Annotated in this window: 52 protein-coding genes (2 of these 52 running past the window's edge); 36 read left to right on the top strand and 16 right to left on the bottom strand. The window is 72.0% G+C overall.

The features are described 5' to 3' along the window. Positions 1–210 carry the final stretch of an IPT/TIG domain-containing protein gene (locus DB32_RS21680; protein WP_053234559.1) on the top strand. The gene continues 1,536 nt to the left of window position 1, outside the view, so 210 of the gene's 1,746 nt are visible here — the last part of the coding sequence; its start codon lies off the left edge, out of view; it ends in the stop codon at positions 208–210. On the opposite strand, the gene rsmI is transcribed toward DB32_RS21680, so the two are convergent. The 3 genes from rsmI to DB32_RS21665 form a co-directional block, all read right to left on the bottom strand. Then, positions 177–1,016, bottom strand: a complete 840-nt coding sequence (gene rsmI, locus DB32_RS21675; protein ID WP_053234558.1) for a 16S rRNA (cytidine(1402)-2'-O)-methyltransferase — start codon at positions 1,014–1,016, stop codon at positions 177–179. The two genes, DB32_RS21680 and rsmI, sit on opposite strands and share 34 nt — an antisense overlap. Further along, a complete protein-coding gene (locus DB32_RS21670; protein WP_083457598.1) occupies positions 1,013–2,113 on the bottom strand; it encodes an RNA polymerase factor sigma-32 in 1,101 nt (366 codons plus the stop codon). The genes rsmI and DB32_RS21670 overlap by 4 nt, the downstream gene beginning before the upstream one ends. Positions 2,114–2,195: 82 nt before the next feature. Further along, positions 2,196–4,076, bottom strand: a complete 1,881-nt coding sequence (locus DB32_RS21665) for a hypothetical protein (RefSeq protein ID WP_053234557.1) — start codon at positions 4,074–4,076, stop codon at positions 2,196–2,198. A 95-nt stretch (positions 4,077–4,171) separates the two neighbouring features. On the opposite strand from DB32_RS21665, the gene DB32_RS21660 reads away from it, so the two are divergent. Beyond that, a complete protein-coding gene (locus DB32_RS21660) occupies positions 4,172–5,275 on the top strand; it encodes a class I SAM-dependent methyltransferase (protein WP_053234556.1) in 1,104 nt (367 codons plus the stop codon). On the opposite strand, the gene DB32_RS21655 is transcribed toward DB32_RS21660, so the two are convergent. Continuing rightward, a complete protein-coding gene (locus tag DB32_RS21655) occupies positions 5,193–5,882 on the bottom strand; it encodes a hypothetical protein (RefSeq protein WP_053234555.1) in 690 nt (229 codons plus the stop codon). The genes DB32_RS21660 and DB32_RS21655 overlap by 83 nt on opposite strands. 122 nt (positions 5,883–6,004) lie before the next feature. On the opposite strand from DB32_RS21655, the gene DB32_RS21650 reads away from it, so the two are divergent. The 13 genes from DB32_RS21650 (at position 6,005) to DB32_RS21590 (ending at position 18,651) form a co-directional block, all read left to right on the top strand. Beyond that, positions 6,005–6,622, top strand: a complete 618-nt coding sequence (locus DB32_RS21650; protein ID WP_053234554.1) for a TetR/AcrR family transcriptional regulator — start codon at positions 6,005–6,007, stop codon at positions 6,620–6,622. After that, a complete protein-coding gene (locus DB32_RS21645; protein ID WP_053234553.1) occupies positions 6,619–7,800 on the top strand; it encodes an MFS transporter in 1,182 nt (393 codons plus the stop codon). The genes DB32_RS21650 and DB32_RS21645 overlap by 4 nt, the downstream gene beginning before the upstream one ends. Before the next feature lie 14 nt (positions 7,801–7,814). Continuing rightward, positions 7,815–8,303, top strand: coding sequence for a pantetheine-phosphate adenylyltransferase (gene coaD, locus DB32_RS21640; RefSeq protein WP_053234552.1), 489 nt, complete (start codon positions 7,815–7,817; stop codon positions 8,301–8,303). Continuing rightward, positions 8,300–9,034: an MBL fold metallo-hydrolase gene (locus DB32_RS21635; RefSeq protein WP_053238894.1), complete on the top strand. Its 735-nt coding sequence runs from the start codon at positions 8,300–8,302 to the stop codon at positions 9,032–9,034. The genes coaD and DB32_RS21635 overlap by 4 nt, the downstream gene beginning before the upstream one ends. Beyond that, positions 9,035–10,315, top strand: a complete 1,281-nt coding sequence (locus DB32_RS21630; protein WP_053234551.1) for an alkaline phosphatase D family protein — start codon at positions 9,035–9,037, stop codon at positions 10,313–10,315. It abuts the gene before it with no gap. Positions 10,316–10,367: 52 nt separating this feature from the next. Next, on the top strand, positions 10,368–11,381 hold the full coding sequence (locus tag DB32_RS21625; protein WP_053234550.1) for a 3-oxoacyl-ACP synthase III: 1,014 nt from the start codon (positions 10,368–10,370) through the stop codon (positions 11,379–11,381). Positions 11,382–11,449: 68 nt separating this feature from the next. Continuing rightward, positions 11,450–12,295, top strand: a complete 846-nt coding sequence (locus tag DB32_RS21620; RefSeq protein WP_083458536.1) for an alpha/beta fold hydrolase — start codon at positions 11,450–11,452, stop codon at positions 12,293–12,295. Beyond that, on the top strand, positions 12,292–13,971 hold the full coding sequence (locus tag DB32_RS21615) for a fatty acid CoA ligase family protein (RefSeq protein ID WP_053234548.1): 1,680 nt from the start codon (positions 12,292–12,294) through the stop codon (positions 13,969–13,971). Before DB32_RS21620 ends, DB32_RS21615 begins: the two co-directional genes overlap by 4 nt. A 117-nt stretch (positions 13,972–14,088) precedes the next feature. Next, positions 14,089–14,508 (top strand): hypothetical protein, encoded by a 420-nt coding sequence (locus tag DB32_RS21610; protein WP_053234547.1) that lies wholly within the window; start codon positions 14,089–14,091, stop codon positions 14,506–14,508. 12 nt (positions 14,509–14,520) lie between these two features. Next, entirely contained in the window at positions 14,521–15,231 is a 711-nt protein-coding gene (locus tag DB32_RS21605) for an alpha/beta hydrolase (RefSeq protein ID WP_053234546.1), read from the top strand. A gap of 42 nt (positions 15,232–15,273) precedes the next feature. Beyond that, positions 15,274–16,284: an NAD-dependent epimerase/dehydratase family protein gene (locus DB32_RS21600; RefSeq protein ID WP_053234545.1), complete on the top strand. Its 1,011-nt coding sequence runs from the start codon at positions 15,274–15,276 to the stop codon at positions 16,282–16,284. A 37-nt stretch (positions 16,285–16,321) separates the two neighbouring features. Further along, on the top strand, positions 16,322–17,260 hold the full coding sequence (locus DB32_RS21595) for a phosphoinositide-specific phospholipase C-related protein (protein WP_157069264.1): 939 nt from the start codon (positions 16,322–16,324) through the stop codon (positions 17,258–17,260). A gap of 50 nt (positions 17,261–17,310) precedes the next feature. Continuing rightward, positions 17,311–18,651 carry an alkaline phosphatase PhoX gene (locus tag DB32_RS21590; protein ID WP_205627068.1) on the top strand — a complete coding sequence of 447 codons (1,341 nt, stop codon included), beginning with the start codon at positions 17,311–17,313 and terminating at the stop codon, positions 18,649–18,651. Positions 18,652–18,673: 22 nt separating this feature from the next. Here DB32_RS21590 and DB32_RS46935 read toward each other — a convergent pair whose 3' ends face one another. Further along, complete coding sequence (locus tag DB32_RS46935) at positions 18,674–19,450, bottom strand: glycosyltransferase (RefSeq protein WP_053234543.1); 777 nt, start codon at positions 19,448–19,450, stop codon at positions 18,674–18,676. Positions 19,451–19,506: 56 nt separating this feature from the next. On the opposite strand from DB32_RS46935, the gene DB32_RS21580 reads away from it, so the two are divergent. The 3 genes from DB32_RS21580 (at position 19,507) to DB32_RS21570 (ending at position 21,128) form a co-directional block, all read left to right on the top strand. After that, on the top strand, positions 19,507–20,046 hold the full coding sequence (locus DB32_RS21580) for a tetratricopeptide repeat protein (protein ID WP_053234542.1): 540 nt from the start codon (positions 19,507–19,509) through the stop codon (positions 20,044–20,046). Between the two features lie 90 nt (positions 20,047–20,136). Beyond that, positions 20,137–20,730, top strand: a complete 594-nt coding sequence (locus DB32_RS21575) for a DUF2019 domain-containing protein (protein WP_169791508.1) — start codon at positions 20,137–20,139, stop codon at positions 20,728–20,730. 29 nt (positions 20,731–20,759) lie between these two features. Then, positions 20,760–21,128, top strand: coding sequence for an SCO4402 family protein (locus DB32_RS21570; RefSeq protein WP_053234540.1), 369 nt, complete (start codon positions 20,760–20,762; stop codon positions 21,126–21,128). Between the two features lie 3 nt (positions 21,129–21,131). On the opposite strand, the gene DB32_RS48395 is transcribed toward DB32_RS21570, so the two are convergent. Continuing rightward, positions 21,132–21,692, bottom strand: coding sequence for a hypothetical protein (locus tag DB32_RS48395; protein WP_053234539.1), 561 nt, complete (start codon positions 21,690–21,692; stop codon positions 21,132–21,134). A gap of 21 nt (positions 21,693–21,713) precedes the next feature. Here DB32_RS48395 and DB32_RS21560 point away from each other — a divergent pair, with 21 nt between their 5' ends. After that, entirely contained in the window at positions 21,714–23,534 is a 1,821-nt protein-coding gene (locus DB32_RS21560) for an RHS repeat domain-containing protein (RefSeq protein ID WP_053234538.1), read from the top strand. Between the two features lie 140 nt (positions 23,535–23,674). Then, positions 23,675–24,079: a hypothetical protein gene (locus tag DB32_RS21555; RefSeq protein WP_157069262.1), complete on the top strand. Its 405-nt coding sequence runs from the start codon at positions 23,675–23,677 to the stop codon at positions 24,077–24,079. 337 nt (positions 24,080–24,416) lie between these two features. On the opposite strand, the gene DB32_RS21550 is transcribed toward DB32_RS21555, so the two are convergent. Both DB32_RS21550 and purF read right to left on the bottom strand, forming a co-directional pair. Next, complete coding sequence (locus DB32_RS21550) at positions 24,417–25,172, bottom strand: hypothetical protein (RefSeq protein WP_157069261.1); 756 nt, start codon at positions 25,170–25,172, stop codon at positions 24,417–24,419. Between the two features lie 116 nt (positions 25,173–25,288). After that, positions 25,289–26,701: an amidophosphoribosyltransferase gene (gene purF / locus DB32_RS21545; RefSeq protein ID WP_053234535.1), complete on the bottom strand. Its 1,413-nt coding sequence runs from the start codon at positions 26,699–26,701 to the stop codon at positions 25,289–25,291. A 163-nt stretch (positions 26,702–26,864) separates the two neighbouring features. Between purF and DB32_RS21540 the strand changes: the two genes are divergently transcribed. The 6 genes from DB32_RS21540 (at position 26,865) to DB32_RS21520 (ending at position 32,861) form a co-directional block, all read left to right on the top strand. Then, positions 26,865–28,586 (top strand): DUF1592 domain-containing protein, encoded by a 1,722-nt coding sequence (locus DB32_RS21540; RefSeq protein WP_053234534.1) that lies wholly within the window; start codon positions 26,865–26,867, stop codon positions 28,584–28,586. Further along, positions 28,586–29,887 carry a DUF1552 domain-containing protein gene (locus tag DB32_RS21535; RefSeq protein WP_053234533.1) on the top strand — a complete coding sequence of 434 codons (1,302 nt, stop codon included), beginning with the start codon at positions 28,586–28,588 and terminating at the stop codon, positions 29,885–29,887. The genes DB32_RS21540 and DB32_RS21535 overlap by 1 nt, the downstream gene beginning before the upstream one ends. 13 nt (positions 29,888–29,900) lie before the next feature. Further along, positions 29,901–30,488, top strand: a complete 588-nt coding sequence (locus DB32_RS21530) for a hypothetical protein (protein WP_053234532.1) — start codon at positions 29,901–29,903, stop codon at positions 30,486–30,488. 15 nt (positions 30,489–30,503) lie between these two features. Further along, positions 30,504–31,577 (top strand): HupE/UreJ family protein, encoded by a 1,074-nt coding sequence (locus DB32_RS21525; RefSeq protein WP_053234531.1) that lies wholly within the window; start codon positions 30,504–30,506, stop codon positions 31,575–31,577. 128 nt (positions 31,578–31,705) lie between these two features. After that, positions 31,706–31,882, top strand: coding sequence for a hypothetical protein (locus tag DB32_RS46930; RefSeq protein WP_157069259.1), 177 nt, complete (start codon positions 31,706–31,708; stop codon positions 31,880–31,882). A gap of 121 nt (positions 31,883–32,003) precedes the next feature. After that, on the top strand, positions 32,004–32,861 hold the full coding sequence (locus tag DB32_RS21520; RefSeq protein ID WP_053234530.1) for a serine/threonine-protein kinase: 858 nt from the start codon (positions 32,004–32,006) through the stop codon (positions 32,859–32,861). A gap of 17 nt (positions 32,862–32,878) precedes the next feature. Here the strand turns inward: DB32_RS21520 and DB32_RS21515 are convergent, their stop codons facing one another. After that, a complete protein-coding gene (locus tag DB32_RS21515) occupies positions 32,879–33,916 on the bottom strand; it encodes a hypothetical protein (protein WP_053234529.1) in 1,038 nt (345 codons plus the stop codon). Between the two features lie 120 nt (positions 33,917–34,036). Between DB32_RS21515 and DB32_RS21510 the strand changes: the two genes are divergently transcribed. After that, entirely contained in the window at positions 34,037–36,766 is a 2,730-nt protein-coding gene (locus DB32_RS21510) for a PEP/pyruvate-binding domain-containing protein (protein ID WP_053234528.1), read from the top strand. Further along, positions 36,747–37,499, top strand: coding sequence for an RluA family pseudouridine synthase (locus tag DB32_RS21505; protein ID WP_157069258.1), 753 nt, complete (start codon positions 36,747–36,749; stop codon positions 37,497–37,499). The genes DB32_RS21510 and DB32_RS21505 overlap by 20 nt, the downstream gene beginning before the upstream one ends. On the opposite strand, the gene DB32_RS21500 is transcribed toward DB32_RS21505, so the two are convergent. After that, a complete protein-coding gene (locus DB32_RS21500) occupies positions 37,496–38,497 on the bottom strand; it encodes a tetratricopeptide repeat protein (protein ID WP_053234526.1) in 1,002 nt (333 codons plus the stop codon). The genes DB32_RS21505 and DB32_RS21500 overlap by 4 nt on opposite strands. Positions 38,498–38,611: 114 nt before the next feature. Here DB32_RS21500 and DB32_RS21495 point away from each other — a divergent pair, with 114 nt between their 5' ends. After that, positions 38,612–39,481: a penicillin-insensitive murein endopeptidase gene (locus DB32_RS21495; RefSeq protein WP_053234525.1), complete on the top strand. Its 870-nt coding sequence runs from the start codon at positions 38,612–38,614 to the stop codon at positions 39,479–39,481. On the opposite strand, the gene DB32_RS21490 is transcribed toward DB32_RS21495, so the two are convergent. Further along, positions 39,478–40,353, bottom strand: a complete 876-nt coding sequence (locus tag DB32_RS21490) for a hypothetical protein (RefSeq protein WP_157069256.1) — start codon at positions 40,351–40,353, stop codon at positions 39,478–39,480. The genes DB32_RS21495 and DB32_RS21490 overlap by 4 nt on opposite strands. Before the next feature lie 195 nt (positions 40,354–40,548). On the opposite strand from DB32_RS21490, the gene DB32_RS21485 reads away from it, so the two are divergent. From DB32_RS21485 to feoB, 3 genes are all read left to right on the top strand, one after another. Continuing rightward, entirely contained in the window at positions 40,549–41,472 is a 924-nt protein-coding gene (locus DB32_RS21485; protein ID WP_157069255.1) for a hypothetical protein, read from the top strand. Between the two features lie 76 nt (positions 41,473–41,548). Further along, complete coding sequence (locus DB32_RS21480; RefSeq protein ID WP_053234522.1) at positions 41,549–41,785, top strand: FeoA family protein; 237 nt, start codon at positions 41,549–41,551, stop codon at positions 41,783–41,785. Further along, positions 41,782–43,989 (top strand): ferrous iron transport protein B, encoded by a 2,208-nt coding sequence (feoB, locus tag DB32_RS21475; protein ID WP_053234521.1) that lies wholly within the window; start codon positions 41,782–41,784, stop codon positions 43,987–43,989. The genes DB32_RS21480 and feoB overlap by 4 nt, the downstream gene beginning before the upstream one ends. A gap of 8 nt (positions 43,990–43,997) precedes the next feature. Here the strand turns inward: feoB and DB32_RS21470 are convergent, their stop codons facing one another. The 3 genes from DB32_RS21470 to DB32_RS21460 are packed head-to-tail and all read right to left on the bottom strand — an operon-like array spanning position 43,998 to position 49,550. Further along, on the bottom strand, positions 43,998–47,540 hold the full coding sequence (locus DB32_RS21470) for a PAS domain-containing protein (RefSeq protein ID WP_053234520.1): 3,543 nt from the start codon (positions 47,538–47,540) through the stop codon (positions 43,998–44,000). A gap of 46 nt (positions 47,541–47,586) precedes the next feature. Next, a complete protein-coding gene (locus tag DB32_RS21465; protein ID WP_053234519.1) occupies positions 47,587–48,393 on the bottom strand; it encodes a BtpA family protein in 807 nt (268 codons plus the stop codon). Then, the gene (locus tag DB32_RS21460; RefSeq protein ID WP_053234518.1) at positions 48,390–49,550 is read right to left on the bottom strand and encodes an acyl-CoA dehydrogenase family protein; all 1,161 of its coding nucleotides are present in this window, start codon (positions 49,548–49,550) and stop codon (positions 48,390–48,392) included. Before DB32_RS21460 ends, DB32_RS21465 begins: the two co-directional genes overlap by 4 nt. Before the next feature lie 110 nt (positions 49,551–49,660). Here DB32_RS21460 and DB32_RS21455 point away from each other — a divergent pair, with 110 nt between their 5' ends. From DB32_RS21455 to phoU, 3 genes are all read left to right on the top strand, one after another. Then, positions 49,661–50,557: a hypothetical protein gene (locus DB32_RS21455; RefSeq protein ID WP_053234517.1), complete on the top strand. Its 897-nt coding sequence runs from the start codon at positions 49,661–49,663 to the stop codon at positions 50,555–50,557. Continuing rightward, complete coding sequence (locus tag DB32_RS21450) at positions 50,557–50,820, top strand: hypothetical protein (protein ID WP_053234516.1); 264 nt, start codon at positions 50,557–50,559, stop codon at positions 50,818–50,820. The genes DB32_RS21455 and DB32_RS21450 overlap by 1 nt, the downstream gene beginning before the upstream one ends. 89 nt (positions 50,821–50,909) lie before the next feature. Then, entirely contained in the window at positions 50,910–51,596 is a 687-nt protein-coding gene (gene phoU, locus DB32_RS21445) for a phosphate signaling complex protein PhoU (RefSeq protein ID WP_053234515.1), read from the top strand. Between the two features lie 101 nt (positions 51,597–51,697). Here phoU and DB32_RS21440 read toward each other — a convergent pair whose 3' ends face one another. Together DB32_RS21440 and DB32_RS21435 are read right to left on the bottom strand one after the other, a co-directional pair. After that, positions 51,698–53,476 carry a monovalent cation:proton antiporter-2 (CPA2) family protein gene (locus DB32_RS21440; protein ID WP_053234514.1) on the bottom strand — a complete coding sequence of 593 codons (1,779 nt, stop codon included), beginning with the start codon at positions 53,474–53,476 and terminating at the stop codon, positions 51,698–51,700. 48 nt (positions 53,477–53,524) lie between these two features. Further along, positions 53,525–55,531, bottom strand: coding sequence for a monovalent cation:proton antiporter family protein (locus DB32_RS21435; protein WP_053234513.1), 2,007 nt, complete (start codon positions 55,529–55,531; stop codon positions 53,525–53,527). A gap of 69 nt (positions 55,532–55,600) precedes the next feature. Between DB32_RS21435 and DB32_RS21430 the strand changes: the two genes are divergently transcribed. Further along, positions 55,601–56,631, top strand: the 5' portion of a protein-coding gene (locus DB32_RS21430) for an alanine racemase (RefSeq protein ID WP_075097975.1). The gene runs 175 nt beyond the window's last position; the window shows 1,031 of its 1,206 coding nt (coding positions 1–1,031); the start codon lies at positions 55,601–55,603; its stop codon lies off the right edge, out of view.

The raw sequence follows: 56,631 nt of genomic DNA, 5'->3' as shown, positions 1-56,631 counted from the left end.
ACGCCCGCGAACGACGATGCGGGTGTCGCGCCCGACGCGGGCATGCCGACCGAGGCCGACGCCGGCGCGATGCCCGCGATGCTTCCGAGCGGATCGGGCTGCAGCGTCGGCGCGCGCGCCGCGCACGCTCCGTGGGCGCTCCTCGCGATGCTCGCGCTGCTCCTCGTGCGCCGCGCTCAGCGCCCTGCGAGCGCGAGGACGCGCTTGTAGGCGTCCTTGCGCGGGATGCCCTCGCGCTCCGCGAGCCGATCGGCGGCCTCGCGCGTGCCGAGCCCTTCGTCGTCGAGCCACGCGCGCACCGTCTCGTCGTCGACGGGCTCATTCTCGTCCTCGGGCGCGACGTCCGGCGCCGCGACCACGAGCGTGATCTCGCCGAGCGTCCCTTCGGCGAATTTCTCGGCGAGCGCATCGAGCGAGCCGCGCGCGATCTCCTCGTGCAGCTTCGTCAGCTCGCGACACACCGCGGCCTGACGCGCGCCGCCGAGCACGCCCGCGAGATCGCGCAGCGTCGCCGCGATCCGGTTCGGCGCCTCGAAGAGCACCACCGCCCCGCGCGCCTTCGCGATCGACGCGAGGGCGCGCGTCCTCCGTCCTCCGCCGCGCGGCAGGAACCCGACGAACTCGAAGCTCGGCGCGGCGAGACCGCTCGCGACGAGCGCCGCGATCGGCGCGCTCGGCCCGGGGATCGCCTCCACCGTGATCCCTGCCTCGGCGCACGCGCGCACCAGCTCGGCGCCGGGATCGCTCACCAGCGGCGTCCCTGCGTCGCTCACGAGCGCGAGCTTCGCGCCGCCGCGCAGCTCCTCGACGATCGCGTCGATGCGCGCGCTCGGCGTGTGCGCGTGGAACGCGCGCAGCGGCGTGCCCACGCCGTGATGACGGCACAGCCCCGACGTGCGCCGCGTGTCCTCGGCGAGGATCGCGTCCGCCTCGCGCATCACGCGCAGCGCACGCAGCGTGATGTCCTCGAGATTTCCGATCGGCGTCGCGACGATCGAGAGCTTGCCGGCGCTCACGAGGGCAACGCCGAGGCTTCGACGTGCTGCTCGAGGTACGCCCGGATCTTCCCCTGGAGGCGCTTCTCGATCTGCCGCACGCGCTCGCGGCTCACGCCGAATTGCTCGCCGAGTTCCTGCAGCGTCTTCGGCTCGTCGCTCATCAGGCGCTCGCGGAAGATCACGTCTTCCTTGCCCTTCAGCGTCTGCCCGAACTCGCGGATCTTCTCGGTCAGCAGGTCCTCGAGCTCCGCGCTCGCGAGCAGCTCGTCCGCCGGCGAGTCGAGCGCCGCCAGCGTGTCGATCCGCGACGTCGGCTTTCCATCGCCGTGGCCGACCGGCGCGTCGAGCGAGAGCTCACCCGCGCCGAGACGACGATCCATCTGCACCACGTCGTCGGTGGTGACGTCGAGGTTCTTCGCGACCACCTCGGGCGTGGGATCGATCCCCATCGCCGACAGGCGCGCCTTCTCCTTCTTCAGGTTGAAGAAGAGCTTGCGCTGCGCCTGCGTCGTCCCGAGCTTCACGAGACGCCAGTTGTTCAGGATGAACCGCAGGATGTACGCGCGGATCCACCACGCCGCGTACGACGAGAGCTTCACGCCGCGGTAGGGGTCGTACTTCTTCACGGCCTGCATCAGGCCGATGTTCCCCTCCTGGATCAGGTCGAGGATGTTGCGGTACGCGCGGCGGTAGTCGTACGCGATCTTCACGACGAGCCGCAGGTTCGACGTGACCAGCTTGCGCGCCGCCTCGACGTCGCCGCTCTCCACGTACTTCACCGCGAGCTCGTGCGTCTGCTCGGGCGTGAGCAGCGAGTAGCGCTGCACGTCGCGCATGTACGCCTGGAGCGGGTCCTGCGTCGTGAGCGCGGCGCCGGTGGCGGGGCGCGCGGGGAGCGGCTCCGCGAGATCGACCTCGTCGACGACCTCGCCCTCGACGACGACGTCGCCCTCGAGCGCCTCGTCGTCGTCGCGCGGCTCCTGCTCCGACGCCTCCGAGCCCTCGTCGTCGTCGCGTGCTTCTTCGCGCTCGTCCACGACCTCGCCCGCGAGCACGTCGTCCGTGCTCTCGCTCTCCTCGTCGGAGCGCTTCGCCTTGGGTGTCTTGCGGGCCATGAGGTACTCCGTCTGGGGCGCGGGCCAGTTTGGTGCAAGGGCGGGGCCGGGGACAAGCACGCGAGAACGCGTGATCCCGGGCTCAACGCGCTCGCTCGTAGATCACTTCGTCGCGCTGTCCGGGCGCGAGCATTTCGTACCCGGAGCCCTCGCGTCGCAGCGCGGACTCCTCGGACGTCCCGCGTCGCACCACGACCCACTCCGCGTCGATCTCGCGCAGTCGATCGAGGAACGCGGTCGAGCTCGGGGCGGGAACGAACACCACGCGGTTGCTCATGCGCTCGTTCCAGAGGTTCGCGAGGAACGAGACCTCGTCGGAGAACGCGACCACGTCTCCGTCGGCGATGCGCTCGGTGCGCAGCCGGCTCGACTCGGCCGGGAGCAGGTTGAGGCTCGCGGGCTGCTCGGCGCGCTCGCGCGGGCTCATCTGCGCGAGCTCGAGCGCGCGCGTGACCGTCACGTCCCACCCCGGCGCGGCCCAGAAGAGCGTGATCAGGTTCAGCGTGACCATCGCCCCGAGCGCGCCCTCACCGAGCCCGCGCCGCGCGCGACCGCCGAGGAGCCACAGCACGACGAGCAGCGCGCCTGCCGGCATCGGGAGCGCGTAGCGACCCCACTGGTATGCCGGCGACGTGAGCAGCGTCAGCGCGCACACGCCGAGCACCACGCCGATGCGCGTGAGCTCGAGCAGCTCCCGGCGGCGCCGCAGGCCGATCGCGGCGAACGCCGCGCCGAGCATGCGCATCAGCCCGAGCACGAAGAGCGGCAGCGCGACGAACGTCAGCGAGTAGCCGTACGCGTGGCGTCGGGTGTCGTGATAGTCCTCGCCGGGCCGCGGCGCGCCGAACATCTCCTCGAGCTGCTGCGCGAGCGGCCAGTGATCGTTCGTGAGGTCGTGCGGGCCCTCGAGCGTCACGTCGAGCAGCGCGCTGTGGTAGCGCAGCGGCCAGATCGGGTTCCCGTGTCGCTCGAAGTTGCGCCAGTAGGGAGGCGCGACGAGCACGATCGTGAGCGCGAGGCCCGCGATCGCGTGCCCCACGATGCGCGCGCTGCGCGCACGGATCGCGTGCGCGACGACGCCGACCAGCCCGATCGAAGCGAGCACGCCGACGAAGAAGAGCCCGTTCGCTTTCGTGCCGCCGAGCACGCCGAGCGAGAGCGACGCCATCCACACGTCGCGCGCCGAGAGGCTCGGCCGGGTCACGAAGTGCACGCTCGCGAGGAAGGTCGCGAGGACCGTGAGATCCACGTACGTGCTGCGCAGCTGGAGCACCGCCGCGGGGATCGTCACCAGCACGCACGCGAGCCCGAGCGCGCCCATGCGCCACGACGATCCGCGCGCGGCGATCACGTAGAACGCGAGCAGCGAGATCGCGCCCATCACGCTCGGCACGACGTCGATGAGGCGCCGATCGCCGAACACCGTGGTCCAGAGCAGGAAGTGCTCGGACGTGCGCGGATAGCCGTTCACCCACTCGAGCTGGATCGGCACCTCGACGAGCCCGAAGCCGCGGTTCTGCAGGGCGAACCCGACCATCGGCTCGTGGTACCAGACGCCGTCCCACGACCCGCTCGGCGCGAGCCACGCGAGCCACGCCGTCCACGCGAAGATCCCGAGCGTGAACGGCAGCGCGACCACGACCACGCTGCGCGCGCGCCACGCCTCGCGCATCGCGTCGACCGGCAGCATCACGATCTCGCGCGTCGCGTGCGCGAGCCGGCGCGGATCACGCCGCATCGTGATCACGATCGGGACGATCGAGAGGATCACGACCGAGCCCGCGAGGCTCGCGGCCGTGAGCACGTTCATCCAGCCCAGCGCGTGGATGCTGCCCGCGACGATCGCGAGCGCGACGACGCACGCCGCGAGCGCGCGCTCGGCGCGGCTCTCCGGATACAGCCGGTCGGCGACGGCGACGCCGGAGAGGAACGCGAGCGCGGTCAGGAGGATGAGCACCAGCACTCGACGGCCCGAAAGCGGCGGAAGAGTGGCCCACGCGTGTGCAGGCGCGCAAGCGAGGTGGACGGATCGCAGGACCGCGGACAAAAGCAGCGCCGATGTCGTTCGTGTTCGCGGTGGTGCGCCCCGGCGTCGAGGCGTGGGCGAAGAGCGAGGTCGCGCGGGCGCGGCCGGCGTGGCGCTTCGCGTACGGGCGCGCCGGGCTCGTCACGTGGAAGCGCGACGCCGCTTCGACCGAGGATGCGTCCAGCGAGGACGCGCTCACGGTGGTCGCGCGGGTGTGGGGCCGGGGCGTCGGCGTCGCGAAGAGCGTCGACGACGTCGTGCGGATCGCGCGTGAGGAGGCGAGGGCAGGGCGCCTTCGGCTGCACGTCTTCGCGCGCGGGAAGAAGGGCGCCGAGGAGCTCGCGCCGGAGGAAGAGGAGCGCGCGCGAGGCATCGAGCGCGAGCTGCGCGCGCAGCTGTCCGACGAGATCGAGCGCGATGCGCGCGCCGAGCGCGGCGACCGCGTGCTCGACGTGATCGTCGGTGAGGACGATCTCTACGTCGGCGTGCACGTGCATCGCGCGGGCGCGATCGCGTGGCCCGGTGGGCGCATCCCGATCGACGTGCCCGCGGGCTCGCCGTCCCGCGCGTACCGCAAGGTCGAGGAGATGATCGTGTGGGGCGACGTCCCGGTGCGTGCCGGCGACGTTGCCATCGAGGTCGGCGCCGCGCCCGGCGGTGCGGCGTACGCGCTCGCGCGTCGCGGCGTGAGCGTGGTCGCGATCGATCCCGCGGAGATGGACCCGCACGTGCTCGCCTATCGAGGTCCGGGCGACGCGCGCGTCACGCACCTCGCGAAGCCGGTCGGCGCGGTGACGCGCGACGAGCTGCCGCACGATGCGCGCTGGCTGCTCTCGGATCTCAACCTCGCGCCGCCGGTCGCGCTGCGCTACGCGGCACGCATCGCGAGCACGACGCGCGTCGAGGGCGCGATCCTCACGCTCAAGATGAACGACGCCGCGATGATCGCGTCGATCCCCGCGCTGCTCGAGAAGGCGCGCGCGATCGTCCCCGGGGCGGATGCGCGCGCGATCCAGCTGCCCGCGCACCGCCAGGAGATCGGCGTGCTCGTGATCAGACCGCGCTCAGCCGCGGCCGATCGAGCGGGGCGAGCGCGACCGGGCGCAGCACCGCGACGAGCTCCTCGTACTCGCTGAAGAGCGCGCACTCGATCGCGATCCGTCCGTCGGGCAGTCGCTTCGACCACACGTACGTCGGGTCGACGTGGGCGCGCTGCTTGTCGCCCTCGGGCACGCGCCACGAGAGCCCGGCGAACTCGCGCTCGCTCAGCATCGACTCGAGCCCTTCCTCGTCGACGAAGCCGCTCGCGACGGTGCACTGCACGTGCTCGAGCTCGTTGAGGACCTCGAGGGGATCGACGTTGCGACCGATCCCGACGGTCTCCGCGAACGGCAGATCCTTCATCAGCTCGGACGGCTGCGCGCACTGCTCGACGGCGAGCGCGAGCTTGCCGCGGCCCTGCTTCTCGATGGTCCCGATCGCGACGAGCCCGTCGCGCATCGCTTCCTCGAGCAGGTCCACGTCGCCGTCGCGGAACATGTCGACCAGCTCGAGCCCGATGTCGATCGGCAGCACGAGGTACGCGTCCTCGTCGGACACGTGGAACGGCGGATCGAGCGGGAGCATCCCCTCACCGCGCTCGCGCACGGCCGCGATCAGCTCGCCGTCGGCGAACACGACGCTCAGCGGGACACCGCGGATCAGCTCGGCGAGCGTGGGCTCGCGCGTGGAGACGGCAAACATGCGCCGGACGCTACGGACGCGGAGATCGCGACGCAACTTTCTGCGCGACGCGCGATCTCGGCCCGCGCTTGACGGCAGGTTCGGTTGCATTCATTGTTTGGTCAGCCAACCAAGAAACTCGCATGGCACGTCCATCGAACACCAGCGCGCGCCGCGCCGAGATCGTCGATGCGCTCCTCCGGGTGCTCGCCGAGCGCGGCTGGGCCGCGGCGACGACCGCCGAGATCGCGCGCGCCGCGGGCATGACGCCGGGGCTGCTGCACTATCACTTCGCGTCGAAGCAGGAGATCCTGCTCGCGCTCGTCGAGCGGCTCACCGCGACGCTCGAGGCGCGCTTCGAGCGACGCGCCGAGCGAGCCGGCGACGATCCGCGCGCGCGGCTCTTCGCGCTGCTCGACGCGCACGTCGCGCAGGGCGACGACGCCGACCCTGCCGCGGTCGCGAGCTGGGCCGCCATCGCCGCGGAGGCCGGGCACCAGCCCGAGGTCCGCGACGTCTACGCGCGCGCCATCGCGAAGCAGCTCGACGCGATCGACGACCTCGTCTCCGCGACGCTGCGCGCGGAAGGTCGCGAGGTGCGCGGCGCGCGCCGCATCGCCGCGGGCCTGCTCGCCGCGATCGAGGGCTCGTATCGCATCGCCGCGTCTGCGCCGGGCGTGCTCCCCGAGGGCTTCGCCGCGCCGACGATCACGCGCATCGCGGAAGGGCTCCTGGCTTCTCAACCCAAGGCACGACGATGACGCGGACGGGGCGGCTCGTGGTGCTCGGCGCGCTCTACTTCGCGCAGGGGCTCCCATTCGGCTTCTTCGTGCAGGCGCTGCCCGTCGTGCTGCGCGAGCGCGGCGTGTCGCTCTCGCTGATCGGGCTCTCGTCGCTGCTCGCCATGCCGTGGGCGCTCAAGCCGCTGGTCGCGCCGCTCGTCGATCGTGCGCGCACTCGCCGCGCGTGGATCGTCCCGCTGCAGATCACGAGCGCGCTCCTGCTCGCACTCGCTGCGCTCGCGTCGCCCGAGGCGAGCCTGCCCGCGCTCTTCGTGATCGTCGCGCTGACGAACCTCGCGGCCGCGGCGCAGGACATCGCGACCGACGCGCTCGCCGTCGATCTCCTTCCCGAGGACGAGCGCGGCCTCGGCAACGGCCTGCAGGTCGCGGGTTATCGCGTCGGGATGATCGCGGGCGGCGGCGTGGTGCTCGGCGCGATGGCGCACATCGGATGGGCGCCCGCGATGCTCGCCCTCGGCGCGACGCTCGCGCTCGCGACCATCCCGCTCCTGATCACGCACGAGCCCGCGCGCACGCCCGCGCCGCTGCGTCCGACGAACACCGCGCTGCGCGACGCCGCATCGCGACCGGGCGCGCTGCGCTGGCTGCGCGTGCTCGTGCTGTTCAAGGCGGGCGAGGCGCTCGCCACGGCGATGGCGCGCCCGATGCTCGTCGATCGTGGGCTCGACGCGGGCGATCTCGCGGCGCTGCTCGGCGGCACCGGCTTCGCCGCGGGCCTCGCCGGCGCGCTGATCGGCGGCGCGCTCGTGCCGCGGCTCGGGCGTCGTCGCGCGCTCGCGATCTTCGGCGCGCTGCAGGTCGCCGGCATCGCGACGTGGCTCGTGCCCGCCACCGGCGTGCGGTCACTCGTGGCGCTGCACGTGGTCGTCGCGATCGAGCACGTCTTCGCCGGGATGGCGACCGCGGCGCTCTTCACCGCGATGATGGACGCGTGCCGGCCCGCGCACGCGGCGACCGACTACGCGCTCCAGGCGAGCGTCGTCGTGCTCGCGACCGGCATCGCGTCGGCGCTCGGCGGTGTCAGCGCCGAGCACCTCGGGTACGTCGGTCACTTCGTGCTCGCGATCGCGCTCGCGGTCATCGGTCTCGCCGACGTCGTGCGCGTGCCGGTCGCGACCTCGCCCTCGTTCGCGTGAAGAAGAGGAGAGCCATGACGATCGCGGTGTATGCCGGCACGTTCGATCCGCTCACCGAGGGGCACGTCTCGGTGGTGCGCCAGGCCGTGCGCCTCTTCGCGCACGTGCGCGTGCTCGTCGCGGTGCATCCCACCAAGAAGCCGCTCTTCACCGCCGACGAGCGCGTCGCGATGATCCGGGAGGCGCTCGCGATGATGCCCACGGTGAGCGTCGCGTGGACGTCGAAGCTCGTCATCGAGCACGCCCGCGCGATCGGCGCGACGCACCTGGTGCGCGGCCTGCGCGACGCGGCGGATGCAGCGTGGGAGACCGATCTGGCGCGGCAGAACCGCGAGCTCGCGCCGGACCTCAGCACGATCATGCTGCCTGCCGAGGCGCACCTCGCGAAGGTCTCGTCCTCCGAGCTCAAGGCGCGCGCAGCGCGCGGCGACGATCTCGAGCCGTGGTGCCCGCCTTCGATCGCGGCGCACCTGCGCACGCGCATCGCGGAGCAGGCGCGATGAGGCTCGTGCCGCTCGGCGTCGGGGACGCGTTCTCCGAGCGCTGGTACTCGACGTCGTTCGCGATCGAGAGCGAGGGCGCGCTGATCCTCGTCGACTGCCCGCATCCGATCCGCAAGATGCTCCGCGAGGCGCGCGAGACGTCGGGGCTCGATCTACGGCTCGAGCGCGTGTCCGCGGTCGTGCTGACGCACCTGCACGCGGATCACGCGTCGGGCCTCGAGGGCTACGGCTACTTCTCGCACTTCGCGCTCGGCAAGAAGGCGCGCGTCGCCGCGCATCCCGCGGTGATCGCGCGCGCCTGGGACGGACATCTCGCGGCGGGCATGGAGCGGCTCGAGACCGCGTCGGGGCTGCGCGCGATGCGCTTCGACGACTACTTCGAGCACGTCGCGCTCGACACGACGCGCGTGGTCTCGATCGGGCCGTTCGAGATCGAGTGCCGCGGCACGCACCACCACGTGCCCACCACCGCCCTGAGGATCCGCGCCGGGGGTCGCTCGCTCGGTCTGTCCGCGGACACGTCGTTCGATCCCAAGCTGATCGCGTGGCTCGCGCAGGCCGACCTCGTGGTGCACGAGACCAACCTCGGGACCCACACGCCGTACGAGTCGCTCGCCGCCCTCGACGCCGCGCTGCGTGCGAAGATGCGGCTCGTGCACTTCCCCGACTCGTTCGACCTCGCGGCGTCGAACATCGAGTGTCTCGAGCAGGGCCGCGCGTACGAGGTCTGAATGCGACGACGCGCGACGCTGCGGACACTCGGCCTCGCGACGCTCGCGGCGCGCACGCTCGGCGTCGCGCCCATGCTCGGCGGGTGCGGCGACGACGAACCGCCGCGCGACGCGACCATCACGCTGGGCCCATGGCCGGTCATGCCCACGGCGCGCTCGATCGCGATCTGGTGCGAGACCGACGTGGCACCCGAGGACGCCGAGATCGTCGGCGTCGGCACCGCGCCCTTCGAGGCGATCGCGGATGGCCTCTTCCTCGCGCGCATCGAGGGCCTGACGCCCGACACCGAGCACCGCTTCGTCGTGCGCGCGGGCGACGCGACGCACGAAGGATCGTTCCGCACGATGCCGGAGCGTGATGGCCTCGTGCGCTTCGCGATCGGCGCCGACATCCATCCCGACAGCGCGCCCTACGTCGCGTTCGATCGGATCCGCGCGCTCTCGCCGCACCTCTACCTCGGGCTCGGGGATCAGGTGTACGCGGACCTCGATCCGAGCGGGATGATCCCCGCGACGCGCGACGGGTACGAGGCGCTCTACCGCCGCACGTGGGACGACGACGCGCTGCGCGCGTGCTGGGCGAACGTGCCCACGCTGCTCGTGTGGGACGACCACGAGTCGTGGAACGACTTCGACGGAACGCTCGACGCGGAGCGGACCGAGGTCGCGCGCGACGCGTACGAGCGCATGCAGCGCTCGCGCTCTCCGAGCAACGAAGAGTGGACGGTCCTCGACGCCGGACCAGCGAGCCTCTTCGTGCTCGACACACGCACGTTCCGCTCGCCCAACGTCGCGCTCGACGGACCGCGCAAGACGATGCTCGGCGACGCACAGCTCGCTGCGCTGATCACGTGGCTCGAGACGAGCGACGCGCCGCTGCGCGTGATCGCATCGCCCACGCCGCTCCATCGCTACGCCGACACCGGCCTCGACGCGTGGGCGCACGGCTTCGCGTTCGAGCGCGACGTGATCCTGCGCGCGATCGAGGCGAACGATCCGAGCACTGTTCTCGTGGTCAGCGGCGATCAGCACTGGCCCGCGGTGGTCGAGCTCCCGCTGCCCGGCGGCGGCACCGTGCTCGAGCTGCAGTGCACGCCGACCGCCGCGTTCTTCCGCGGCGCGCCGGCGCCGGAGACGCTCGGGCCCGATGCGCTCTTCGTCGGCCGCGATCAGCGCGGCTTCGGGTGGCTCGAGATCGACGGCGCGACCGCGCCTCCGACGATCTCGTTCGCGTGGATCGACGAGCTCGGCACCGAGCGCTTCGCGCTCGTGCGCCCGTGATCCGGCGCCACTTCCCCGGCTGTCGCGACGGAGCTACACCCCGCGCTTCCTCATGCTCTTCTCCTCGGTCTCGGTGGCGAGCGTGGCGTACGTCGACGCGCCGCATCGCGTGAGCTCCCGCGAGCTCGAGGATCGGCTCTCGCCGCTCTTGAAACGGCTCGGGCTCGCGCCGGGGATCATCGCGTCGCTCTCGGGCGTGCAGGCACGTCGCTTCTGGGACGAGGGCGTGCAGCCGAGCGAGGTCGCCGCGCAGGCGGGCGAGAAGGCCATCGTCGCGTCGGGCATCGATCGCGCGCGCATCGGCGTGCTCGTGAACACCAGCGTCTGTCGCGACTTCGTCGAGCCCTCGACCGCGTCGATCGTGCATCGTCATCTCGGGCTCTCGCCGCGCTGCCGCAACTTCGATCTCGCGAACGCGTGCCTCGGGTTCCTCGACGGGATGGAGCTCGTCGCGGCGATGATCGAGCGCGGTGCGATCGACGCGGCGCTCGTCGTCGACGGAGAGGGCAGTCGGTTCGCGGTCGAGAAGACGATCGATCGTCTCAACGCGAGCGGCGATGCGCGCGCTCTCGGCGAGGAGTTCGCGACGCTCACGCTGGGATCGGGCGCGGCCGCGATGGTGCTGTGCCGCCGTGATCTCGCGCCCGCGGCCCACGCGTTCCGCGGCGGCGTGTCGCTCGCGGCGACCGACTGGAACCACCTCTGCCGCGGTCACGCGGACCGCATGGTCACCGACGCGCAGAAGCTCCTCACGCAGGGGCTCGACCTCGCGTCGAAGACGTTCGAGCTCGCGCGCACCGAGCTCGGCTGGAGCCCCGACGTGCTCGACGAGGTCGTCATCCACCAGGTCAGCCGACAGCACACCGAGAAGCTCGCCGCGCAGCTCGGTGTCGCGCCCGCGAAGATCCACGCGATTTTCCCGGAGCACGGCAACGTGGGGCCCGCGTCGGTGCCGATGGTGCTCGCGAAGGCCGCGGAGATCGGGCGCCTCCGCAGCGGAATGCGCGTGGCGCTCATGGGCATCGGCAGCGGCCTCAACTGCGCGATGGCGGAGATCGTCTGGTGAGCGTCTCGATCGATCGGCGCGTCTATCCCTTCGAAGGTCGTCGCTTCGACCGCGGCGGCGGGATTCGCATGCACTACCTCGACGAGGGCCCGCGCGACGCGCCGCCGATCGTGATGGTGCACGGCAACCCGAGCTGGTCGATCTACTTCCGCGCGCTCGTGCTCGCGCTGCGTGAGACGCATCGCTGCATCGTCCCGGACCACGTCGGGATGGGGCTCTCCGACAAGCCGAACGACGTCGACTACGAGTACACGCTCGCGTCGCGCATCGACGATCTCGGGAAGCTCCTCGATCACCTCGGCGTGAACCGCGAGATCACGCTCGTCGTGCACGACTGGGGCGGCGGCATCGGCTTCGGATGGGCGACGCGCCACGCGGATCGCGTCGCGCGGCTCGTGGTGCTCAACACCGCGGCGTTCCACCTGCCGCAGAGCAAGACGTTCCCCGCGGCGCTGCGCCTGACGCGCACGCCGCTCGGCGCGCTGATGGTGCGCGGCGGGAACGCGTTCGCGCGCGGCGCCGCGTACACGTGCGTGACGCGCAAGCCGATGTCGCCCGAGCTGCGTCGCGCGTACCTCGCGCCTTACTCCGATTGGAGCTCGCGGATCGCGACGCTGCGCTTCGTGCAGGACATCCCGCTCCAGCCGAGCGATCGCGCGTACGCGCGCATCGACGAGATGGCCGCGGGGCTCGCGCAGTTCCGGCAGACGCCGACGCTGATCGCGTGGGGGATGCGCGACTTCGTGTTCGATCATCACTTCCTCGCGGAGTGGGAGAAGCGGATGCCGCACGCCGAGGTGCATCGCTTCGAGGACGCGGGGCACTACGTCCTCGAGGACGTGCCCGAGGTGATCGTGCTGCTCGTGAAGCGCTTCCTCGCCGATCATCCGCTCGCGCGCGAGCGCGCGGCGTGAGCGTCGACTCCGCGAACATCGCAGCGCACCTGCCGCGCGTCGCGCGCGATCAGCCGTTCACACCGGCGGTGTTCGCGCCCGCGGGACGCGATGCGCGCGGCCGTCCGCGCTACGTGCACTGGACCTATCGCCAGCTCGACGAGGAGAGCGATCGTCTCGCGCGCGGACTGCGCGACGTGGGCATCGGGCCCGGCGTGCGCACCGTGCTGATGGTCCCACCCTCGCTCGATCTCTTCGCGATGGTGTTCGCGCTGTTCAAGGTCGGCGCGCCGCTCGTGATGGTCGATCCCGGCATGGGCACGAAGCACCTCGGCGAGTGCCTCGATCGCGCGGAGCCGCGCGCGTTCGTCGGCATCCCGAAGGCACACGCCGCGCGCGCCGTGCTCGGGTGGGCGAAGCGCACGGTCGAGATCACGGTGAACGTCGCGCCGCGCTGGGCGCGGCCGATCGCGGGCCGCCGCGCGTTCTCGATCGACGACCTGCGCGAGCGCGGCGAGCGCACTTCGCAGCGATCGATGGCGGAGGTCGCGCCCGACGACCTCGCCGCGATCCTCTTCACCAGTGGCTCGACGGGCCCGCCGAAGGGCGCGCTCTATCGCCACGCGACGTTCAGCGCGCAGGTCGAGTCGATCCGCGCGATGTACGACATTCGTCCGGGCGAGATCGATCTCCCGACGTTCCCGCTCTTCGCGCTCTTCGATCCCGCGCTCGGCATGGTCACGGTCCTGCCCGACATGGACGCGACGCGCCCCGCCGAGGTCGATCCGCGCCACATCGTCGAGGCGATCGAGGGCTTCGGCGTGACGAACATGTTCGGCTCGCCCGCGCTGCTCGACACGGTGTCGCGCTGGGCAGTCCCGAAGGGCATTCGTTTCTCCTCGCTGCGCCGCGTGATCTCCGCGGGCGCGCCGGTGGCGCCGCGCATCCTCGAGCAGTTCGCGAAGCTGCTGCCCGAGGGCGCGCGCATCCACACGCCGTACGGCGCGACCGAGTCGCTGCCGGTGGCGACCATCGCGCACGACGAGGTGCTCGGCGAGACGCGCGCGCGCACCGAGCGCGGCGAGGGCATCTGCGTCGGTCGCGCGGTGCCGTCGGCGCGCGTGGAGGTGATCGCGATCACCGACGATCCGATCGCGCGCTGGGACGAGGCGCGCGTGCTGCCCGACGGCGAGATCGGCGAGATCGTGGTGCGCGGCCCGCAGGTCACGCACGCATACGTCGGCGCGCCGGACCACACCGCGCGCGCGAAGATCGACACGTCCGGGGGCATCGCGCACCGCATGGGCGATCTCGGGTGGCGCGATGCGAGCGGCCGCATCTGGTTCTGCGGCCGCAAGTCGCACCGTGTCGTGCTCGACGACGGAACGACGCTCTTCACGATCCCGTGCGAGGGCCCGTTCAACGCGCACTCGGACGTGAGGCGCAGCGCGCTCGTCGCGGCGAAGCTCGCGGGCCGCACCGTCCCGGTGATCATCGTCGAGCCGTGGCGCGCGATGTCCGCGGCCGAGCGCGCGCGCCTGGTCACGGAGCTCGGCGAGATCGCGCGCTCGAACGAGCGCACCAAGCGGATCGAACACTTCCTCGTGCACGAGAAGTTCCCGGTGGACGTGCGCCACAACGCGAAGATCCGCCGCGAAGACCTCGGCCCCTGGGCGACCGAGCAGCTGTCGCGTTGATACGCCTCTTCCGGCGCGCGGTCGGACGCGGCATCCTCGCCGGATGCTCCACGCGCGCGCGGGTTGGTGCGGTCGATGAGCCGCCCAGCTGGTGTCCGCTGCGCTCACGCGCAGAACGTGCTCGTCATCCATTGGGGCGCCGTGTCGACGCCCGATCAGGTGCGGCACGCCGCGAACGAGGCGCGCGGCCTCGCGCGCGCGCACCCGTCGGGCATCGGCCTGTTCAGCGTGCTTCCGTCCGGCACGCAGCTGACGCACGTCGGCGAGGACGTCCGGCGCGAGGCGCACCAGTTCATGCAGCTCCCGGGCGTGCCGATCCTCGGCTCGGCGGTGGTCTACGAGAGCGACGGATTCGGCGCGGCGCTCTTGCGTGGCGTGATCACCAGCATCGCGCTCGTGGTCCGCAACGGCGCCCCGATGCGCATCTTCGGCAGCATGGGCGAGGCCGAGACGTGGCTGCTCGCGACGCTCGGCGCGGCCGGGCAGGCGCTGGGGCGACGCGGCGACGTCGAGCGCATCGCGCGCACGCTGGGGTGACATACTCGCGCAGTGCGCGCGTCCGTCCTCTGCGTGATCGCGTCGATCGCGGCGTGCGCCTCGAGCGTCGCGCCGCTGCGCACGATCGAGCGAGGGGCCGGGGAGGGTCCCGTGCTCGTGCTGCTGCACGGCTTCGGCTCGCGCCCCGAGCACCTCGTCGGTCTCGCCGAGCGGCCCGATCTGCCGCCGGGCACACGCCTGGTGTTCCCCTATGCGCCCGAGCCGACGCGGCCGACCGACGCGGTGCAGGGCTTCGTGTGGTGGCGCTTCCCGTGCGCGCTCCGCGAGCTCCCGCGCACGCCGGTGCCCGCGATGCGCGCGGCGCGCGATCGCGTCCGCGCGCTGCTCGACGACGTGGAGCGACGCATGGACGTGCGCAGCGATCGCATCGTGCTCGGCGGGTTCTCGCAGGGCGCGATGCTCGCGCTCGACGTCGCGCTCCACGATCCGCGGCCGCTCGCGGGCCTCGTGCTGATGAGCGGGACGCTCGTCGACGAGGCGGAGTGGGGCGCGCGCTTCGCGTCGCGCCGCGGGCTGCGCGCGTACGTCTCGCACGGCCGCGAGGACGACGTGCTCCCCTTCGCGAACACCGAGCGCCTCGTGTCGCTCATGCGCGAAGGCGGGCTCGACGTGCGCTTCCGACCGTTCACCGGCGGGCACGTCGCCACGCCCGAGGTGTCCACCGAGATCGCGACCTTCGTGCGCGAGGTGACCGCGCGCTGATCGCTTGCGTGCGCGCGCCGCGGATGGCACGCGACCGCGCACATGAGCGAGCCCGTTCTCGTCACAGGCGCCGGAGGCTTCGTCGGCAGCGGCATCGTGCGTGCGCTCGTCGCGCGCGGCGTGTTCGTGCACGCCATCCAGCGCGGTCGATACGAGGCGCTCGACGCGCTCGAGCGCGAAGGAAAGCTGCGCATCTTCCGCGGCGATCTGGCCGATCGCGACGCCGTGTCGCGTGCCGCCGAGGGCACGCGCGGCGTGTTCCACGTCGCCGCGAAGGCGGGCGTGTGGGGCCCCTACGCCGACTACTACCGCAGCAACGTCGTCGGCACCGAGAACGTCCTCCACGCGTGCCGCGAGCACGCGATCCCCAAGCTCGTCCTCACGAGCACGCCGAGCGTGGTGCACGCGGGCGACGACGTGGAGGGCGCGGACGAGCGCACGCCGTACGCCGAGCGCTACGAGACCGCGTACCCCGAGACCAAGGCGATCGCCGAGAAGATGGTGCTCGCCGAGAACACGCTCGCAGGTCTCTCGACGGTCGCGCTGCGCCCGCACCTCGTGTGGGGCCCCGGCGATCCGCACCTCGTGCCGCGCGTGCTCGAGCGCGCGCGGCGCGGTCGCCTCGTGCTGCCGGGGGGCGGCCACAAGCGCGTCGACGCGACCTACGTCGACAGCGCGGTGCACGCGCACCTCTGCGCGTGGGATCGCCTCGCGCCGGGCGCCGCGTGCGCGGGACGCGCGTACTTCGTCGCGCAGGGCGAGCCGATGCCGCTGCGCGACTTGATCCTCGGGATCGTCGGCGCGGCGGGCCTGCCGCCGGTGGTGCGCAGCATCGATCCGCGCGTCGCGTACGCGGCGGGCGCGCTGCTCGAGGGCACGTATCGCGCGCTGCGCCGCTCGGGCGAGCCGCCGCTCACGCGCTTCGTCGCGCACCAGCTCGCGACGGCGCACTGGTTCGACTTGAGCGCCGCGAAGCGCGACCTCGGGTACGAGGCCCCCGTCTCGACCGCCGAGGGCCTTCGCCGGCTCCGTGCGTCCTTGCACGCGCCCTGACAGCGATCGGTGTCACGAATGTGAGAGCCTCGCGACGATGTCGCGACGCTTCTCTTCATCCGTGCTGCTGCTCTTCGTGCTCGCGTGTGGTCCTGCGCCGAGCGATCCCGTCGACGCGGGGCTCGACGCGCCGCTCGATGCGCCTCCGCCGATCGACGCCGGCCCGAGGTGCACGCCCGCGACGGGCCTCCCCGATCCGCTCGTGTGCAACGGCCACGCGGCGCTCTGCGACCGCGCCTACGACGCCGTCGCGTTCCCCACGACCCACAACGGGATGTCGAGCGAGGAGGACGGCTGGATCGCGCCGAACCAGGGCCGGAACCTCTGGCACCAGCTCGAGGACGGCGTGCGCGCGTTCATGCTCGACACGCACCAGCCCGCGAGCGCGACGCAGGTGATGCTCTGTCACGGCGGCTGCGGCGTGCTCGGCATGCGCCCGCTGATCGACGCGATGATCGAGCTCCGGCAGTTCATGGACTGCCATCCGGCCGACGTGATCTCGATCGTCTTCGAGCCGCACGTCGACGAGGCGCCGTTCGCCGCCGTCATCGAAGAAGCGGGGCTTCTTCCATACCTGCACCAGCAGGCCGAGGACGCGCCGTGGCCCACGCTGCGCGAGATGATCACGAGCGGCCGTCGCTTGGTGATCTTCACCGAGACCTCGAACGTCTCGCTGCCCTGGCACCACCACGCGTACGACTACGTCTGGGACAACGACTATCGCGCGGAGAGCGCGGCGGACTTCGACTGCGACGTGCTGCGCGGCTCGCGTGACAACGCGGTGTTCGTGCTCAACCACTTCGTGACGAACCCGCTCGCATCGCGCGAACAGTCGGAGCTCGTGAACTACGACGTGCTGCGCGAGCACGTGATGCGCTGTCGCGAGGAAACGGGCGATTTTCCGAACCTCGTGACCGTCGACTTCTACGACGCGTCGGACCTGTTCGACGTCGTCGACGAGCTCAACGGGCTCTGAGCGGCGCGCGCACGATCCGAAAATCCCTCGGACGTGGCACTCTCGCGCGCATGTCTTCGGGACGGGTGGTCGATTGGGGCGTGACGAGGAGCGGTCTGCTCGTTCCTCGTCGCAAGCTGCTCAAGGGCGGGCTCGCGGGCTTCGCGGCCGCGATGATGTCGCGCACGCTGATGGGCTGCGACGACGGAGGACCAGCGAGCGCGACCGACGCGGGCCTCTCCGGGCAGGACGCGAGCGGCATCGACGCGACGATGCCCGACGCGGGCTCGTTCGAGTTCCCGCATCGCGACATCCCCGCGCCGCCGCCGCTGCGATCGCGCATCGCCGACATCGGCGCGCTCGGCGAGCCCGACGCGAACGGCGTGCGCCTCGCGCCCGGCTTCACGTCGCGGATCATCGGCCGCACCGGCGAGACCGTCGCGGGCACGAGCTACGAGTGGCATCGCTTCCCCGACGGCGGCGCGACCTACGCGACCGAAGACGGCGGCTGGATCTACACGTCGAACTGCGAGGTCCCGCTGATCGGCGGCGTGGGCGCGGTGCGCTTCGACGCGGACGGCGAGATCGTCGCCGCGCATCGCATCCTCGATCGCACGAGCGTGAACTGCGCGGGCGGCAAGACGCCGTGGCACACGTGGCTCTCGTGCGAGGAGACCGGCACGGGTCGCGTGTGGGAGTGCGATCCGTGGGGCGAGCACGAGGCGGTCGCGCGTCCCGCGCTCGGCGTGTTCAAGCACGAGGCCGCCGCGATCGATCCGGTGCGCGCGCACGTCTACCTCACCGAGGACGAGAGCGACGGACGCTTCTATCGCTTCGTGCCCGATCGCCTGACGAGCCGCGGTCATCCCGATCTCTCGTCGGGACGTCTCGAGGTCGCGGTCGTCGGCGGCGATGGACGCGTGACGTGGGCCGAGCTGCCGGACCCGCGCTTCGAGGGCGAGGTGCCGACGCGCATGCAGGTCGCGGAGAGCACCGCGTTCCGCGGCGGCGAGGGCATCTGGTACCACGAGGGCGTCGTCTACTTCAGCACGAAGGGCGACAACCGCGTGTGGGCGCTCGACGTCGCGACGAACGAGCTCGACGTGATCTACGACATCACCGAGCAGGGCGATCCGGCGCCGCTGCGCGGCGTCGACAACCTCACGGTCTCGTGCTGCGGCGACGTGCTGGTCGCCGAGGACGGCGGGACGATGCAGATCGTCGCGATCCTCCCCGACGGTCAGCTCAAGCCGATCGCGCAGGTCGTCGGCCACACGGGGTCCGAGATCACCGGGCCCGCGTTCGACCCGAGCGGTACGCGCCTCTACTTCAGCTCGCAGCGCGGCGCCGAGGGCGGCGGCGGCGTGGGCGTGACGTTCGAGGTGACCGGCCCGTTCCACGAGCCGGTCTGACGATCCGAGGAACTGACCGCGGTCATTTCTTCGGGAAGAACTCGCCGCGCCCGGCGCTCTTCACGCGAGCGCCGAGGCGCAGCAGATCCATCCCGCCGCGCAGCGCGCCCTTCACGCCGAGCTTGCTGCCGCGCACGTCCTCCCAGACCTCCAGCGGGATCTCGAGGAAGTCGTCGACCGCGAGCCCCGGCGCGTCGGCGGTGCCGGTGGTGAGCCGTCCGAGCAGCTCGACGTCGAACACCCAGCGCGATCGGAACGGCACGCTCATCGCGGCGCGCAGCGCGGGCGTGTCGCGGAAGAGCTTCGCGCCGCACTGCGTGTCGTAGATGCTCATGTCGAGCACCATCGACGCCGTCGTCGCGAAGAGCCGACCGAGATAGTGGCGCGTCTGCTTGCGGCGCACGCGCGCGCCGAGCCGCGCGATGCGCGATCCCATCGCGACCTTCGCCGGGCTGTCCTCGATGCGATCGAGCATGCGCGAGAGCTCTTCGGGCGGCGTCGCGAAGTCCGCGTCGAGGTAGCCGACGAGATCGTCGCGCGCCTCGCCGCGCACGATGCGCTCGAGCGCGAGGTTCACGCCGGTGCGCACGGCTTCCGCCTTGCCGACGTTGCGACCCATCGACAGCGCGGTGACGCGATCTGGATGGCGCGCCGCGATCGACTCCAGCAGCGCGCGTGTGCCGTCCGTGGAGCCGTCGTCGACGAGGATGACGTCGATGCGCGGGTCCGCGACGAGCTGCGCCACGGCGTGGGGATCGAGGCGTTTCTCCTCGTTGAAGCAAGGCAGGACGACGATCACGCGAGGCTGGCTCCAGGGGTGCTCGGGACGCGCGAGTATGGCACGGTGGATCGACGATGAGCGGCCAGAGAGACGGAGAGAAGTGGGACGCCGCGCAAGAAGGCGCGGAGCTGATCGCCGAGGGCGAGATCGACGCGGCGATCCGCGAGCTCGAATCGGTGATCGATCGCGACCCGAAGAACGAGTACGCGTACTACTTCCTCGGCGCGGCGCACTTCGAGAAGGGCGCGTTCGACAAGGCGATGAAGGCGTCGGTGAAGGCGCTCGAGATCGCGCCGCAGTACCTCGGCGCGCTGGTGCAGCTCGGTCACGCGCTGCGCATGATGGGCCGGCACCAGGAGGCGATCCGCGTCGCGCGCCAGCTGCTCGCGCAGAACAAGGACGACGGCGATGCGCTCTACCTGCTCGGCCTGTCGCACTACGCGCGCGGCGAGCGCGCGGCGGCGGCGGAGTACCTGAACCGCTTCCTCGCGACGAAGCCCGAGCTCGAGGTCGCGAACGAGGTGCACGGCCTCCTGCAGGTGCTGCGCGGCGACGTGGAGCCCAGCGACGAAGGCGAGGGCGGCGGTGGCGGCCCGGATCGCAGCCTGAATTGACGTGACGCCTGGCGAGAGCAGCGACGTGCTCGACGGGCGCATCGGCGCGTTCTCGAAGATCGTCGCGCTCGTCACCGCGTGAGCGCGCCGATGCGCACGTTGCTCGATCTGCTCGTCGACGAGGAGTCGCTCGGTGCACCGCTGCTCGAGCTCGTGAGGGCCGCGGTCGACGACGCCAAGCGCGGTGCGGGCCCGTCGCGCAAGCGACTCGAGCTCAATCGGTTCGAGATCACGATCGACGTCGAGCTCGACGAGGCAGTCATCGAGGATGTGCTCGAGCCGCCCGGCGTCGCGGTCCGACGTGTGTCGACCCGTGAGCTGATCGCTGCGCTCGAGCGTGCGCGGCGCGATCGATCGCCCGTTCGTCGGTATGCAGACGCGGCGCGACGGCACGAACAGGGAACGAACGACGCTGATCCGCGCAAGGCGAACCGAGCTGCGCGCGAGCTGACGCGCCTCTGGAAGCAGATCCGGAGGTCCGATGAGCAGCTCGCGGAGTTCGTCGAGCTGCTCGGGCACGAGGCTCTCTCGGTCCGGCTCTGGGCTGCGACCCACCTGCTGCCGATCGATCCGTTGCGAGCCGAGCGAGCGATCGAGGAGCTGACGCGAGAGCCCGGTATCCTCGGCTTCGGCGCGCGCATGACGCTGCAAGAGTGGCGGGCCGGGCGGCTGCGCGAGCCCTGATCCGCCCATGCGCCATGCGAGGTGGTCCGATGCTGAAGTACCCGACGATGCGTGCCGAGCTGGTGGACTACCTCGAGCTCCTCGGGAGCCCCGAGCTCCGGGATGGACGCGGCCGATCGATCCAGCTCGACGAGCCCATCCACTTCCTGTTCGACGACACACCGCTCGCGCAGAACGCGGAGTGCACGATTGGTTGGTATCTGGTCGACGCTGATGAAGCGCGGCTCGTTCGCGACGTGATCAGCGAGATCGATCGCGTCTTCGTCGCGCACGGGACCGAGCACCCCGACGCGTATTTCCTGGCGCTGCCCGCGTGGGACCGCGTCGTGAGCCTCGCTCGGACAGCGGCCGCGACGTTGAAAGCGCGGGATCCCGGCAGCTGGAACACCGCGCCCTGAGCGTCAGTGCATCGGCGGCGCGAACAGCTGCACCGGCGCGGCGCTCCACTGCGCACCGCCGGCCGTCCCGCTCAGTGCGTCGCCGCGCTCGACCGTCGCGGTGTAGTCGACGCCGTCGAGCGAGAACGTCAGCTGCGCGCCCTGCTGCGACCAGCGGTTGCGCTCGCTGATCGCGCCCTGATCGGTGAGCAGCGCGCCGCCCGCCTCGAAGTGGATCACGCGCTCGCCGCTCGACGTGCGCAGCGTCCACTGCGTGCCCGAGAGGTTGATGCACGACTCGCCCTGCTGGGTCTCGTCGGGATGACACCCGCCGCCGACCTGCATCCGATCGCCGCGCCACTGCCACGTCTCGCCGCGGACGTTCTGCGCGTCGCCGACCATCACGGTGCCGTTCGAGACGTCCGCGCGGTACTCGACGAACCGGTTCTGCAGGAACAGCCGGATCGTGTTGCCGTCGACGTACCACTCGTCGGTCGCGGGCGACGCGGCCGGGTGATCCGTCGAGCGCAGTCGGTTCGCCGCGAGCAGCTCCACGTCGAACGCGTACTCGCCGCCCGGCGCCATCGCAGTGACGAAGTCGGCAGCGTGCGCTCGCGTACCGATGCGCTCGTCGGCGACGAGCTCGAGTTCCAGTACGACCTCGAGGACCGGCTACGAGCGGTGATCGCGAATGGAGACGTCGTCGGCGAGTATCGCTACGACTACGCCGACAATCTGCTGGAGACGCCTCAGCGCGAGTTCCACCCGACGGGGCTCCACCGCCTCGGCGAAGTGTCGTACGACGATCGCGGACGCGCGACCGGCACCCCCGACAATCCCTACATCGACTGGACGTACTTCGACCTCCCCCGCTACGTCGATGTGTGGGGCCAGGGAAAGACGTTCTATCGTTACACGGCGTCGGGAAGCAGAGCACAGGCCTGGCACGACGACGGCAGCAGAACTGACTACGTCGGTCAGCTGTACGAACTGCAGCACGGCCGTGACGGAGACGAGCGCCAGGTCGTCCGAATCTACGCGGAAGGCGAGCTCATCGCGGAGCGTCACAGCACGAAGGAGCTGGGGAATGCTCTGTTCTACGTCCACTCCGATCATCTCGGGAGCGTCGAGTCGGTCACGGACGAGTCGGGCAACGTCGTCGAGCGATATCGCTACGAGCCGTTCGGCGCACGAGAGCACCGAATCGATCAAGCGGCGGATGATACCGACTTCTCCGCGGGCTTCACCGGGCACGAGCACGACGACACCGGCCTGATCAATGCTCGAGGGCGAGTGTACGACCCGAGGAGCGGCCGGTTCCTCACGCCCGACCCGCTCATTCGTAGCCCGTACAATCGTCAGAGCCTCAACGCGTACAGCTACGTCGAGAACCGCCCGCTGACGTGGACGGACCCCAGTGGTCTGGTCCCGTGTTGTGACCCGTTCGGGAATTGCTACGACAGTGACGTAGCCCTCTTTGGATCGCTCGCTTTCGGGGCGATCGGGGCCGCGATCGATAGCCTGTCGCGTGGCAGCTCCCACGACCCTGGCTCGGGGTCGTTCGAGCGCGAGGGACTCAGCTCGGGCAGCGGGTCACGAGCCACGCGCCCGGTGCAGAGCTCGCCGAGTCGAGTGGTGGACGGCCAGGGCGCGGCGACGAGCAGTGCGGCTGTGACGAGATCTGCCTCGCGGACGGTCGTGCCCGCGGGAGCGCCGCCTGCTGCGGGATACGCCTCGGGCAGCGAGCGCCAGGTGCGAGATCCCTGGCTGGATGCGGCGAACTGGCTCGATTCGCACGGCGTTGACGACTTCGCCGCGGGCGCTGGGGACTTCCTCTCGTTCGGGCTGACGCGACGTTTCCGGGATCTCACGGGCGATTCCGCGGTCGTGGACACCACGAGCGCGGCCTACGGCCGCGGCGAAGTCGCGGGTGTCCTCGTGTCGCTTCCCGGAGCCGTGCGGGGCATCGTCGGACTCGGGCGGGCAGGCCTCAGAGGCCTTGCGGGGATGCGTGCGGCCTCGGCGTCGATGCCGCGAGTTACGGGCGCGTTCGCCGAAGGTGCACGGGGCGCGGGGGAAGGCTTGGGTCGGTTGGCCGGTCGCTCGATCCGTGTAACCGAGCGTGGTCTAGCGATCGTCGAACGGCACTTGGCTACGTTCGAAGCGTTCGAAGCGAATGCAGCGATGGTGAACCGACTGCGAGGAGCGCTCAGTAGTGGGGGAATGGTGCAAGGAGCCGATGCCGTGTTCTATCTGCACGAAATATCGGAAGCCACGATGGTGGCCCGCGGGACGGCTCAGCTCGTGGCGCACGAGGCTGCGCTTGCGAAATACCAAGTGCACGCGTTCAGCGTCTATCATGCGTCCGTGGTCGCCGCGATGCCTCAGCACTTCAATCTCGCCTGGCGCGCCTTCTGGGGGCTCTGATGCGACGTCTCGACCTTTCGCAGCACCGCGTTGCGCGCGTGTGGATCGACGAAGATCTCGGCAGCGGGCTCGTCGCGCCTCCGTTCATCGCCGCTCGGCTTGCGCCCGGCGCGCTCGTGCCGCGACATCGACACGTCGGCGTGGAGCTGATGATTCCTCGTGGCGGCCGCATCGACTACGCGCTCCTCGGCGTGCGCTGCGATGAGCTCGCGCGAAACGAGGTGTGCGTGGAAATGCCGGGAGGTGGCGTGGACGAGCGACGATGGCAGAGTCCGCTCGTCATGCCTCCGGACGAGGCGTACATCGGACTTCCGAACGAATACCACGACGCCGTGCTCGACGGAGTGAGCGTCGTGGCGTCGGGGATCATGGCCCCGAGCACGATCCGGATCATCCACGCCGCCCACGCGGTGATCGGGTCGAACGCCGCAGTGTTCTTCAGCGCTGCGCGAATCGTAACGGCGCTGGCGATCGCCGACGACCTCTCGGACTCGGCGCTGATCGAAACGATCCTGCGCGAAATGAAGACGGCGGGTGCGCGGTGACCGGCGAGAGATTCGCCCGCGCACTTGCGAGCCGCTGACTCGCCGGGTGCGCGATCGCAAGCTCAGACGGGGCGCTCGGGTATCCGTCGGTCCCATCGCGAAGTGTTCGTGGGCGACGAGGTCTCCCCTGAGGGAGCGCGCCGCGAGCACGGAGTGGGAGCGTTTCTGCAGGCGCTCGGGCGAGATCGGCCCTGACGGACTGCCACTCTCACTCGAAGTCACTTGGTTGTGACTCCTGCTTCGATCGCACTGCGGTCGTCGCGCCCGACGACGCGGGCACGTCGCCCCGAGGAGACGCGCGTGGTGTCGGCGCGTCGCAGACAATCGTTCGAGCCGGTCAGTGCATCGGCGGCGCGAACAGCTGCACCGGCGCGGCGCTCCACTGCGCACCGCCGGCCGTTCCGCTCAGCGCGTCGCCGCGCTCGACCGTCGCGGTGTAGTCGACGCCGTCGAGCGAGAACGTCAGCTGCGCGCCCTGCTGCGACCAGCGGTTGCGCTCGCTGATCGCGCCCTGATCGGTGAGCAGCGCGCCGCCCGCCTCGAAGTGGATCACGCGCTCGCCGCTCGACGTGCGCAGCGTCCACTGCGTGCCCGAGAGGTTGATGCACGACTCGCCCTGCTGGGTCTCGTCGGGATGACACCCGCCGCCGACCTGCATCCGATCGCCGCGCCACTGCCACGTCTCGCCGCGGACGTTCTGCGCGTCGCCGACCATCACGGTGCCGTTCGAGACGTCCGCGCGGTACTCGACGAACCGGTTCTGCAGGAACAGCCGGATCGTGTTGCCGTCGACGTACCACTCGTCGGTCGCGGGCGACGCGGCCGGGTGATCCGTCGAGCGCAGTCGGTTCGCCGCGAGCAGCTCGACGTCGAACGCGTACTCGCCGCCCGGCGCCATCGCAGTGAGGTGCCAGCGGCTTCCGATCGGGTTCCAGCACACGCGACCGAGCCGCAGCTCGCCTGTCGTCGGGCATGGCTCCACCGCGCGCGCTTGCGGCGTCGTCCCACCCGCACCGGCCTGGGTGCCGCCGCCACACGCGGCGAGCGCAGCAGTGAGGAGACCAGCGGCGAAAGTGCGTGTCGGTCCGCGCATATGCGCGCGACTCTAGCAGAACGTGATGGTCAACATCGGCTCGCCCGCTCCGGGCCCTGCCGTCCGCGCGCTCCGCCCGCTCCGTGCGGGCCTGCACGGGCGAGCGCTCCGGCTGATCAAACGCTCGCGAGCGGCAGCGAGCGCTTCCCGGTGCCGTTCTCGGTCGCGAACGGGACGGGATAGTCGCCGCTGAAGCACGCATCGCAGAACCCCTGGCGACCCGGGCCCTCACCGCGCACCGCGCGATGCAGACCGTCGATCGAGAGGTACCCGACCGTGTCGCTCGTCACGTACTTCGCGACCTCGGCGGGGCTGTGGCTCGCCGCGATCAGCTCGTTCCGCGAGGGCGTGTCGATGCCGTAGTAACAAGGCCAGCGCGTCGGCGGCGAGCTGATGCGCAGGTGCACTTCCTTCGCGCCCGCGTCGCGCAGCATCTTCACGATCTTGCGGCTCGTCGTGCCGCGCACGATCGAGTCGTCGATCACCGCGACGCGCTTGCCCTCGAGCACGGCGCGCACCGGCGAGAGCTTCAGCTTCACGCCGAAGTGTCGGATCGACTGGCTCGGCTCGATGAACGTGCGGCCCACGTAGTGGCTGCGGATCAGGCCGAGCTCGAACGGAATTCCCAATCGCCCCGCGTAGCCCAGCGCCGACGCGACGCCGCTGTCGGGCACCGGGATCACGACGTCGACGTCGGCCGGGCACTCCTCCGCGAGGATCGCGCCGAGCCGCTTGCGCGTGTCGTACACGCTGATGCCGTTCAGCTTCGAGTCCGGCCGCGCGAAGTAGACGTACTCGAAGATGCACATGCGCTGCGCGCGCGTCTCGAACGGACGCAGCGAGCGCACGCCCTCGCGATCCGCGACGATCATCTCGCCGGGCTCGAGGTCGCGCACGTACTCGGCGCCGATCAGCTCGAACGCGGAGGGCTCGCTCGCGACGACGGTCGCGCCCGGCAGGCCGGGATACGAGCTCAGTGTGCCGAGGCAGAGCGGGCGGAAGCCGTGGGGATCGCGCACCGCGATGAGCTCGTCGGTCGTGAGGAACACGATCGAGTAGGCGCCCTGCATCTGCTTGAGCGCGTCGCTCACGCGCCCGACCGTCGTGGCCTCGCGGCTGCGCGCGATGAGGTGGACGAGCACCTCCGTGTCGCTCGAGCTGTTGAAGATCGAGCCCGCGGCCTCGAGGCGCGTCCGCACTTCCTCGAAGTTCGTGAAGTTGCCGTTGTGCCCGACGGCCAGCGAGCCCATCGCGTAGTCCACCGCGATCGGCTGCGCGTTCTTGAGCCCACCGCCGCCGGCGGTGGAGTAGCGCACGTGGCCGATCGCGCGGTCACCGGGGAGCGCCTCGAGCACCGGCTGCGAGAACGCGTCCTGCACGAGGCCGAGCGACTTGTGCGCGAAGAGGCGCCCTCCGTCGCTGCTGACGATGCCTGCGCTCTCCTGGCCGCGATGCTGCAGCGCGTGGAGCCCGAGGTAGGTCAGGTTGGACGCCTGCGGGGCGCCCCAGATGCCGACGACGCCGCACATGGGCCCGGCTTGTAGCGCCGCACCTGGACCATGTCGAGGGGTGCGGGGTGGCGCGCGGAGCGCTCCGCGCTCCGCGGATGGAACGGCGAATGTTCCAACAATTTCGTGTGCTTCGCGTGACCCGGTCCGACCTCGTCCCGCCACGTACCGCACGGAGGACCGCATGCGCTTCCGCTCACCGTCGTCTCTGCTCTCCGCGCTCGTGCTCGCCTTCGCGACGGCGTGCACCGGCCTGCTCGGCGAGGCAGCCGCCGGCCCCGACGGCGTCGGCCCAGGCCCAGGCGACGGTCCGCGCGATCCCGGTGGCAACCCGATCGACCCGAGCGATCCTGTCGAGCCGGGTGAGCCGATCGTGTGCGAGGGCGAGGCGCCGGGCCGACGCTCGCTGCGCTTGCTGACGCGCGACGAGTACCGCGCGACCGTCGCCGATCTGCTCGGCATCGCGGCGCCCGACGTCGACTCGTTTCCGGTCGAGACCTCCGTGCGCGGCTACGACAACGAGTCGAACGCGCAGCTCGTCACCGGTCGCCACGCGGACGCGTACGCGAGCGCGGCCGAGACGCTCGTCGCGACCGTGGACCCGGCGCGCTTCGCGGCGTGCGACCTCTCGAGCAGCGACTGCCAGCGCCAGCTCGTCGAGGCGTTCGGTCGCCGCGCGTTCCGCCGTCCGCTCGCGAGCGACGAAGTGGATCGCTACGTCGCGCTCTTCGCGAGCGATCTGATCGTCGGTGACGCGCGCGTGGGCGCGCGGCTCGCGATGGAGGCGATGCTCGCGTCGCCTTCGTTCCTCTATCGCAGCGAGGTCGGTGAGGCGCAGGCGGACGGAACGTTCGCGCTCACCTCGTGGGAGATCGCGACCGCGCTCTCCTATCTCTTCTGGGGCACGATGCCGGACGAGACGCTCTTCGCGCTCGCGGAGAGCGACTCGCTGCGCGACCCCGCGATCATCGAGCGCGAGGCGCGCCGCATGCTCGACGATCCGCGCAGCGAGGACGCGGTCGCCGCGTTCGTGTCGCGCTGGCTCGGCACCACGCGCCTGCTCGGCACGAACCGCGACGCGACGCTCTTCCCCGCGTTCACCGGCCCGGTGCGCGAGTCGATGCTCGCGGAGGAGCGCGCGTTCGTGCGCCACGTGATGTTCGAGCGCACGGGTCGGTTCAGCGAGCTCTTCAGCGCCGACTACGTGATGGTCGACGCGAACCTGCGCACCTACTACGGGCTCGGCGCGGGGGGGAGCGCGGCGTTCGATCGTGTGAGCGCGCCGCCCGAGCGTGTCGGTGGTCTGCTGGTGATGGGCAGCGTCATGGCGAGCCATGCGCACTCGAACGAGAGCTCGCCGATCCGGCGCGGTCTCTTCGTGCGCGATCGCCTGCTCTGCCAGGATCTCCCGCCGCCTCCCGCCGACGCCGACACCACGCCGCCGGGGCTCGATCCCACGCTCACGACGCGCGAGCGCTTCCGCCGCCACACCGACGATCCGGTGTGCTCGGCGTGCCACCAATTCATCGACGGAGTGGGCTTCCCCTTCGAGCGCTTCGACGCGGTCGGCGCGTATCGCGAGCAGGAGAACGGCCTCGCGATCGACACGAGCGGCGAGCTGATCGGCGTCGAGGCGCTGAGCGACGGCGCGCGCCTCGCGCTCGCGGGCCCGCAAGAGCTCGCGGCGCAGATCGCGGAGAGCGACACCGCGCGCGATTGCATGGCGCGCCAGTGGTGGCGCTGGGCGCGCGGCACGATCGAGCGCGACGCAGGCGATGCGTGCTCGGTGCGCGCGCTCGCGACGCGCTTCGAGGAGAGCGGAGGTGACCTGCGCGATCTGATGGTCGCGGTCGTGACGCAGCCCTCGTTCCGGATCCGTCGTGCGGCAGAGGAGGTGGCGCCGTGATGAAGCGTCGTTCGTTCCTGAAGGGGCTCGCGGCGGGCGCGGCGCTCGCGCCGATCGGGATCCACACGTTCGCGCGCAGCGCGCGCGCGGCGGGCGAGGGCAGGGCGCTCTTCGTCTACATCCCCGACGGCTGCATCCCGGATCGCTGGCACCCGCGCGGCAGCTCGGGGAGCAGCACGTTCACGCTGCCGGAGATGAGCGCGCCGCTCGAGCGCGTGCGGCAGCACCTCACGTTCCTCGACGGGCTCGACATGTACGCGGGCGGGCCGACGCACGAGGGCGGCTGCGCGAAGGTGCTCACCGGCACCGACCCGACGTCGCTCGACGTGTTCCTCGGCCAGACGCTGCGCGAGGGCGTGCCGCACCCGAGCGTGCACCTCGGCGTGGGCGCGAACTTCGAGAACGGCAGCGGCAGCTTCTCGCGCCTGATGGGCACCGAGGTGAAGCCCGACGACGATCCGCTCAACGCGTTCTCGCGCTTGTTCGGCGGGCGCGAGATGACCGACACGAGCGCGGAGGAGCTGCGCATCCGTCGTCGCCGCAGCGTGCTCGACGCGATCAGCGGTGACCTGACCGCGCTGCGCGCGCGGCTCGGCGCGGTGGAGCGCACGAAGCTCGACGTGCACACCGAGTCGCTGCGCGAGCTCGAGCGAAGGCTGATGGCGCCGGTGGGCGGCAGCTGCAGCGACGTCGCGTTCAACGCGGGCGGCTATCGCAACGTCGAGACCGACTACTACCCGAAGACCTATCACAAGGAAGACAACTTCCTGACCGTCGGGCGCCTGCAGCAGGACCTCGCGGTGCTCTCGCTCGGCTGCGGGATCACGCGCGTCGCGTCGATCATGTGGTCGCATCCGGTGAGCCCCACGCACGTGCGCGACACGACGGCGACGCTCGGCAACCACGACGCGTCGCACTACGGCAACGCGGACAGCGACACTGCGCGGCAGTTCGTCGCGCTGAAGCGCTGGTTCGCGGAGCGCTTCGCAGAGCTGATCGAGAAGCTCGCGACCACGCCCGACGGCGAGGGCACGCTGCTCGACTCGACGGTCGTGATGTTGTGCAGCGAGCTCGGCGACTCGAACGCGCACGATCACAAGCGCGTGCCGTTCGTCGTCGCGGGCGGCGCGGGCGTGCGGCTGCGCGGCAATCGCTTCATCGACTACCGCGGTGGGCACGGCGGCGAGAACGAGGCGCACTCGAAGCTTCTCGTGTCGATCGCGCAGGCGGTCGGCGTGCCGGTCGACACGTACGGGTACTCGGGGCACGGCAGCGGCGGGCTCGAGGGCCTCCTGATCTGATAGACCACGCGCCGTGCGGCGCTGGGTCGTGATCGGGCGCACCGCGACGGCGTCGCCCGAGTTCTCGCTGATCGATCTCCCGGGATCGAGCGGGCGGCTCGACGTGCTCGTGCGCTGCGTGCGCGCCGCGCTGCTCGTCTCGAACGGCGTGCGGCGCGACACGATCGTCGATCTCGTGCTGCTCGGAGGGCGTCGTGCGCCGCGCGTGGTGCGCATCGACGGGCGCGTCGCGCGCTACGTGCGACCGGGCGAGCGCTACGTCGCGACGGTGATCCAGAAAGCGCTCGCGCACGACGCGCGAGGACCGGGCTTCACCGCGCTGCGCAACGGCGTGTCGATCGCGGACGGCGGGCTCGAGGTGGTGCTCGCGGATCTCGGAGGTGTGCCGCGCTACGTGCTCGAGCAGCACGGCGCCGACGTGCGGACCGCAGGGATCGCGACCGACGATCTCGCGATCTTCGTCGGGGATCACCTCGGCCTCGACGACGCGGCGCGCGCCGCGATCGAGCCCTGCGCGCCGATCTCGATCGGTCCGGTGAGCGTCCACGCGGACGACGCGATCGCGGTGATGAGCAACGAGCTCGATCGACGCGCCGTGTGATCTACCCTCCGCGCGATGTGGCGGGTCGTCGTCCTGGGAATCCTCGCGTGCGCGTCGACGGCGCACGCCCATCGCGGATCCGCGAAGTACGTCGTGGTCGAGCGCACGAGCGAGGGCGCGTCGATCGACGTGGAGCTCGAGGTGGTCGACGCCGCGATGGAGCTCGGGCTCGGCGAGGACGCGCCCGCGTCGGCGGTGCTCGCGCGCGGTGACGACCTGGGCGCGCTGCTCGCGCGTGGGATCACGATCGGCGACGGAACGAGCGCGTGCAGCGCGCACGCCGGCGCACCGAGCGAAGTCGAGGGCGAGGATGGCCCGCCGCGGCTCTCGCTGTCGATCGACTACGCGTGCCCTCCGGGTGATCTCGTCCTGCGCGACGACACGATCTTCCCGACCGACGCGCAGCACGAAGCGTTCGTGCGCATCCGCTTCGCCGACGACTCCGACGCGCGCGTGCTCCGCGCCGGACGCCAAGAGGTCGCGCTCGGCGAGCCCCCGTCGATCCCGTCGCTGCTGGGTCGCTTCCTCGTCGAAGGCGTGCTGCACCTCGTCACCGGCTACGACCATCTGCTCTTCTTGCTCTCGCTGGTGCTCACCGCGGGCGGGCTCGCGCGGCGCGAAGGGATGCGGGTCGCGCTGCGCGACGTCGCGATCGTCGTCACCGCGTTCACGCTCGGGCACAGCGTCACGCTGATCGCTGCGGCGCTCGGCGTGATCGTGCTGCCTTCGAGGCTCGTCGAGAGCGTGATCGCCGGTTCGATCGCGGTGGTCGCGCTCCTCAACGTGTGGCGCCCCGACGAGCGCCGCTCGATGCCGTGGCTCGCGCTCGGCTTCGGCCTCGTCCACGGCTTCGGGTTCTCCGGCGTGCTCGCGGAGCTCGGCCTTCCTGCGCAGGCGCGCGTGCTCTCGTTGCTCGCGTTCAACGTCGGCATCGAGCTCGCGCAGCTCGCGTTCGTCGCGGTGATGCTCGCACCGCTCGCGTGGCTCGCGGGCAAGCCGGGCTATCGCACGTGGATCGTGCGCGGCGGATCCATCGCGATCGCGCTGCTCGCGCTCGTCTGGCTCGTCGAGCGCGCGACCGCACCGTAGACTCCGCGCGCTCAGCCCGGCTGGAGTGCTCGCTGGCGCAGGGCCCGCACCGGAGCGTGCGGAGCACGTGGACGGAAGGCTCTGCGCCGGCGAGCCGATTTTGGACACTCTCTCAGGAGGTCGCGCGCATGGCGGTCTGCAAGACGTGTGGCGAAGAGGTCGAGGAGCTCGTCGCGGTGAAGGTCGGCGGGAAGACCAAGAAGATGTGCGAGGACTGCGCGGATCGCGCGCGCGAAGAGGGCGAGGTCGCCGAGGCGAGCGAGCGCGCCGTGCAGGGCATGATGGAGTACAAGGGTCGGCGATGACGGGCCGCGCGGCGCGTCACGATGCGCACCCTCCGTGCGGATCTGCGCACGCGCGCTGTGCTGCCCTCGTGCGATCCATCGGTGAAACGGAGATGGCACGCGCGCTGCTGGTGCGGCGCGCGTGACCGACGTGATGCTCGCGGGTCGCTACCAGCTGCTCGACGTCCTCGGTGAGGGCGCGAACGCGGTCGTGTGGCGCGCGCTCGACAGCGCGTCGGGCAATCTCGTGGCGGTCAAGCGCCTGCGCCCCGCGCTCGCGAGCGTCGAGGAGTGGCGCGCGCGGCTCCGCCGCGAAGGGCGCGCCATCGTCACGCTGCGACACCCCGGCGTCGTGCGCGTGAGCGAGCTCGCCGAGGAGGACGGCGGCGCGCCGTACCTCGTGATGGAGCTGTTCTACGGCGAGACGCTCGCGACGCGGCTCGCGCGCGTCGGTCGGCTCGGCCACGAGGAAGCGCTCGCGATCGCGGTACCGCTCCTCGACGCGCTCTCCGCGGTGCACGCGCACGGGCTCGTGCATCGCGACGTGAAGCCGTCGAACGTGATGCTCGTGAAGGAGCTGCGCGGCGATCGCGTGGTGCTGCTCGATTTCGGCCTCGCGTGCCTTCTCGACGGCACGCAGCGCGTCACGCGCGAGGGCGCGCGCATCGGCACGCCCGTGTACATGAGCCCGGAGCAAGCGCGCGGCGTGCCGCAGATCGACGTGCGGGCCGACGTGTGGGCCGTCGGCGGCTTGCTCTACGAGATGCTCGTCGGGCGCGCACCGTTTCGCGCGAGCGGCGCGCTCGAGGTGCTGCACGCGGTGATCGCGAAGTCGCCCGCGCCGGTGCGCACGCTCGTCCCGGACGTGCCCGCGGCGCTCGACGCGGCGATCACCGTCGCGCTCTCGAAGCGACCGCAGGATCGTCACGCGAGCGCGTCGGCGATGGCGTCCGCGCTGCGCGAGATCGGCGCCGTCCCGCGTGGTCGTGCGGCGCGCTGAGCCTCGCGAGCTGCCCGCTAGGCGCAGAACCCGTACTGCACGCCGCCGAGGATGATCGTCGGCGACGGCGACACGCAGATCTCGTCGAACGCGCAGCCCTCGTCGGTCGCGACGAGGCACCACCGGCGGCACCGGCCGCTCACGCACGCGTAGTTGCGCGCGCAGTCGCCGTCGTCGCCGCAGAGGTCGTAGGAGCGCCCGCCGCCGATCGGACCGCTGCAGTCGGTCAGGAAGCGCATCGCGCCCTCGCTCTCGCGGAACACGTGACACGTCGTCTGCGGCGAGCACCCGGTGCCGTCGATCGGATCGCACGATCGCGTGCAGAGCCGTACGTCCGCGCGCTCGCCGCCGCTGCCGTCGTCGATCGCGCCGAGGCACAACGAGCCGATGCCGCTGCAGTCCGCGTCGCTCGCGCAGTAGCGCGTGCACATCGGCAGATCGATCGCCGCTTCGCGCGAGTAGTCGATGCAGGTGTGGCCCGCGGCGCAGCTCGTCGGCGACGTGCAGCTCGCGCCCTCCGTGCCGCCGCCCGCCGTCGCGCACAGCGCCGTCGCGCCCGAGTGGTAACAAGCCTGTCCGGTCGCACATCCGCACTGCGGGCCGACGAGCCGACACGGCGACTCCGAGCAGGTCGACGTCGCGCTGCACCCGGTCGCGCCGCACGTCTGACCGCTCGGGCACATCGCGTCCTGCGGCACGTACTCGCACGTCCCCGGCTCGACGCAGCGATCCATCGTGCACGCGACTCCGTCGTCGCACGAAGGCGGCGTCCCGGGCATGCAGCGGTTCAGCTCGCAGCGCTCGACGCCGTTGCACGCCGCGCCATCGGAGCACTCCTCCGCGGTGCTGCACGGCACCATGCCGGCATCGATCCCGACGCTCGCGTCCTCGCTGCTCGTGCTCGCGTCCGTGCCCTGCGCGCTGCCGTCGAACGCCTGGCTCGACCCGTCCCGACCACCGGGCGTCGTGCCGCCTCCGCCCGTCGCGCAGCCCGCGAGCATCGTCGCCACGATCAGCGACCACGACGAGAACGAGATCGAACGCGCGACGAACATGGCCGGCCCCCCGGGACGTCGAAAGCACGGTAGTCGATGGCCCCCGGAGCCATCGACCCACGGTTCGCGCGAACGTGCGAGAGCACACACCCGGACGCGCGCTACACTCGCGCCTCGCGAATGGGGCCGCACGTCCGACGGATCGAATCGCTCGTCCCGCGCCGCACACCGGCGTTCGGCGGCAAGGCGAAGAACCTCGCGGCGCTCGCGCGCGCCGGCTTCCCGGTGCCCGCAGCGTTCGCGGTCGCGGCCGAGGTCTGCGACGACTTCTTGCGCGCGACGCTCGCGCCCGACGAGCAACCTGCCGCGCTGCTCGCCGCGCCCTCGCGCGACGTCACGCCCGAGCGCCTCGCGGACATCGCCGCGCGCGTGCGCCGCGCGCCGCTCACGCGTGCGATCGCCGCGGACGTCCACGCCGCGTTCGCGACGCTGCGCAAGGAAGGCGCGCGCGCCATCGCGGTGCGCTCGTCGTCGCTCCGAGAGGACGAGCAGGCGCGCTCCGCCGCGGGCCTCCACGACACCGTGCTCGGCGTGGAGCACGAGGACGCGCTCGACGACGCGCTGCGCGCGGTGTGGGCGAGCTCGTTCGATCCGCGCGTGCTCGGCTACCTGCGCGCGCTCGGAAGCGCGAGCGCGGAGGCCGGGCTCGGAATGGGCGTGGTGCTGCAGGCGCTCGTGCCCGCCGACGTCGCGGGTGTGCTCTTCACGGTGAACCCGCTCTCCGCGGATCCCGGCGAGATGGTGATCAACGCGTCGCTCGGCCTCGGCAAGACCGTCGTCGACGGCAGCGTCTCGCCCGACACGTACCGCGTCGACAAGGCGAGCGGCTGGGTGCGCGATCGCGTGATCGGCGACAAGGCGCGCGCGATCAAGTGGGACGACGAGCGCGGCGTGATCGAGGAGGACGTGCCCGCCGAGGCACGCGCGCAGGAGTCGCTCTCGGACGACGTGCTCGATCGGCTGATCGAGCTCGGCGTGCGCATCGAGGATCACTTCGGCGACGCGCGCGACATCGAGTGGGCGGTCGTCGGGCGCAACGTCTACGTGCTGCAGGCGCGGCCGGTGACCGCGATCGTGACGCCGCCGCGCCGGGCGAGCTCGCGACGTGCGCGCCGCGCCGATCGCGCGCGCATCGTCTGGTCGAACGTGAACGTCGGCGAGGCGCTGCCCGGGGTCGCGACGCCGTTCACGTGGTCGGTGCTGAGCGGCTTCAGCGATCGCGGGTTCCGCCGCGCGTTCGGCGCGCTCGGGTGCAGCGTGCCGAAGGACGCCGAGCTCGTCGGCAACTTCCGCGGCCGCATCTACCTCAACATGAGCGAGTTCACCGCGATCGCGTCGCAGGTGCCCGGCCTGCGCCCGCGCGTGCTCCTCTCGCTCGGCGGCGGTGGCGAGATCGATCGCCTCGAGCACGACGTGGAGCGCCGCGGTTCCGCCGCGTTCCTCGCGCGCCTTCCGATGACCGCGTCGCGCTACGTGCGCGAGAACGCGCGGCTCGGCGAGCGCGTCGCGCAGTTCGAGAAGTGGTTCGAGGCGGAGCGCGCGCGCATCGACGCGATCGACTTCCGCGTGCTGAGCGCGACCGCGCTGCACCGCGTGCTCGGAGAGGTCGAGCGCCTGCTCGATCCGACCGGCGAGGTGCTGCTCAACGTGTACGGGAACCTGCTCGCGTGCGTCGTCGCGCTGCGCGCGCTCGTGAGCGCCGTCGCGGACGAGCCGCGCGCGGACTCGCTCATGCGCGAGCTGCTCACCGGCCTCGACGACGTCGACAGCGCCGCGCCCGGGCTCGCGCTCTATCGCATCGCGCGCATCGCGCGGGGCGATCTGCGCGCCCGCGATCACATCCTGCGCACGCCGCCCGCCGAGCTCCGTGTCGCGTCGATCCCCGAGGGCCCCACGCGCCGCGCGCTGCTCGACTTCTTCGCGCGCTACGGCGGACGGGGCGCGCGCGAGGCGGAGATCGCGGAGCCGCGCTGGCGCGAGGATCCGACGCTGCCCTTCACGACGCTGCGCTTGCACCTGATGAGCGAGCACGACGAAGGCCCCGAGGAGGTGCAGCGGCGCCAGCTCGAAGTGCGCGAGCGCGCCCAGGCGGAGCTCGAGGGCCTCTTGCCGCTGCCGGTGCGCCTCTCGGGCGGCGCGCTCGCGGTGCGCAAGCTGCTCACGCTCGTGCAGGACTTCATGCGGCTGCGCGAGCACCTCCGCGGTCACGTCGTGACGGTGCTCGGGCTCTATCGCGAGGTCGTGCTCGACGCGTCGCGGCGGCTCGCCGCGATGGAGCCCGGCTGCGGGCCCGACGGCGGGTTCTTCCTGACCGTCGACGAGCTGCACGCGCTGCTCAAGGGCGACGTGGGGCCGGTCTCGGTGCTCATCCGGCGCCGGCGTCTGCAGTACGAGCGAGATCGTGCGCTGCCACCGCCGCCCGACACGTTCGTCGGGTTCCCGCCGCCCGTCGAAGCCGAAGCGCTGCCGGACGGCGCGCTGCGCGGGCTCGGCGCGTCGACGGGCCGCGTGATCGGCACCGCGCGCGTGGTCGAGACCGCGAGCGACGCGACCGCGCTCGCGCCCGGCGAGGTGCTCGTGGTGCAGCAGGCCGACGTGGGCTGGACGCCGCTCTTCCTCGCCGCGGCGGCGATCGTGACCGACCTCGGTGGGCCGCTCTCGCACGCGAGCGTGGTCGCGCGCGAGTTCGGCGTGCCCGCGGTCGTCAACGTGCGGCACGGCACGCGCGTGATCCGCACCGGTGATCGCGTCGAGGTCGACGGAGACGCGGGCACGGTCCGCATCGTCGAGCGCGCGCACGCGACGCGCGATCGCGAGGAGCACGCCCGCGATGCGACCCCGCGGGCGTGATCGCCGCCCCGCGCCGCCCCCCGAGGTGCGGATCGCGCATCGCGACGCGCACCTGCTCGTGCTGGTGAAGCCGCCCGCGCTGCCGACCACGGCGCCCGACGCGAGCACGATCACGCTCACGTCGATCGCGCGCTCGCTCGATCCCGGCGCGCCGAAGATGCATCCGAGCTCGCGCCTCGATCGCGACGTGACCGGGCTCGTCACGTTCGCGCGCACCGATCGCGCGATCGACGCGCTGCTCGAGGCGCGTCGCGAAGGGCGCTACGAGCGCACCTACCTCGCGCTGGTCGGCGGGGTGCCCGAGGAGCGCGGCCGCTGGACGTGGGGCATCGCGATCGATCCGCGTGACGCGACGCGGCGCATCGCGCTCCAGGAAAGCGAGACCGGTGAGCGCGCGCAGGACGCGAGCTCGCGCTACGAGCGGCGCGGAATCGCGAGCGGCTACGCCGCGCTCGCGCTCTTCCCCGAGACCGGCCGCACGCACCAGCTGCGCGTCCACTGCGCGGCGGCGGGCCATCCGATCCTCGGTGACGTGACCTACGGCGGCGCGCCGCGCGTCGTGCTCGACGACGGCCGCGTGATCGGCGCGCGTCGTCCGATGCTGCACTGCGCGCGGCTCGTGCTGCCCGACGTCGCGCACGGCGGATCGCTCGAGCTCGTCGCGCCCGCGCCGGACGATCTCGCGCGCACGTGGGCCGGCCTCGGCGGCGATCCCGGGGCGCTCGTGATCTAGTTCTGGATCTCGCTCTCGGTCGCCGGCGCGCCCGCGACCTCGGGGAACACGTGCTCGACCTCTTCGGTGATCGAGCGCGCGATCTCCTCTTCGAGCTCCATCGGCCCCGCGGCGATGCGCTCCACGTTGCGCTGGTACACGAACACACGCCCAGCGCGCGGCGGCTCGTCCTCCGCGCCCAGATCGTCGAGCAGCACCGGGATGCGCGGGTCCACGCCCTCGGCGACCACCTCGGCGCCCGGCACGTCACCGACGATCACCAGCGCGCCCTCGATCACGCGCGCGACGTTCTCGCGCAAGCGACCGATCGCCGACTGCACGCGCCGCTCGAACGTCTCGGAGCTCACCATCGGCGCCGGCGCGCCACCGCGCACCTCCGCGTGCCGCGAGTGCAGGAACGCGAGGGCCGCGCCGCGCGCGTCGCTGCGCTCCTGCAGCACGAGGCCGAGGTAGTAGTGCGCCTCCGCGTGGCGCGTCTCCTTCTCGATCGCACGACGCAGCCACGGCTCGGCGCCGCGCACGTCGCCGGTCTCGAACCGCGCGCGCCCGATCGAGAACGCGATCCCCGCGCTCTCGAAGGGCCCTTCGGGCAGCGCGTTCACCACGACGGCCGCGCCCGCGCGATCGCCCTTGCCGAGCAGCGCGTCGATCTTGAGGAGCATCGCGTCGGCCTGCTCCTCGGGATCCTCGATCCAGTCGAGCGCGGACTCGATGCGCGCGATCGCGCCGTCCCAGTCCTGCAGCGGGTGGATGCACACCTCGGCCGCGTTGAGCATCGCCTCGACGAAGCTCTCGTCGAGCTCGATCGCGCGCTCGTAGTGCTCGAGCGCCTCCTCGGCGTGGCCCTCCTGCGCGCGGATGTAGCCCATGAGGTTGTGCACCTCGGGCGAGTCCGGGTCGATCTCGAGCGACTTCTCGGCGGAGCGCATCGCCCCCGAGAAGTCTCCGCGCGAGACGAGGTCCCACGCACGATCGAGGTGGGCGCTGAGCTGGTCCATCGGACCTTTGTCGGGGGAGGGCATGTGGAGCGCGGCCCCGGAACGTACGAGGACCGCGTCCTGGGTCAAGCGAGCATGCCCCAACTCCGCGGAAATGCTGCTATCCTGGCCAGCATGCGACGCGCGCTGCCTGCGTTCGCGCTGCTGCTCGCGGCCGGCTGCTACGGCGCCGTGCCGGGCCCCCGCGAGGCCACGTCGATCGGCACGACGTCCTCGGGGATCCTCGCGCACGGCGTGGCGCTGCCGGAGCGCGGCCCCGGCTTCGTGCGCGCGCGGCCCGGCGAGGAGACGCGGTGGGGCACGCCGGGGCTCGTCGGCGCGCTGCAGCGCGCGTTCGCGTCGGTCGCGCGGACGTTCCCGGGCTCGGTGCCGGCGCGCGTCGGCGATCTCTCCGCGCCCGGCGGCGGGCGGCACACGCGACACCGCAGCCACCGCACCGGCCGCGACGTCGACGTCATCTTCTATCTGACCGACCCCGATGGGCGCGCGACCACGCCGCGCGGGTGGCTCGCGTTCGGTCGCTACGGCCACGCGATCGAGGAGTCGAGCGGCGATCTCTTCTTCTTCGACGACGCGCGCAACTGGCACTTCGTCCGCACGCTGCTGCTCGATCCCGAGGCCGACGTGCAGTGGATCTTCGTGAGCCGCGGGCTGAAGACGCGCCTCCTCGAGTACGCGCTCGCGCACGAGACGAGCGCGGAGGCGCTGGTGCGCGCGGCGTACGTGGTGCAGCAGCCCGAGCGCGCGGCGCCGCACGACGATCACTTCCACGTGCGCGTGTTCTGCAGCGCGCACGATCGCGCGTCGGGCTGTCGCGACGTAGGCCCGCGCTGGCCGTGGCTGCGGCCCGACGTCGAGGCGATCGCGGGGCGCGACGGAGCCGGGCTCGACGATGCCTCGCTGCTCGCCGCGCTGCTCGACGGCGACGACCCGGCCGCCGGCGGCGACGCGCCGCGCGCACGTCCGCTGGTCTCGACGCGTTAGGGCAACGCGAGGGTGCGCGCGCAGAGCTCGGCGAGCTCGTCGAGCCCGCGCGAATGGCAGCGGATCCACGCGCTGGTCACGTCGCTCGGCGCGCTCGCGAGCGCCGCGCGATCGCCCTCGAACGCGCGCCACACGACGACGCGCGTGCGCCCCGCGAGCTCCGGCGCGACGGTGATCAGCGACGGGATCTGGATCGACGGATAGCCGCCATCGAGGATCAACACCCGCGCGGCCTCGGGATCCTCCTCGAGCGCGTCGAGCAGCTCGAGCAGTCCCTCCACGACGCGCACCGTCGCGCGCCCACCGAGCGCATGCGCGAGCGCTCCCGACGCCGACGCGTCCTGCGTCGCGAAGAACACGAGCGGCAGAGGCCCGCCGGGCGCAGGGTCGGTCCGCGGGCGCGCCGATACGTACACGCCCGATCCTGGCTCTTCGCCGAGATCGCCGGGCGCCTGGAACTCCTCGTCGTCGAGGAAGAGCTCGAGCGGCTGCGGCGGGCTCGTGGTGCGCAGCGGCACGAACGTCGGGGTCGGCACCGGCTCGGCCGCGCGCGACTGCGCGGGCGACTGGAGCTGCGCGCTGCTGATCGGCTGCATCGAGCTGCGACGCGCCGCGCGCTGGAGCACGGGGCGCAGCTGATCGAGCACCTCGTCCGCGACGTCGTCGCCGATGCGCGTCGCGAGCGCACGACGGAACGGGCCCTCGGCGAACTCGAGGACTTCCGGCCCGCGCTCGGGGATCGACGCGCGCCCCGCGTCGCGCAGCGCCCGCGCGATCACCGCGATGCGGACCGGCTCGGTCGCGACCGCCTCGAGGGCCTCCTCGAGCGCGCGGGCTACCGGGGCGTCGGGTGTGGGATGCGCGGACATCATCGAGGGCGAACGTCTCCTCGCCGGGCGCGCGCCCCGGGGCGCGACGGGACGGCGCGTCACGCACGCCTTGGTCGACCCGGGCATCATAGGCGCGCGCTCTCGAGGCCTCAAGCGAGACCGGCATTCTCTTCCGTGGGTGGAAGTGGGAGCGAATCCGATGCTGCACATTCGGGCAGCTCGGATAGATTCGCGCGCGTGCGAGTGGTCGGTGTCGACGAGAACGGGCTCGGGCCACGCCTCGGCCCGCTGGTGGCGACCGCGGTGACGTTCGAGCTCGACGCGCGCGGGTACGATCCAGCGCGCGTGCGCCGCATCGCGACGCGCGCGGGGATCGGCGACAGCAAAGCGACGAGCGCGTTCGGCGAGATGGCGCACGCCGAGGGCATCGCGCTCGCGCTGGTCGAGCGCGCGTGTGGGCGCGTGGTCGACGACGTCGACGCGCTGCTCGACGCGATCGCGCTCGAGCCCCCGGAGGGCATGCGCGCACCGTGTGACGAGTCGAGCCGACCGCACTGCTGGGGCGCGGCGATGCCGCTGCCGGCGTTCGGCGGATCGATCGCGAGCGGGCGCGCGCTCCTCGCGCGGATCGAGCGCGCAGGGATGACGCCCGTGCACGCGCGGAGCGCGATCGCGTGCGTGCGCGTCTACAACCGCGAGCTCGCGCGGCGCGGCAGCAAGCTGTGCGTCGACCTCGAGCTGTTCGAGCGCCTGCTGATCGACGCGCGCGCGATCTCCGAGGACGACCTGCTCGCGATCTGCGGGATGGTCGGCGGCATCCGTCGCTACGCGCCGTACCTCGCGCGCATCGACGCGACGCGGCTCGAGGTGATCGAGGAGAGCCGTCGTCGATCGATCTACCGGGCGCCCGAGCTCGGCGAGCTGCGCTTCGAGGTCGACTGCGACGCGCTGCACCCGCCCGTCGCGCTGGCGTCGATGCTCGGCAAGTACGTGCGCGAGCTGCTCGTCGAGCGACAGGGGCGCTTCTATCGCGCGCACGAGCCCGCGCTGCCCGTCGCGAGCGGGTACCACGATCCCGTCACCGCGCGCTTCGTCGAGGCGACGGCGCTGCTGCGCCGCAGGCTCGCGATCGCCGACGACTGCTTCGAGCGCACGGGCTGAGCCTCGGAGCGTGCGGAACGCCGCGCCGAGCGGCTTGCGTTTCCAGTAGTCGAGAACCATTGTCAACTCGGCTGGAATGGCGAAAACGCTGGCGGATCTTCGGGTTGGCGACGAAGCAGTGGTCTCCGACGTGGGAGGTGACCGCGGCGTCGCGCGACGGCTCATGGAGATGGGTGTCCTGCCGGGGACGAGGGTGCGCATCGCGCGCGTCGCGCCGCTCGGGGATCCGATCGAGATCCGCGTGCGCAGCTACTCGCTCTCGATCCGTCGCGCCGAGGCGCGCGGCGTGTACGTGACGGCGGACGCGTCGTGAGCGAAGCACCGCGCACCGTCGTCCTCGCGGGCAATCCGAACGCGGGCAAGACGACGCTCTTCAACGCGCTGACCGGCGCTCGCGCGCGCACCGGCAACTATCCGGGGGTCACCGTCGAGCGCCGCGTGGGCAAGGTCGCGCTGGCGGACGGCGCGCGCGTCGATCTCGTCGATCTGCCGGGCACGTACAGCCTCACCGCGCGCTCGCCGGAGGAGCAGGTCGCGGTCGACGCGCTGCTCCCGCTCGCGGGGCCTCCGCCCGACGCGGTGATCGTCGTGTGCGACGCGAGCGCGCTCGAGCGGCACCTCTACCTCGCGCTGCAGATCCTCGAGACGGGCCTGCCCGTCGTGATCGCGCTCAACATGATGGACGAGGCGCGCGGCGCGGGGATCGACGTGGACGTCGCGCACCTCGCGCAGGACCTCGGCGCGGACGTGGTGCCGGTGGTCGCGCGCAGCGGGGAAGGGCTGCCCGCGCTGCGCGCTGCGCTCACGCGTGCGCTCACGGTGACGTCGGCGCGCGATGCGTCCGCGAGCATGCTCGCGCTCGAGGGCGCGACGCTGCGCGACGTGGAGCACGTCGAGAAGACGATCGCGCCGATGGTGCGCCGCGACGTCGACCCCGCGCACCGTGCGTCGATGGCGCGCGCGCGCGCGCTGTGGGCGATCCTCTCGATCGGCGACGACGAGCTGCGCGGTGTGCCCGCCGCGGTGCGCGAGGCCGTCGCGGAAGTGCGCGGGCGCGCCGATGCGGAAGGGCGCTCGATCGATCGCGAGATCATCGCGACGCGCTATGCGCGCATCGACGCGCTCGCGCGCGACGCGATCCGCGTGACGCCGGGCGCTGCGAAGCGGAGCGTCACGGATCGCATCGACGCGGTGCTGACGCATCCGTTCGCCGGGCTCGTCGTGTTCACGCTGGTGATGGGCGCGCTGTTCCAGGCGCTCTTCACGTGGTCGGAGCCGATGGTCGGCGCGATCGAGGCGATGGTCGCGGGCGCGCAGGACGTGCTGCGCAGCTACGCGCCCGCGGGGCCGCTGCGCGATCTGCTCGTCGACGGAGTGATCGCGGGCGTCGGCAACGTGATCGTGTTCGTGCCGCAGATCGCGCTGCTCTCGCTGTTCATCGCGGTGCTCGAGGACTCCGGCTACCTCGCGCGCGTCGCGTTCGTGATCGATCGTGTGATGAGCGGCGTCGGGCTGCATGGGCGCGCGTTCGTGCCGCTGCTCTCGGGGTTCGCGTGCGCCGTGCCCGCGATCCTCGCGACGCGCACGATCGAGAACCGCAAGGACCGCCTCGTCACGATGCTCGCGCTGCCGCTGATGTCGTGCAGCGCGCGACTGCCGGTGTACACGCTGGTGATCGCGGTCGCGTTCCCCGCGTCGGCGACGCTGCCGGGCGGGATCGCGGTGGGCGCCGTCGCGCTGCTCGCGATGTACGCGCTCTCGGTGATCACGACGCTCGGCGCCGCGGCGGTGATGCGACGCACCGTGCTCCGCGGTCCGAAGCCCGCGCTGGTGCTCGAGCTGCCGCCGTATCGCGTGCCGGTGCTGCGCAACGTGATGCTCGCGACGTGGGATCGCGCGCGCACGTTCGTCGTCGACGCGGGCACGCTGATCCTCGCGATCACGATCGTGCTGTGGGGGCTGCTCTCGTATCCGCGCGATGGCGCGCTCGAGGCGCGCTACGACGCGATGCGCGCCGAGGCGGAAGCGACGCTCGAGGGCGAGGCGCTCGACGTGCGCGTCGCGAGCATCGACGCCGAGAACGCGGCGGAGCGCATGGAGCAGAGCCTCGCGGGGCAGGTCGGTCGCGCGATCGAGCCCGCGATCGCGCCGCTCGGGTTCGACTGGAAGATCGGCGTCGGGCTGATCGCGTCGTTCGCGGCGCGCGAGGTGCTCGTGAGCACCCTCGGCATCGTGTACGGCGCGGGCGAGGACACGGACGAGGAGAACGACACGCTGCGCGGCGAGCTGCGCGCGGCGCGACATGCGGACGGGACGCGCGTGTTCACGCCGCTCGTCGGGCTCTCGCTGATGGTCTTCTTCGTGCTCGCGGCGCAGTGCATGAGCACGTTCGCGATGGTGAAGCGCGAGTCGGGCTCGTGGAAATGGCCCGTGCTCATGGTCGTCTACATGAACACGCTGGCGTACCTGGCGTCGCTGCTCGTGTTCCAGGTCGGACGCGCGCTCGGCTTTTCTTGAGCGACTGATCAAGAACCGACGAGCGAGCCCAGCGCGCGCGGATCGACGGGCTTCGTCACGTGGCGATCGAAGCCTGCGTCCATCGCGCGGCGCTGGTCTTCTTCCTGCCCGTAGCCGGTGAGCGCGACGAGGCGCGCGCCCTTCGTGGCCGCGTCGCGACGTAGTGCGCGCGCGACGTCGTAGCCGTCCATCACGCCCGGCAGGCCGATGTCGCAGAGCACGACCTCGGGGGCGAGCGCGCGCGCCCGCGCGATCGCTTCGCTCCCGGTGTGCGCGACCTCGACGTGATGGCCGCCGCTCTCGAGCACCATGCGGAGCATCTCCGCGGCGTCCTCGTTGTCCTCGACGATCAGCACGCGCCGCGGGCGCGTCTCGGCGGGCGCGCTCGCGAGCTCCGCGCTCGGCGCGGGCTCGCGCAGCGGGAGCGTGATCGTGAGCTCGGCGCCGCGTCCGTGCCCCTCGCTCTGCGCGCGGACGGTGCCGCCGTGGAGCTCGACGAGGCCGCGCACCAGCGCGAGCCCGAGGCCGAGCCCGCCCTGGCTGCGATCGGTGCGGCGCTCGTCCTGCACGAACGGCTCGAAGATGCGCTCGATCGCCGCGGGCGCGATGCCGATCCCGTCGTCGCGCACCGAGAGCACCGCGCGCCCGTCGTCGGCGCGTAGCGCGACGTCGATGTGCCCTCCGGGGCTCGTGAACTTCGCCGCGTTGTGCAGCAGGTTGCCGAGCACCTGCGCGAGACGCGTGGGATCGCCTGCGCTCGACATCGCCTCGCTCGGGAGCTCGAGCGCGAGCGACGCGCCGGAGCGCTCGATCTCGCTGCGATGATCCTCGACGCAGTCGCGCACGAGCTCGCACAGATCGAGGGGCTGCAGCTCGAGCGAGAGCTTCCCGCGTGCGATGCGCGAGAGATCCAGGAGATCGTCGAGCAGGCGCGCCATGTGGCCCACCTGACGCACGATCACGCCGCGCGCGCGGGTGAGGCGCGGCTCGGGCGGACCGAGCAGCTCGAGCACCTGCACCGCGCTGCTGATCGCGGCGAGCGGGTTGCGCAGCTCGTGCCCCAGCAGCGCGAGGAACTCCGTCTTGCGGCGGTCCGCCTCCTCGATCGCGTTCCGCGCGCGCACGCGCTCGGTCACGTCGATGGTGCAGCCGACGAGGCGCAAGACGCGCCCGCTCGCGTCGTCGCGCAGCACGCACGCGCGATCCCACACGTGGCGGTACGACCCGTCGCGATGGAGCACGCGGTACTCGGTGTCGGCGACCTCGGTCTCCTCGCGCTGCAGCTGCTGCCACCGCGCGTCGGCGTGGTGCACGTCGTCGGGGTGGATGCGGTCGCGCCACCACGAGGGATCCGTCGGGACCTCGTCGACGTCGAACCCGACGATGTCGCGGATGCCGGGCGACCGGTGGACCGAGGCGGTCTCGAAGTCCCACTCGTACACGAGGCCGCGCACGGCCTGCGTCGCGAGGCGATGCGTCTCCTCGCTGCGCCGCAGCGCTTCGTCGCGCGCGCGCTCGATCGTCACGTCGCGCGCGACGCCGAGGAGCTCCGCGGGACGTCCCTCTTCGTCGCGCGTGAACACGACCGAGCGCACGTCGAGCCAGCGGTACGAGCCGTCCGCGTGGCGCATGCGGTACGACTCCTCGAGCGCCTCGCCGTCGCGCATCGTGGGGATGCGCGACATCCGATCGAGCACGCCGGGCAGGTCGTCGGGGTGCACCAGCGTCGGAAGCAGCGCCGGGCCGAGCGAGCGCACCCACTCGACGCCGTGATCGAGGAAGCGGTTCACGTAGACGTTGCGCCCGGTCTTCGCGTCGACGACGAAGATCGTGTCGGGGCTCGCGCTCGCCATCTGCTCGAAGAGGCGGCGCGACATCTCGGCCTGGCGCTCCGCCGCGCGCACCTCGGTGTAGAGCGTCGCGTGCTCGAGCGCGGTGCCCGCGCGGCGCGCGAGATCGAGCGCGACCTCGACGTCGTCCTCGCCGTAGTAGCGAGGCGACTCGGCCCACGCGAACGTGATCGCGCCGCGCACCTCGCCGCGCACCCGGATCGGCGCCGAAAGATACGAGCGCAGCTCGAGCTCGCGGCTGAGGCGCAGGTACTCGGCGTCGCCCTGCGCGCCTTGCACGAGCACGTCGTCGGTCATCTCGGGGATGAGGATCGGCTGCGCGCTCGCGATGAACGCATCGATCTGCGCGCGCGGCGTGGGCCAGCGCTCGAACATCGAGCGGACGAGCTCGACCTTCGCGGGATCGGCGTGGTGCACCGCGACGCGGCGGACCGTGCCGTCGTCGTCGAACAGGTCGACCGCGGACCAGTCGGCGAACGTCGGGATCGCCAGCTCCGCCATCGCACGGAGCGTTCGCGCGTAGTCGAGCGAGCTCGCGAGGAGCTCGCTCGCGCGCGCGAGCAGGCGCTGGCGCTCGGCCTCGCGCAGCGAGCGCTCGTACAGCGAGACCCGCTCGAGCACGGTCGCGGTCTGGCTCGCGATCGTCTCGACCAGCGCGACGTCGTCCGCGTCGAAGCGATGCGGCGCCTCGAAGCCGAGCACCATCGCGCCGATCACGCGATCCGTGGAGCGCAGCGGGACCGCGACGGCCGCGCTCACGTGCTTCATGTCGTGGTAGGCGGCGAGATCGGGGTACGCCTCGAGCATCGAGGCCTGCGTCTCGTGCAGCAGCGCGCGCCCTTCGCGGAACGCGACCGCGAGCGGGAGCGGCGCGCCGATCGGGAACGTCGCCCAGCGCGCGCGCGTCGCTTCGTGCGCGAGCGCGTCCGAGGCGACGAGCTCGAGCCACCCCGGCCGCACCGAGGGCAGGGCGAACCCGGCGCGCTGCGCGCCGAGCAGCGTGCGCGCGTGGCCCGAGATGGCCTCCAGCACGTCGTGCGCGGTCGACGCGCCCGCGATGTCGATCGCGAGGCGGCGCAGCGACTCGAGCCGCGACGCGTTGCGCTCGGCGGCTTCGCGCGCGCGTCGCTCCTGGAGCTGCGCGCGCGTCGCGCCGATCGCGAGCCCCGCGCGGATCGCGACCGCCATCGCGATCTCGACGTGCGCGTCGGAGAGCTCCGAGCGGTCGGCGCGCCGTCCGAGCGTGAGCACGCCGAACACTCCGTCGTGGGTCCGCAGCGGCACGGCGAGCACGGCGCGCGTGCCGAGCGCGGCGTGCAGGCGCGCGCTCTCCGGGGTGCTCGCGAGCTCCTCGGGCGGCGCGCCTCCGCTCGCCGACGACCAGAGCGGCGCGCCCGTGCGGAGCGTCGCCGCGAGCGCAGCTTCGAGCGCGAGCGCGCGCAGCGCGGGCGTGTGCGCGTCGTGCGGCGGCGCGATCGCCGCGGCGTGGCGCGTCGTCGTGCCGTCGTCATCGAGGAGATCGATCGTCGCGTTGTCGGCGAGCGCGGGCACGACCGTGTCGACCACCGCGCGCAGCGTCGCGTCGACGCCGCCCGAGCTGGCGATGCGACGGCTCAGATCGAGCAGGACCGCGAGCCCGCGATCGAGCGGACGAGAGTCGTGGACGGAGGGAGTGATCCGCCTGCCGGGTGCGTCGCTCATGCGGGGAGGCCGAGAGGGTCACCCTCCCGCTTCGGGCTCCCCGGCGTCAAGCGTCGCGGAAGCGTCCTGCACAGGCCTGCACGAGCGCACGCACGCGCGACGCGTCGACCGCTGCACGCACGTCTCCGCCGGCCTTCACCCACGTCCCCACGATGGCGCCGTCCGCATATCGGAGCAGTCGCTCCGCGTCGTCCGGTGTGAGCCCCGACCCGAGCAGCACCGCGCGTGTGCCCGCCGCCTCGCGCACCTTCTCGAGCGTCGCGAGATCGACCGGCGCGCCGGTCGCGGTGCCGGTGACCACGACGGCATCCGCCATGCCGCGATCCAGCGTGTCCTTCGTCGCCTGCGTCGCGTCGATCGGCGCGAGCGGCGTCGCGTGCTTCACGAGCACGTCCGCGCAGATCGCGACGTCGTGCGCGCCGAGCGCGTGCCGGTAGCGGAGCGAGCGCGCGGCCTCGCCCTCGATCACGCCCTGGTCGGTCACGTACGCGCCGACGTGCACGTTCACGCGCACGAACGACGCGCCCGTCGCGGCCGCGATCCCGAGCGCGGCGACGACGTCGTTGCGCAGGCAATTCACGCCGACACGCGCGAACCGATCGCGCAGCGCGCGCGCGACCACCGTGATCGCCGCGACCTGGTGCGGCGGCAGCGGATCGCGCGCATCGCCCTTCACGAACGGACGCGAGCCGAAATTCTCGACGACGACGTGCTCGACGCCGCCCTCGGCGAGCGCGTCCGCGTCGCGCATCGCGTGCGCGTAGACGGCCTCGAAGCCACCGCCCGCGTGCCCGGGATCGCCGGGCATCGCGGGCAGATGGATCACGCCGATCAGGCCGCGCGGCGCGCTCACGCGGTCCTGCGCGCGCGCACGAGATCCTTCGTCATGTTCTTCTGGTGCGCCTCGAGCGTGCCGCCGCCGATCTCGATCAGCTTCGCGTCGCGCCACAGCCGCTCGACCGGGTACTCGCGGCAGTAGCCCGCGCCGCCCATCACCTGGATCGCGTAGTCCGCGCACATCTTCCCGACCGGCGCGGCGAAGAGCTTCGCGGCGTCCGAGCCGATGCGGTTGCGCGTCTCCGGCGAGACGTCGCGCGCGACGTTGTAGACGAGCGCCTTCGCGGCCTCCATCGCCGCGTAGCCGTCCGCGACGTAGCGCTGGATCTGGCCGTACTCCGAGAGCGGCTTGCCGAACGTCTGACGCTCGTTCGCGTAGTCGATCATGATCTCGACGCAGCGCTCCGCGATGCCGACGCTCATGGCCGCGAGCGTGAGGCGCTCGATCTCGAGGTTCCGCATCATGTGCGTGACGCCTCCGCCGATGTCGCCGAGCAGGTTCGTCTTCGGGACGCGGCAGTTGTCGAAGATCAGCTCCGACATCGTCGAGCCGCGCATGCCGAGCTTGTCGATGTGGTTCGACGTCGAGAACCCGGGGCAGTCGCGATCGACGACGAACGCGGTCACGCGACCATCGACCTTCGCGTAGACGAGGAAGCAGTAACCCTCGACGCCGTTCGTGATGTACGTCTTCGTGCCGTTCAGCACCCAGTGGTCGCCGTCGAGGCGCGCGGTGGTCTTCATGCCGAGCACGTCGGTGCCCGCGCCGGGCTCGGTCATGCCCATGCCCGCGATCCACTCGCCGCTGATCGTCTTCGCGAGGTAGCGCTTGCGCTGCTCCGCGTTCGAGCAGTGGTAGAAGTTGTTCACGAACAGCATCGAGTGCGCGAGGTACGCGAGCGTGAAGCCCGGGTCGTACTTCGCGAGCTCGTGGTGGACGATCACCGCCGCGACCGTGTCCATGCCCGCGCCGCCGTCCTCGCCGGGCACGGTGATCCCGAGCAGACCCAGCTCGCCGAGCGTGCGGAAGAGCGGCTTGTTGAGCTCGCCGCTCGCGTCGTGCTCGGCGGCCTGCGGATCGACCTCGCGACGGGCGAACTCCGCGACGGTCTGCCGCAGCATCCGGTGCTCGTCGGTGGGGTTGAAGAGGAGGTCGGAGGCGGGGGTCTGCATGGGGGCTAGATACCGTGACCGACCTGTCGCAGGCCACCCGCCGCTCGTGCGGAACCTCAAGCGTATCGGGCCAGTGGACGTGACTCCGTGCGCGTGCGACCTTCGCGCCCGTGCCTGGGAGCGGTGCGCGTCGATCGGTTCTCGCGGCGGTCGTGATCGCGTGCGCGGCCGCGCTGCCAGCGCGGGCGTCCGCGGCCGACGCGATCGTGCTCTCGATCGGCGGTGACGCGCCCGATGCGACGGCGCGCGAGGCGCGCGACGCCGTGATCGCCGCGCTGAGCGGCGACGGCGTCGTGGTGGTGCCCGAGGCGGAGATCGCGCTGCGCGTCCCGCCCGCGCGGCTGCGCGCGATGACGTCGCTCGCGGACGCGCGCGCGCTCGCGTTCGAGCTCGAGGCGCGCACGATCGTCGGCGTCGCGGTGTGGATGCGCGCCGAGGGCGACGCGCAGGTCGCGGACTCGGTCGTCGTCTCGGCGCTCGCGGGATCGCGCAGCTACTCGGCGACGCGATCGATCGGCGAGCCGGGGCTCGCAGCGGCAGCGACCGAGGCGACGCGCGACGTGCGGCAGCAGCAGACGCGCGCGGTGCTGATCGAGGGCGCGGGCATCGACGGCGCGTCGCGCGCCGAGCCGGAGACGAGCACGAGCCCGACGGCGACCACCGACGTCGACGTCGCGGCCGGGCGCGCCGGCGGCGACGTGCAGGGCGATACGACGCCCGGGTTCGACTTCATCGGGCCGACGATGCTCGCCGCGTTCGGCGCGGCAGGCATCGGGCTCGGCGTGTACGCGCTGCTCGATGGCACCTGCGAGAACCGCGCGCCTTCGGGCACGTGCCTGCGCGGCGAGGACCCCAACGTGCCCGTCGGCGTGACGCTCACGGTCGCGGGCATCCTCGCGCTCGGAGGCGGCGTCGTGTGGTTCGTGACCGGCGCGTTCGTCACGGACACGGCGCGCATCGACGTCGTGCTCGGGCCCGGAAACGTCGGCTTGCGAGGGCAGTTCTGATGCGTGCGCGCGGAGGGCTCGTGGCCTTGCTGGCGCTCGCGATCGCGGGCTCGAGCGCGGGGTGTCTCCGGAACGAGTACGATCTCTGCGATCGCGCGGATCCGCACCCGGAGTGCGATGCCGGGCCGCCGCGCCAGGACGCGAGCACGACCGACGCGGGCACGCCCGACGGCGGTCAGACCACGGAAGACGCGGGAAATCCGGAGGATTCCGGCGCCGCGGAGGGCATGGACGCAGCCGCGGACGAGGACGCTGCGGACTGACTCGTCACAGGTTCTCTTCGCGATCGTGCGACTCGGAACGAGCGGCCGCGCCCCGGTCGAGTAAGCTCTGAGGTCTCGGCGAGACCAGCATGGGCACTCACACCAGCCGCGCGTACGAGCAGGAGCTACGCGATCTCAAGGCGCGACTGCTCGCGATGGGAGCGCGCTGCGAGAGCCTGATCCACATGGCGAGCCGCGCGTTCGAGAACCTCGACAGCGCGCTCGCCCACGAGGTCGAGGAGAGCGATCGCACCCTCAACATCGAGGAGATGGCGATCGACCAGATGACGGTGCGCATCCTCGCGCTCCGTCAGCCCGTCGGGCGCGACCTGCGCTTCCTCGTCACCGCGCTGAAGGTCGTGACCGACCTCGAGCGCATCGGCGACGAAGCGGTGAACGTCGCCGAGCGCACGGTCGAGCTCGCCGCGCACCCGCCGATCGCGAACCTGCAGCCGAAGCTCGCGGAGATGGCGGACGCGGCGTCGCGGATGGTGCGCATGGCGCTCGACTCGTTCGTCGAGGAGGACGCGAACATGGCGCGTCGCGTCCTGCGCGAGGACGACGCGGTCGACGCGCTCTACGGCGAGCTCCTGCGGATGAGCATGCAGTTCATCCGGAGCCAGCCGGAGCGCGTCGAGGACGGGATGCGCATCGCGAGCTGCGCGAAGTACCTCGAGCGCATCGCGGACCACGCGACGAACATCGCGGAGATGGTGATCTACATGGTCTCCGGCGACGACGTGCGGCACTTCGTGTCGCGATCGTCGTCGTCCTGATCTCGTGGCTGGAGTGCTCGTCGGCGCAGGGCCCGCACGGGAGCGTGCGGAGCACGTGGACGGGGGGCGCTGACCGGGCGAGCCGATGTTCGGACCCTAGCTCAGCTCGCCTCGCGCACGGGGCTCGAGCGCGCGTCGTCGTCGAAGATGCGCTCGAGCTCCTTGCCGTAGAGCTTCGCGCTCTCGATCAGCTTCTTCTCGTCCTCGCGGTGCACGAACATCTCGCGCACCATGCGCTCGTCGTACTCGGCGAAGCGGCGCACCGCGCGCTTCGCGTCGGAGTGCGCGAGGCCGAGCTCCTCGAGCGTGCGCTGCGCGGCCTCGACGCTGCCCGCGAAGGTCTCGCGGATCACGGTGTCGACACCTACGCCGAGCAGCGCGTACGCGTGCTGCCGGTTGCGCGCGCGCGCGACGACCTTGAGGTGCGGGAAGTGCTCCTTCACGAGGTGGAGCGTGCGCATCGAGGCCTCGACGTCGTCGATCGCGAGCACGAGCACCTTCGCGCTCTCCGCCTTCGCCGCGCGCAGGAGATCGAGGCGTGACGCGTCGCCGTAGTGGATCTTGTTGCCGAAGCGGCGGAGGAAGTCGACGTGCTCGGGGCTCACGTCGAGCGCGGTGAACGGGATGCGCCGCAGGCGCAGCACGCGTCCCACGATCTGCCCGAACCGACCGAACCCCGCGATGATCACCTGGCTCTCGTCGCCGTCGATCTCGTCGAACGCGCGCTGCTCGCTCGCGCGCTCGAGGCGCTGCTGCACGCGGTCGCGCGCGAGGAAGAGCAGCGGCGTGACCGCCATCGAGATGGTCACGACGACGACGAGGATCTCGACGACGTCGCCGCGCAGCACGCTCGACTGGGTCGCGACGCCGAAGATCACGAACGCGAACTCGCCGCCCTGCGAGATCGCGACGCCGAGGCTCGCGCTCGACTCCGTCGAGTGACCGGTCAGGCGCGCGAGGATCACGAGCACCGCGAACTTCGCGGCGACCAGCGCGAGCGCGAGCCCGACGATCAGCAGCGGGTGCGCGAGGAGCACGCCGAGGTTCGCTGACATGCCGACCGCCATGAAGAAGAGGCCGAGCAAGAGGCCCTTGAAGGGCTCGATGTTCGCCTCGAGCTCGTGGCGGTACTCGGAGTCGGCGAGGAGCACGCCCGCGATGAACGCGCCGAGCGCCATCGAGAGGCCCACGTGCTCCATCAGGATCGCGGTCGCGACCACGACGAGCAGCGCCGACGCGACCGAGAGCTCGTGGCTGCGCGCTTGCGCGATCAGCCGGAACATCGGGCGCAGCAGCATGCGCCCGCCGATCACGAGCGCGACGATCACGCCCGCGGCGAGGCCGAACCGCATCCACGGCGAGCCGCTGTCGGTGGGCGCCGCGCCGAGCATCGGCACGATCGCGAGCAGCGGGATCGCCGCGACGTCCTGGAAGAGCAGGACGCCGAACGCCGCGCGCCCGTGCGGCGTCGACAGCTCGTGCTTCTCGCCGAGCATCTGCGTCGCGAACGCGGTCGACGACATCGCGAGCGCGAAGCCCGCGACGAGCGCGGCGCGCCAGTCGAGACCGAGCGCGATCGCGATGCCGCCCACGATCGCGGCGGTCGCGAGGACCTGCGCGCCGCCGAGCCCGAACACCGCGCCGCGCATGCGCCAGAGGCGCGCGGGCTGGAGCTCGAGCCCGATGATGAAGAGCAGCAGCACCACGCCGAACTCGGCGAAGTGCAGCGTCGACTGCACGTCCTCGACGAGCCCGAGCCCGGACGGCCCGATGATCGCGCCGCCCACGAGATATCCGAGCACGGATCCGAGCCCGAGCCGTTTGAACACGGGCACGGCGACGACCGCCGCCGCGAGGAACACCGCCGTGAGCGCGAGCATGGTGGGACCGCAGGCATGGGGACGCGCCCTGCGACGTCCAGTGCTCGGTCAGGTCTCGCTCGTGCCGACGGGCGGGCGCAGCTCGGTCAACCAGCGGATCGCGGCGTCGATCTGCTCGCGCGCGCCGATGACCGCGATGCTGTCATCGGCGCGCAGGCGCGTCGTGGGGCTGGGGTTCGGCAGGACGTCTTCGTCGCGCGCGATCGCGACCGCGGAGACTCCGGTGCGCGTGCGCAGCTGCGTCTCGGCGAGGCTGCGACCGACGACCTCGCTCTCGGGCTGCACGCGCACCCACGCGACCTCGAGGCCCGGCGCGCCGCGGAGGAGCTGCTCGAGCACGCGCGCGCGCTCGCTGCTGTGACGCTGCTCGCGGATGCGCAGCGCATCGGCCTGCCGCTGCGCGACCTCGAGCGGCACGTGCAGCGACACGAGCAAGCGGCGCACGAGCTCGAGCCCGCCTTCGAGCTGAGGGTCGACGCTCTCGGACGCGCCGAGCGCGACGACGCTCTCCGCGTGCTCGCGAGACGACGCGCGCGCGAGGATGTTCAGCGACGACGCGGCCTCTCTCGCGCGTGTCACCACGAGCTCGGTCGTCGCGTCGTTCGAGAGCGCGACGACGACGGCGCGCGCATGCTCGAGCCCGCAGCGCTCGAGCAGCTCGGGGCTCGACGCGTCGCCGAAGAGCGTCACCGCGCAGCCGCGCTTCGTGATCGCGTCGAAGCGCTCGGTGTCGTTCTCGACGACGAGCATCGGGATCCGCAGCGTGTCGAGCACGTCCACCACGTGCGCGCCGACGCGCCCGTAGCCGACGATCACCACGTGCCCGTCGAGCGTGGTGGTCTCCGGGGGCACGTCGCGCGGTGCGCGCGGCCGCGCGCGAGCGAGGCGCGTGCCCGCGAGCGCGCCCTCGAGCTTCTCGACGACGCGGAACACCAACGGGTTCAGGGTGATCGACACGATCGCGACCGCGAGGATCAGCGAGTACTGCTCGCCCTCGAGGATGCCCAGCCGCACGCCCGCCTGGCCGACGATGAACGAGAATTCACCGATCTGCGCGAGCCCCGCGCCGACCACGAGCGCGGTGCGCAGCGGGCCGCCGAGCGCGAGCACGATCGCGCCGGCGATCGCGAGCTTGCCGAGGACCACGATCGCGGTGAGCGCGACGACCTCGAGCGCGTGCGCCGCGAGGTACGCGGGCTCGACCAGCATCCCGATCGACACGAAGAAGAGCACCGCGAACGCATCTCGGAAGGGCACGAGATCGGCGCTCACCTGATGACCGAAGCGCGACTCGCCGACGATCACGCCCGCGACGAACGCGCCGAGCGCGAGCGAGACCCCGAAGAAGTGCGCCGACGCGAGCGCGGTACCGAGCGCGAGCGTGAGCGCCGCGAGCACGAAGAGCTCGTGCGAGCGCGTGCGCGCGACCGCGCGCAGCACCGCGGACACGAGCCGCCCACCGATCGTGACCATCAGCACGACGAACGCGATCGCCCTCCCGACGGCCCATGCGAGGTCCTCCAGGCCGACGTCGCGGTGCCCGAAGATCGCGGGCAGCATCACGAGGATCACGACGGTCGCGAGATCCTCGAACACCAGCCATCCGACCGCGACGCGCCCGTGCGCCGTGTCGAGCAGCCCCCGCTCCATCAGCGCGCGCAGCAGCACCACCGTGCTCGCGATCGAGACTGCGATCCCGAGCAGGATGCTCGACCCGGGGCTCCAACCCCACGCGCGCACGATGCCGTAGGCGAGCGCGGTCGACGCGAGCATCTGCACGATCGCGCCCGGCACCGCGACGCTGCGCACGCGCCAGAGATCGCGGAACGAGAAGTGCGCGCCGACCCCGAACATCAGCAGCACGACGCCGAGCTCCGCGAGCTGCGCCATCGTCTCCGTGTCGCCCACGAAGCCCGGCGTGCGCGGCGCGATCGCGATGCCCGCGAGCATGTACCCGACGATCGGCGGCAGCCCGATGCGGCGCGCGACGAGGCCCCCGAACAGCGCGGTGAGCAGCGCGACGCCGGTCGTGGTCAGGAGCGGGAGCTCGTGCACGGACCGGGATCTAGGCACGACGTGCTCGCGTGCTCGTTCCTTGCGCTTCGCCGCGGGTACGATGCGCAGATGGACTGGGATGATTTCCGCCGCGCGCTCGCGTCCGAGCGCCTCCCGTGCGCGCTCGTCGACCTCGACGCGCTGGAGCGCAACGTCGATCGGGTGCGCGCGCGCATCGCGGGGACCGGCCGCACCGTGCGCGTCGCGTCGAAGTCGGTGCGGCACCGCGGTGTGCTGCGGCGCGTGCTCGAGCGCGGCGGGGACGCGTTCCGCGGGCTCCTCTGCTACTCGGCGGACGAAGCAGCGTGGCTCGCGTCGCAGGGCTTCGACGATCTGCTGATCGCGTACCCGACGGTGCAGCACGCATCGCTCGACGCGGTCGCGCAGAAAGTGGCACTCGGTGCCAACATTCGCTGCATCGTCGACTCGAGCGATCACCTCGAGGCGCTGGGTGCCGCCGCCCGTCGTGCGTCGATCACGCTCGATGCGGTGCTCGATCTCGACGTGTCGTACCGGCCGCTCGGAGGGCGCGCGCACCTCGGCGTCCGGCGCAGCCCGCTCCGCAGCGCGGACGACGTGGGCGCGCTGGCGCGCGCGGCGAAGTCGGTCCCCGGCGTGCGCATGGTCGGGCTCATGGCGTACGAGGCGCACGTCGCGGGGCTGCCCGATGCGAGCGCGAGCGCGGGTGCGGCGAAGAACGCGGCGGCGCGCGCGCTGAAGTCGCTCGCGATCCCCGCGGTGCGCGCGCTGCGCGGCGCGGCGGTGAGCGCCATGCGCGTCGAGTGCCCCGACGCAGCGCTCGTCGACGGCGGCGGCACGGGCAGCATCGAGATCACCGCGGCGGACCCCGTCGTCACCGAGGTCGCGGTGGGCTCGGGGTTCCTCTGCTCGCACTTGTTCGACGGGTACGCGGGGCTCGATCTCGAGCCCGCGCAGTTCTTCGCGCTCGAGGTCGCGCGCGTGCCCGATCGTGATCACGTGACGTGCGCGTACGGCGGTTACGTCGCGTCGGGCACGCCGGGGCTCGATCGGCTGCCGATGCCGTGGTCGCCGCGCGGGCTCGCGTGGATCGGGCTCGAGGGCGCGGGCGAGGTGCAGTC

This window comes from Sandaracinus amylolyticus (assembly GCF_000737325.1).
GTDB lineage: Bacteria > Myxococcota_A > Polyangia > Polyangiales > Sandaracinaceae > Sandaracinus > Sandaracinus amylolyticus.
The sequence above is the reverse complement of the archived record's forward strand: the minus strand, read 5'-3'. Positions and strand labels throughout refer to the sequence as shown.

What these genes read in the sequence shown, in the direction of transcription:
- coaD (WP_053234552.1), top strand. Translation starts at nt 7,815, where the DNA reads ATGACGATCGCGGTGTATGCCGGCACGTTCGATCCGCTCACCGAGGGG.
- DB32_RS21630 (WP_053234551.1), top strand. Translation starts at nt 9,035, where the DNA reads ATGCGACGACGCGCGACGCTGCGGACACTCGGCCTCGCGACGCTCGCG.
- DB32_RS21660 (WP_053234556.1), top strand. Translation starts at nt 4,172, where the DNA reads ATGTCGTTCGTGTTCGCGGTGGTGCGCCCCGGCGTCGAGGCGTGGGCG.
- DB32_RS21670 (WP_083457598.1), bottom strand. Translation starts at nt 2,113, where the DNA reads ATGGCCCGCAAGACACCCAAGGCGAAGCGCTCCGACGAGGAGAGCGAG.
- DB32_RS21515 (WP_053234529.1), bottom strand. Translation starts at nt 33,916, where the DNA reads ATGTTCGTCGCGCGTTCGATCTCGTTCTCGTCGTGGTCGCTGATCGTG.
- DB32_RS21620 (WP_083458536.1), top strand. Translation starts at nt 11,450, where the DNA reads ATGCACTACCTCGACGAGGGCCCGCGCGACGCGCCGCCGATCGTGATG.
- DB32_RS46930 (WP_157069259.1), top strand. Translation starts at nt 31,706, where the DNA reads ATGGCGGTCTGCAAGACGTGTGGCGAAGAGGTCGAGGAGCTCGTCGCG.
- DB32_RS21635 (WP_053238894.1), top strand. Translation starts at nt 8,300, where the DNA reads ATGAGGCTCGTGCCGCTCGGCGTCGGGGACGCGTTCTCCGAGCGCTGG.
- DB32_RS21470 (WP_053234520.1), bottom strand. Translation starts at nt 47,540, where the DNA reads ATGAGCGACGCACCCGGCAGGCGGATCACTCCCTCCGTCCACGACTCT.
- DB32_RS21490 (WP_157069256.1), bottom strand. Translation starts at nt 40,353, where the DNA reads ATGATGTCCGCGCATCCCACACCCGACGCCCCGGTAGCCCGCGCGCTC.
- DB32_RS21575 (WP_169791508.1), top strand. Translation starts at nt 20,137, where the DNA reads ATGCGCACGTTGCTCGATCTGCTCGTCGACGAGGAGTCGCTCGGTGCA.
- DB32_RS21540 (WP_053234534.1), top strand. Translation starts at nt 26,865, where the DNA reads ATGCGCTTCCGCTCACCGTCGTCTCTGCTCTCCGCGCTCGTGCTCGCC.
- phoU (WP_053234515.1), top strand. Translation starts at nt 50,910, where the DNA reads ATGGGCACTCACACCAGCCGCGCGTACGAGCAGGAGCTACGCGATCTC.
- DB32_RS21495 (WP_053234525.1), top strand. Translation starts at nt 38,612, where the DNA reads ATGCGACGCGCGCTGCCTGCGTTCGCGCTGCTGCTCGCGGCCGGCTGC.
- DB32_RS21480 (WP_053234522.1), top strand. Translation starts at nt 41,549, where the DNA reads ATGGCGAAAACGCTGGCGGATCTTCGGGTTGGCGACGAAGCAGTGGTC.
- DB32_RS21580 (WP_053234542.1), top strand. Translation starts at nt 19,507, where the DNA reads ATGAGCGGCCAGAGAGACGGAGAGAAGTGGGACGCCGCGCAAGAAGGC.
- DB32_RS21655 (WP_053234555.1), bottom strand. Translation starts at nt 5,882, where the DNA reads ATGTTTGCCGTCTCCACGCGCGAGCCCACGCTCGCCGAGCTGATCCGC.
- DB32_RS21535 (WP_053234533.1), top strand. Translation starts at nt 28,586, where the DNA reads ATGAAGCGTCGTTCGTTCCTGAAGGGGCTCGCGGCGGGCGCGGCGCTC.
- DB32_RS21505 (WP_157069258.1), top strand. Translation starts at nt 36,747, where the DNA reads ATGCGACCCCGCGGGCGTGATCGCCGCCCCGCGCCGCCCCCCGAGGTG.
- DB32_RS48395 (WP_053234539.1), bottom strand. Translation starts at nt 21,692, where the DNA reads ATGGCGCCGGGCGGCGAGTACGCGTTCGACGTGGAGCTGCTCGCGGCG.
- DB32_RS21595 (WP_157069264.1), top strand. Translation starts at nt 16,322, where the DNA reads ATGTCGCGACGCTTCTCTTCATCCGTGCTGCTGCTCTTCGTGCTCGCG.
- DB32_RS21570 (WP_053234540.1), top strand. Translation starts at nt 20,760, where the DNA reads ATGCTGAAGTACCCGACGATGCGTGCCGAGCTGGTGGACTACCTCGAG.
- DB32_RS21625 (WP_053234550.1), top strand. Translation starts at nt 10,368, where the DNA reads ATGCTCTTCTCCTCGGTCTCGGTGGCGAGCGTGGCGTACGTCGACGCG.
- purF (WP_053234535.1), bottom strand. Translation starts at nt 26,701, where the DNA reads ATGTGCGGCGTCGTCGGCATCTGGGGCGCCCCGCAGGCGTCCAACCTG.
- DB32_RS21450 (WP_053234516.1), top strand. Translation starts at nt 50,557, where the DNA reads ATGCGTGCGCGCGGAGGGCTCGTGGCCTTGCTGGCGCTCGCGATCGCG.
- DB32_RS21600 (WP_053234545.1), top strand. Translation starts at nt 15,274, where the DNA reads ATGAGCGAGCCCGTTCTCGTCACAGGCGCCGGAGGCTTCGTCGGCAGC.
- DB32_RS21650 (WP_053234554.1), top strand. Translation starts at nt 6,005, where the DNA reads ATGGCACGTCCATCGAACACCAGCGCGCGCCGCGCCGAGATCGTCGAT.
- DB32_RS21510 (WP_053234528.1), top strand. Translation starts at nt 34,037, where the DNA reads ATGGGGCCGCACGTCCGACGGATCGAATCGCTCGTCCCGCGCCGCACA.
- DB32_RS21460 (WP_053234518.1), bottom strand. Translation starts at nt 49,550, where the DNA reads ATGCAGACCCCCGCCTCCGACCTCCTCTTCAACCCCACCGACGAGCAC.
- DB32_RS21645 (WP_053234553.1), top strand. Translation starts at nt 6,619, where the DNA reads ATGACGCGGACGGGGCGGCTCGTGGTGCTCGGCGCGCTCTACTTCGCG.
- DB32_RS21550 (WP_157069261.1), bottom strand. Translation starts at nt 25,172, where the DNA reads ATGCGCGGACCGACACGCACTTTCGCCGCTGGTCTCCTCACTGCTGCG.
- DB32_RS21500 (WP_053234526.1), bottom strand. Translation starts at nt 38,497, where the DNA reads ATGGACCAGCTCAGCGCCCACCTCGATCGTGCGTGGGACCTCGTCTCG.
- DB32_RS21590 (WP_205627068.1), top strand. Translation starts at nt 17,311, where the DNA reads ATGTCTTCGGGACGGGTGGTCGATTGGGGCGTGACGAGGAGCGGTCTG.
- DB32_RS21525 (WP_053234531.1), top strand. Translation starts at nt 30,504, where the DNA reads ATGTGGCGGGTCGTCGTCCTGGGAATCCTCGCGTGCGCGTCGACGGCG.
- DB32_RS21440 (WP_053234514.1), bottom strand. Translation starts at nt 53,476, where the DNA reads ATGCTCGCGCTCACGGCGGTGTTCCTCGCGGCGGCGGTCGTCGCCGTG.